Raw genomic sequence first — 57,671 nt, 5'->3', positions numbered from 1 at the left:
TATCCGGGACGGGCTGCAACCGCCCGACGTGACCGCCGCGGTGCTGCCGCTCCTGACGGATCTGAAAGCGGGCCTGCCGCCCGGATATCACATCGATACCGGCGGCTCGGTGGAAGAAAGCGGCAAGGCCAACAAGGCTTTGGCGGCGGTGTTTCCCATCATGCTGCTGGCCATGCTCACCGTCATCATGATCCAGGTGCGCTCATTCGCGGCGATGTTCATGGTGCTGGCCACGGCGCCGCTGGGCCTGGTGGGTGCCGTGCCCACGCTGCTGCTTTTCAACCAGCCCTTCGGATTCAACGCCATCCTGGGACTGATCGGGCTGGCCGGCATTCTGATGCGCAATACGCTGATCCTGGTCGACCAGATTCACCACGATCAAGCCGCCGGATTGAGTGACTACAACGCGATCATCGAGTCCACCGTCAGGCGTGCGCGACCGGTGATCCTTACCGCCGTCGCCGCCATGCTTGCCTTCATCCCGTTGACCTTCTCGACCTTCTGGGGGCCATTGGCCTTCGTGCTGATCGGTGGCGTCGGCGTGGGCACGATTTTGACGTTGCTGTTCCTGCCGGCGCTGTACGCACTGTGGTTCCGCGTGAAGCGTCCGGAGGGCGAGGATGACGGCGCACCGGACGCCGCGCCTGCGCCAAGCGGGATCTGATTGCTGAAGACGCCCGTGCTGACGCCGCGTTGAATGGGCACCCGGGTTGCTGTGGCGAAAGCATGAACGCCACCGCCGCCCCTTCGCTTTCTCAGGTGCCCGCCACGGGTGCCACGACCGACATTCCGGCGCGGCTCGACCGGCTGCCCTGGTCGCGGTGGCACTGGCGCGTGGTGATCGCGCTCGGCGTGGCGTGGATCCTCGACGGTCTGGAAGTCACGCTGGTCGGGTCGCTTGGCAGCATTCTGGAGCGTCCGGAAACCCTCGGCTTGAGCGCCTCCCAGGTCGGCTGGTCGGGGTCGATGTACATTCTGGGCGCCGTGATCGGCGCCCTTTTCTTTGGCCGCCTCGCCGATGTGCTGGGTCGCAAAAAACTGTTCTTGATCACGTTGGCCGTCTACATGGCCGCCACGCTCGCCACCGCGTTTTCCGATGCCTTCTGGTTCTTCGCGGTGTGCCGCTTCGTCACCGGGTTGGGTATCGGCGGCGAATACGCGGCCATCAATTCGGCGATCGACGAACTGGTGCCCGCCCGCGTGCGCGGACGCGTCAGCCTGGCCATCAACGGCAGCTTCTGGGTCGGCGCGGCACTGGGCGCGGGCCTGAGCCTGGTGGTGCTCGATCCGGCGGTCATGCCCGTGCACTGGGGGTGGCGTTTTGGATTCATTCTGGGCGCGGTGCTGGCGGTGGCCATCCTGCTGGTGCGGCGCGATGTGCCCGAAAGCCCCCGCTGGTTGCTGGCGCATGGGCGTGCCGACGAAGCCGAAGCCATCGTGGCGGACATCGAAAAACGCGTGGCCGCCGAGCACGGCACGCTGCCGCCCATCCCTGCGCATACAGGTGTGTCGATGGGCGCGCGCGCGGCGCCCAGGATGGCTGATATCGTGCATGTGCTGCTGCACACCTATCGCCGGCGCAGCGTAGTGGCGCTGGCGTTGATGGTGTCGCAGGCATTTTTCTACAACGCCATCTTTTTCACTTATGCGCTGGTGCTGACGCGATTTCACGGCGTGGCAGACGACCGCGTGGGGCTCTACATCTTTCCGTTCGCGGCTGGGAATGTGCTCGGCCCCTTGCTGCTGGGCCCGCTATTCGACCGTATCGGCCGGCGCAAGATGATTGCGTTCACCTACATCGTGTCGGGTATCGGATTGGCATTGACCGGGTGGGCGTTCATGGAAGGCTGGCTCACCGCCTTCACCCAGGCCTTATGCTGGTCTGCGGTTTTCTTTCTGGCCTCGGCGGCGGCCAGCTCGGCCTATCTCACCGTGAGCGAGGTGTTTCCGATCGAAATGCGGGCACTGGCGATCTCGCTGTTCTATGCCGTGGGCACAGGCGCTGGTGGCTTCGTGGGTCCGATTTTGTTCGGCGCCCTGATCGAAAGCGGCAGCCCGACTGCGGTGGCGGCCGGCTATGCCTTCGGCGCCCTGCTTGTCATCGTTGCAGGACTTCTGGCCCTGCGATTTGCGGTCAATGCCGAGCGCCGCTCGCTCGAGGACATCGCGGCGCCCATGACAAGCACACGGAACTGAAGTCGGTCGATCGATTGGCCGCGCGACTCAGCAGCGCCCCACCAACTGATCCAGCGCCTTCAACGATCCGGCTTGCAGCGGCATCAGCCGGGCGCAACCGATCAACTCGGCCGCCATCATCTCGCATGCGGCTGGGTCGAAATCGCTGGTATGCCCGGTGATGGCGATGCAACCCACAGGCTGCCGGTCCCACGACACGAAGTTTGCCGCCATCGCGCTCAAGCCGTCGTAGAACTCATCTTCGATGCGGACGACACCCCGATCGACCGCGGCAAGATCGGCACTCAAGGCGGCCCAGGACGTCTTGGTTTTCGTCGTGAACGCCGCATACGGCTCCGGCCCAAGCATCGTGCGGCGGCGTGCCTCGTCCATCGTCAACAGCAGTGCCTTGCCCGGTGCCGACGCATACAGCGGCCCGTGCAGCCAGGTGGTGTAGTACGGGCTCAAGGAGCCTGCCGTCTGCATGACGTCGACCACCAGGCGCTCGTCGCCCAGATAGATCACGAGCACCACCGTTTTGGCCACTTTGGCGGCCAGCTCGCGCAAAATGGGATCGGCCTCGCGGCGCAGTTGCTCGATAGGATGCAAGAGCGGCAGCGGCCGCAAGGTCTTGGGGGAAGCCAGATAGCGCTTGCCGTCGCCGATGCGCAATACCTGTTGCGCTTCCTCCAGGGTGCGAAGCAGCCGCAATGTGGTGCTCAGATCCAGTTCGGCCGCGCTTGCGATCTCGGCCAGCCCCAGCGGTTGGCCGGCAGCAGCAAGGATATCGAGGACGGCAAGTCCGCGGAGCAAGGTGCCGGTGCGCGCATTGGCTGGCGGAGGCGTTGAAGGTAGGGTGGGCATGGCGGTAAATAAAGCGTGACGCGCCCGAACCTGCAGTGGGCTGGAGTTCTACATATCTTCGAGGTACAGCGGTGCGGCTTCAGACCGCCATTATCCCCGGATGCCCGGGAAACCGTATGTCATTGATGCGTCCAAGAGATGCCCCATATCGCCCGTTTGGGACCTCAAATCAGCCCGTCAACACCGGTGGCCCATAGCCCAGACCGCCCAGACGCGCGCCCGAGACCATCTCAGTCGCCCAATTAAGGAGAATCCATGTGTAGGCTTCCTGCGACGCTTCGGTGGACAGCGCGTGATCGGCACCATCGATGATGCGGTGCGTCAACGAATGCGCCTGCTGAAACGCCGCGCGATAGCTCATGATCGCGGGATGCGGCACATAGGTGTCGTGTTCCGACTCCACGATCAGCACGTCCCCTCTGAATGCGGAACACGCGCGCAACGCCCGATTGTCCTGCGGCAGGACATGGGTTTGACGATAGGCCGTGAGGTCGGCGCGATTGAGTTGCCCCTTAGGCATCGTCCAATGCTCGTCCCGATACAACGCCGGCACCTGCAGCGCCAGCCACTTCACCGGGCGATGGGTGGTCAGCAAGGCGGCCAGGTAGCCGCCGTAGCTACTACCCACGATGGCGATTGCCTCGGGATCGACCGACGGATGTGCCGCCAGCATGTCGTAGGCCGCCACCACATCACGGTAATTGTCTTCGCGCGACACTCGGCCGTGCTGCGCCTGCGTCGCGGCATGGCCGCGCAGATCGAAGGTGAGGCATACGCAGCCCAATGCCGCCACACCGCGGGCGCGGGCCAGGTCGCCCTTCTGCCCGCTCCCCCATCCGTGCACGAAAAGCACGCCGGGCAACTGCGTGCCCGGCGCGAGAAAGGTACCGGCGATCTCTTCGTTCTGAACATTGATCTCGATCGATTGACTGGTTGTGCTCATACCTTCTCAACCACGACGTACTTGATCATCGGACCGCACTCGCTATCGTCACCTCGATAAACGATCGACGCCTCGGGCGGACAGTCAGCCGCCAACCCGTAACGTTCGCGGGTGGTCGCCCGAATCCGGTTCAGGCTGGGGTCTTCGCGAAACGCCACCAGCGCGGCCAATTCCGCCCCACTCGCCCCGCCAATCCGCCAGGATTGTTCGAGCACGCCGCTCAACGGCTGCCCTGAGGCATCGGTGCCGGTCACCATGTCGTAATTGCGGCGCGAGGCAAAGAAGCCCGGGAAGCATGCATCTGCCGCGTCGTCATAACACCGCGCCTGCTCGATCGCCGTGCGTTCATGCGGGTTCAACTCGGTGTTCAACAGGGCATCGAAGTCGCCGCGCACCACATTGAGCGACGAGCCGCCGTACACCATCTCGCCGTCATTGGCGGGTGTCAGGCACTGCGTGCCCACATAGCTGGCGATCAGGCCATCGACCACGACTTGTCCCACACTGAAGGTGGTGACGTCTTCAAGATGCAACTCCAGCACGACACCGCACTCCGCCAGTTCGCGCGCATCGATGGCGGCCAGGGCATTCGTCAATTCGCGGGCATCGGTCACGACCGACTGACCGCGTCCAGCCGTGGCATTTACCGGCTTGACGCGAACCGGACCGCGGGGCCAGAGTTGCGCGCACGCGGCATGGGCATCGGCCTCGCAAAAGGCCGTCCAACCCGGCAGCGTGGCATGTGCCACGCGCTCGGTAAATGCGTTCGACCAGCCTTCGGGCGCTTGCGCATCAGGTCGAATCAACGGGTGTGTAATCGCCTTGGTGGCCACGAAACGATGCGGCACATGGCCGCCGAACACGTGTGTAGGATCGATAACGGACAACGCGTCGAGTTCCGGCGCGGCGATCAATGTGCCGGTGGGTACGTAGTACACCCGCCCCGGCAACGCGGCGCCCGGATCGTAGAGCCCGGCGAAAGGCACGCCATGCAACGTGGCCAGTTGCCGCGCCACTGCGGCATGGCTGGCCAGCTCATGCGGCGGTAGCCGGCGCGTCGGGTAAAGCACGACGGCGTGGATCAGCATTTCGAGCGGTGCGGATTGCAAAGCCAGCAGCATGGTGTCGTTCCAAGGCGGGAGGGTGACGCCGATTCAGCAATGATTGTGCCCCCTTGCCGCCCGGCCTCTGCCGCCCGCAGCGCTTGAGCCCACGTCGCAGGGTCAAACGACCGCCGATGCGGCCTTTTCGGCGTCGTACCGCGCCTGGGCGCTGAGTACCGATTCAATATTGGATTCAGCCCAGGCAATCAGCGCCTTCAGAGAACCCGACAACTCGGCCCCCAGCGGCGTGATGCTGTACTCAACGGTGACTGGCACGGTCGCAAAGGCCTCCCGGCGCACCAAGCCGTCGCGTTCGAGCCGTTTGAGCGTCTGCGACAACACTTTCTGCGACAAACCGGATACCTGACGCAGCAGCGCGTTGAACCGCTGCGGCCCATCAGCCAAGAGCCCCAATAACAGCACCGTCCATTTATCGGTGATGCGATCGAGCGCAAAGCGGGTTGGACAATCCGCAGCGTATGCATCCCAAGCCTTCATGGTGATTTCCCGGCCGTTTCCTGGTGGTAACCAGGTGAGTTCAAAGTGCGTTCTTCCCAACGCGATAGGTCGCCAGTATAGTTTCTTTCGGATACTAGGTGATCTTAGGAAACCCACTAACCGCCTTGCCATTTTTTCCGTAGCGTCATCGTTTCGGCGGCGCCGCTGCGCAATGCATTCGTCACCGACCGCCGACAGGCGTCGGTTCGCAGGCCGCCTCGCTTACCCACAAGGAATCTCTCATGACCTCTTCCATCGCCCTTATCGGCGCCTCCGGCAACGCCGGCTCACGCATCCTCAATGAACTCAGCCGCCGCGGCTACCTCGTTACCGCCATCGCACGCAACGCCGACAAGATTGCAGCGTTGCCCGGCGTCACGGCGAAGGCCGGCGATGTGCACGATGCGGCAGGGCTCACTGCCCTGCTGCGCGGTCATGACGTGGTGATCAGTGCGGTGCACTTCACGGCCAGCGATGCCGCCACGTTGATCGCCGCGGTCAAAGCCGCCGAACCGAAGCGTTATCTTGTCGTCGGCGGCGCCGGCAGTCTTGAGGTTTCCCCTGGCCTTGCATTGATCGATACGCCCGACTTTCCAGCGATCTACAAAGACGAGTCGGGCAAGGGTGTCGCGTTCCTGCAGCGCCTGCGCGAGGAGCCCGAACTGGACTGGACGTTCCTCTCGCCATCGGCCGATTTTTCCGCAGGCGACCGCACCGGGATTTTCCGTCTGGGCAACGATGCGTTGTTGACCAACGAACACGGCAGCCGCATTTCGTTTGAAGATTACGCCGTGGCGCTGGTTGACGAGATCGAAACGCCCGCACATCGCCGCGCGCGCTTCACTGTGGGCTATTGAAAACGCAGGATGCCAGGCGATGCGGCAGCCTGCGTTCGACCGTTGGACGAACGACTTGGCCCGCACGACACTCACGTGTCGGACGGGCCTCATCAATGCGATACGACGACTGCGCCGGCATCGACAGGGCTGCCTTGCAGCCCCGTGTCAGGCGCGATTACGCGGCGGCGTTCTCCAGCACGGGCTGCGGCTGCTTGAACGTTTGGCCACCGATCGGAATGCGCTTCGGCTTGGCTTCTTCCGGCACGTGGCGCACCAGATCCACATGCAGCAAACCGTTCTTCAGGCTGGCGCCCTTGACCTCGATATGGTCGGCCAAACGGAACGACAATTTGAAGGCGCGCTGCGCAATGCCTTGGTGCAAATAGGTGACCTTTTCGTCGCCGCTTTCACGGCGTCCGCCGCTGACGGTCAACACGCCGCGCTCGACTTGCAGCTCCAGATCGTCGTCCTGGAAACCGGCTGCCGCGATCACGATGCGATAGTCATCGTCGCCCCGTTTTTCAACGTTGTAGGGCGGATAGGTGCTGCCCGATTCGTTGCGCAAGGCGGACTCGAACAAGTCGTTGAATCGATCGAAACCGACGGAACTGCGAAACAGCGGAGCAAGCGAAAATGTGGTGTTCATAATGAAGGAATCTCCCGAGATATCAGCAAGTTTCAATGTGGGACCCGATTGCGGCATCCCACTGCAACCTATGTAGGGCCGCCATTTTCGATTTCAAGAGGTGTCGATTCCATGTGGCAGATTGTGCCGCCCGTTACCGCATCCTCTAGAATCAGGCATCGCTCGCGGCGGCTCGCCATGCTCCGCGTTCCATGCACCACTTTTCCGCGCACTGCTCCGCATGCGCTGCGATTCATGCACCTCTTTCATCACGTGCTCGCCTCGCCGATCGGCAATATCGCCATCACCACGGATGCCGCCGATGTTGCCCACGCCGTCACGCTCCAGGAACGCGATGCGGATCTGCCCAAGTTGCTGACGCGGCTTTATGGCGTGCACACCCTGCAGCGTGCTGCCTCGTCCGGCTTGGCCGTGCAAGCGCTGGCGCGCTACTTCGAAGGTGAGCGCGCGGCGTTGGCTGAGATCGCCGTGGCACAGCCCGGCAACGCGTTGCAACGGCAGGTGTGGTCGGCATTACGCAACATTCCGGTCGGCACAGTCACCCACTACGGCGCCCTGGCAAAACGGCTGTCGATCACCGATCGCGGCGCGGCGTGGAAGATTGGCCAGGCCAATGCGGCCAACCCCATCGCCATCGTCGTGCCATGTCACCGGGTGATCGGCAAGAATGGCATGTTGACGGGATTTGCGTGGGGCATTGATCGCAAACGTTGGTTGCTGCTGCACGAGGGCGCAGACCTGTCGGACGGTGCGTCACTGTTGTTGCCCGGCTTCTAGATGAAGCGCGGCGCGCGGTGCCCACTGCGTGACCGTCAAGCGGTCGCGATCAGGTACCCGCCCAGCAGCAACAGGCTGCCCAGAAACACGCGGCGAAAGACCTGCGGCGACATCGTCTTGCGCAGTCCTTGTCCCAGAGCCATGCCCAACAAGGCCGGGGCCAGCATCCAGAACGACGCGCCCGCCGATGCGATGTCGTAGCTCCCGTTCATCATCAGGCCGGCCGCCAAGGCCAGCGTTGATACCGTGAACGAGACGCCCATGGCCTGGATCAGCGCCTCGCGCGGTAATCCCAACGCTTGAAGATACGGCACCGCCGGCACGGCAAACACCCCCGTAGCCGCTGTGACCAGGCCGGTAAGCATGCCCACCAGCGGCCCCCATACCCACTCGGCCCGCGCAGGTACGCGGATCGATGCGCCGGATAGCCCCCACAGCGCGTACGCGATCAAGGCCGCACCGAGCGAGACCGTTGCCCAGGCACCCGCCGGCGCGCCGAGCATCCATGCGCCGCCCAGTGTGCCCACGCACACGCCGACCTGCATGCCGCCAATCCGACGCAAAACCCCCGGCAGCGTGGCCACCGGGCACATTTGCCATAGATTCGTCGCTAGCGACGGCACGATCAACAATGCCGCCGCCTGCGCGGGCGGCATCAGCAACGCCAGCAAGGCCATCGCTACCGTAGGCAACCCCAAACCGACGACCCCTTTGACCACACCGGCCGCCAGAAACACGCCGGCAATCGCCAGCACCAAAGGCCAGGAGGAGAAGGAAAACAAGTCGCTGGAAGCCATGGTTTGAAGCCGTTCGAGGGGGTTCGGGCGGATGCCGGTCAGCCATTGTGTACGTCATATGCGATTCCCCGATAGCGGGATATCCTTGAAGCTGCCTAAGGCACAGCCTAAGGGAGCACATGCTAGGATTTTCATCATGCGTTTCGACCTGACCGATCTGCGGCTCTTCCTGCATATCCACGACACCGGCACCATCACGGCGGGCGCCCAGCGTGCCCACATGACCGCGGCGTCAGCAAGCGAACGCATCCGCGGCATGGAGGACACACTCGGCGTGCCGTTGCTCGCTCGCGGACGTCGCGCCACCACGGTGACCGACGCCGGCCGCACGCTCGTGCATCATGCCCGCGCCGTGCTGCATCAGATGGACCGCCTGCACAGCGAGCTGGGGCAATACGGCGGCGGACTGACCGGCCACGTACGCCTGCTGTGCAACACCGTTGCCTTGAGCGAATATCTGCCCGATGCGCTCGCGCCTTTCCTGCTGGCCCATCCGCGCGTCTCGCTCGACCTGGAAGAGCGTCTCAGCCTGGACATCGTGCACGCGGTGCGCACCGGCCGCTGCGATCTTGGTGTGGTGTCGGACGCCAGCGATCTCGAAGGTCTGCAAACCGCCCTTTTCCGCCCTGATCCGCTCGCGGTCATCGTGCCGCGCGGCCATGCGTTGGCACAGCGCGAGGCCGTGTCGTTGGCGGATCTCTTCGGTCAAGACCTCATCGGGCTGGTCGAAGACAGCGCCCTGCAAAGGCACATCGATCTGCACGCCAGACGTTTGGGCACACCATTGCATTACCGCATTCGCTTGAGCACGTTCGACGGCATCTGCCGCATGGTCGGCCATGGCATCGGCATCGCCGTCGTGCCGCACGTGGCCGCGCGGCGAGCCGTACGCGCACGCACCGTCGCACGGCTGCACCTCAGCGATCCCTGGGCGCGCCGCCGGCTGATGCTGTGCGTGCGGGATGTGGACACCCTGCCGCCTTATGCCCGCGCCGTGTGGGCGCACCTGCAGTACACGCCGCTGGTCTGATCCTTGCAAACCCTTGCACGATCCTCTCGCGCCAGGCAACGATGGCGGCGGCGTTATTTACAGAATATCGCCCTGCCCCTAGACTGCACCGAGGAGGCTGTCATGCAATCGCTACAAGCGCTTCAAACCCTGATCAAACAATTCTGCTTAGCGCCCATCCAGGTCACCGATATTCCACGGGTGTGGCTGGTGCGATCGGATTCGACGACCGAACCGATGCATGTGGTCTACGAGCCGGTGCTCTGCATCGTGGCACAAGGCCGCAAGCAGGCGTTTCTCAATCGGCAGGTGATTCATTACGACGCCTCGAACTACCTGGTCGTCTCAGTCGATCTGCCGGTCACCGGCGTCGTGTCCGAAGCCAGCCAGGATAAGCCCTATCTCGCCTTTGCCCTCACCCTGGATCGCACGCTGCTGGCCGACATGTTGCTTGATCTCCCGCCCATGGCAGACCTTGACGAGCCGCACCGGGGTTACGGCGTGAGTCCGATCAGCGAGGATCTGCTCGATCCCGTCGTGCGCCTGATGCGCCTGCTTGAACGACCGGCCGATATTCCCATGCTCGCACCGCTGATCGAACGCGAAATCCTGTACCGTCTGCTCACCGGCCCCCAGAGCGCGATGCTGCGGCAGATCGCCTTATCCGGCTCGCACCTGTCGCAGATCGGGCGTGCGATCGATTGGATCAAACGCCACTACGCCGAAGCGTTCAGCGTCGAGCACCTCGCGCGCTTGTCGAACATGAGCGAATCCGCCTTCCACCGGCATTTCAAGTCCGTGACGGAAATGAGCCCTCTGCAATACCAGAAGCGCATCCGCCTGCAGGAGGCGCGCAAACGGTTGCTGATCGACGAAGCGGACGCCGCCAGCGTGGGCTTCGCGGTGGGCTACGGCAGCCCGTCCCAGTTCAGCCGCGAGTACGCGCGGCTCTTCGGCGCCCCGCCCGCACGCGATGCGGTGCGGTTGCGCAACTCGGCGGCAGAACTGGTTCAGGCGGCCTGATTGCCCTGGGCCGCCTGTCCGGCAAAAGCAGCCACCAGAAAATCCACCATTACTCTTACGTTGGCACTGAGCTGCCGACGGCTCGGATAGACTGCGAGTACGTCGATATCCGGCATGCGGTAGCCCGGCAGGAGCGGCACCAGCCGACCGGCTCGCAAATCGTCGCCGATCAGAAATGTCGGCTGCCAGATGATGCCGCAGCCCGCTAGCGCCGCCGCGCGTGCAGTATCGCCGTTGTTGGTGTGCATGCGATAGCGCACTGTCACGGTATGAGGCACCTGCTCGGAATCGACGAATTGCCAAGCCTGCGCGGTGCGTGCATAGGTGTACCCCAGGCACCGATGCGCCTTGAGATCCTGCGGCGTATCGGGTGCGCCATGCACCGCCAGATACCCAGGCGAAGCGCACACCACATTGCGAGAGGTCATCAGCTTGCGCGCCGCATGCGTGCCCGACGGCAGCCGCGAAATACGAATGGCCAGATCGAAACCTTCCTCCACAATGTCGACGATCCCATCGATCAATGCGATATCCAATTCCACATCCGGATACCGGGCCATAAAGACCGGCCACAAAGGTGCCAGCCGTGCGATGCCGAAACTCACGGGCACATTTACGCGCAACCGGCCGCGGGGTTGGATCGTGGCCTGCTGCGCGATGGCATCCGCGTCGGCGAAGGCTTCCAATAGATATCGGCCGCGCGCGTAATACGCCGCGCCGCTCTCGGTCAATGACAACGTGCGGGCACTGCGATTGAGCAAACGCGTACCCAAGTGCGCTTCGAGTTCAGTGATGTATCGCGTTACGTTGGCGGGCGATGTGTCGAGCGCTTCCGAGGCGCGCACGAAACTGCCGCGGCTGACAACCATCACAAACACTTCCATTGCGCGTAACCGGTCCATGCTCGCTCCATGATTCACTAAATGGGAATGGTGCATTCACATTGGCAGCCTTCAATCCGCGGCCGTTAGCTCCTAAAGTCGGATGACGCCCACGGCCGCGCTGGCCGGACGAGTCATGGAGTCCATCATGTTTCCTTCCAATTCGTCTCACCGCAATCCCCCCGCAACCGGCCTGGTGCCCTCGCATGCGTTGCACGCCAACGATGTGGCTCAAAACGACACCTTGCTGATGACCGTCGATACCGCTGAGGTCAACGGCGTTACGCTGCATTACCGCATCGCGGGCCAAGGCAGCGCCGTCGTGCTGTTGCACGGCTATACGCAAACTGGCGACATGTGGCTGCCTTTACTGCCCCGCCTGATCGACCATCACACCGTGATCGTTCCTGATCTGCGCGGCGCCGGACTTTCCGGAAAGCCCGATGGCGGTTACGAAAAAAAGACGTTGGCGGCCGACATTCACGCCCTTGTGCAATCGCTGGGTTTCAAGCACGCGTGCGTCGTAGGTCACGACATCGGACTGATGGTTGCCTATGCCTACGCCGCGCAGTTTCCAGAATCGACCGATCGTGTGGTGCTGATGGACGCGTTCCTACCCGGCATCGGCAACTGGCAAGAGGTGTGGCTGCTGCGCGATCTGTGGCACTTTCACTTTGTGGGCAAAGTGCCCCTGGCGCTCGTGGCCGGCCGTGAGCGCATCTATTTCGAACACTTCTGGAACGATTTCGCGGCCGACCCCACCCGTTCGTTATCGGAAGCCGACCGCCACCGTTATACCCAAGCTTACGCGCAACCCGAGGGAATGCGCGCAGGTTTCGAATACTTCAAAGCGTTCGAACAGGACGCACGCGACTTCGCCCTGCTGGGCAAGCACCCCATCACGATGCCCGTGCTTGTGCTTACCGGGGAAAAAGCCTCTGGTGCGGGGTTGATCGATCAGACCCGTCTGGTGGCGAATCACGTTGAGGGCCGCATCGTTCCCGGCGCAGGCCATTGGCTGATGGAGGAGGCGCCGGAGGTGACAATGACGGCAATTGCTGCATTTCTGGCCTGAAAAGCGGGATGGACGCCGGCAGCGGTCTCATGGAAAATGCACCAAACCATTTTGCTGAGCCCTATGACTTCGACGCCGATTTCTCCGGATACGACTCCACTGCCTACCATCGATCTGACGGTCGAATCCGACTGGATCGATCTGTACGGCCACATGAACGCGGCCAAATATGTGTATGTGTTCGATCATTACGGCTATCGGCTTTTCGATCACTTCGGCATCGGCGAGGCCTACACACACGACACAGGCGCCGGCGTCTATACGCTCGAGATACACACCACCTACCGGCAGGAGTTGTTGGCGGGAGAGGCGCTCTCGTTGCGGTTGCGGCTGCTCGATGCTGATGACAAACGCCTGAGCGTGCTGATGGAGCTCTTCCGCCGCCGCGACGGGTTGCTTGCAGCCACGATGGAGCAGCTCAGCATCCATGTGGATCTCAACACCCGCAAGGTCAAGCCCTTCCCTGACGACGTGCGCGACGCCCTTGCCGGTGCCGTCGGCATGCATCGGCCCGTGCCGTTGCCCGAACGTTTCGCCCCCCGCCTGACGATGGCCCGCCCTGCGCGATAAGGCGCACCGCTCAACTCTGCGCGAGCGCCTTGATCGACACGCGCAGAAAGCCCATCAGCGTTTCGCTGCTGGGCGACAATCCATCCGCCTTGCGCCATACGCCGCCGATATCCATCGTGGGGACGGCGTCGCTCAGATCGCGGCGCATGATGCGCCGGCCCTCCAGCGACCACGGGCGATAAACCAGATCCGACAGGATTGTGACGCCTTGCTGCAGAGCCACGAGGCTGCGCACAGCCTCAAGCGAACCGCTTTGGTACCGCACGCGGGGCTGCAGGCCATACTCGCCCCAATACTTGCCCACGGTTTCGATATGCTCGTCCATGTCGAGCAACACATAATCCGCCTGTGCCACTGCCGCAAGGCTGACCGTGGACGCGTGCTGAAGCGGATGATCGGGGTGCGTCCACAGCCGGCGCGGCGATCGCAGCATGGTGTCGTATTGCAGCTTGTCGAAGCGCGTGAGATTGGAAACGATGGCCAACGCAAAATCGAACTCGCCTGCGAGCAGGCCTTGCTCGATCTGCGCCCGGTCCCGTTCCACCACATGAATTTTGAGATTGGGAAAGCGTTGCGCCACAGCGGCAATCACCGCGGGCATCAGATACGCCGAGATCGTTTCCGTTACGCCCAACCGCACCTCGCCATGCAGATCGTCGGCGACCGCACGCATATCGTCGACGGCCCGTTCGACCGCCCCCATCACGAGCTGGGCATGCCGCACAAAGCGCTCGCCGGCGTCAGTCAGATGTAGCCCACGCGCATGCCGCACGAAAAGAGGCACGCCCAGCGCCTGCTCCATGTTGCGCAAGGCGATCGTCATCGACGACTGCGACACATTGCATTGCAACGCCGCGCGCGACACCTGACCCGTTTGCGTGAGCGCGAGGAAATATTCGAACTGCCGCAACGTAACGGGTGGCGCCATGATATTGATTTACTCGATATCCATCATTCAATAATTTATATTAGCAATATTGCTGCGCCGCTTCTAGTATCGATCGATTGAACAACTGGCAAGACAACGACCAACGAGAACGTGATGTCTGCAACGGAAATACGGGGCTACTGCACGTTATGCCGATCGCGCTGCGGCACGACCAATGTCGTCGATGGTGACGCACTGATCCGCGTGACGCCCGATCCGGACCATCCAACCGGGCAGGCCATGTGCATGAAGGGCCGCGCTGCACCCGAACTCGTCCACAGCCCTCATAGGGTGTTGCATCCGATGCGCCGCACCCGCCCCAAAGGCGACGCGGATCCGGGCTGGGAACCCATTTCCTGGGACACGGCACTGACTGAGATCGCCGCCAGACTCGACGCGATACGGCGCGAGAATGGCCCTGAGGCGGTCGCCTTCGGCGTCACGACGCCCAGCGGTACGCCACTGTCGGACAGCATCGATTGGATCGAGCGGTTCGTGCGCGCCTTCGGCAGTCCGAACATCAGCTATGCCACCGAGATCTGCAACTGGCACAAGGATTTCGCGCACGCCTTCACCTACGGCTGCGGCATGCCTACCGCCGATTACGCACAGGCCGAACTCATCATGCTGTGGGGCCATAACCCCGCCAATACGTGGCTGGCGCAGGCGCATGCCATCGGTGTGGGACGCGCGGCAGGGGCGAAGATGCTGGTGATCGATCCCCAGCGCACGGCACTGGCCGCCCAGGCCGATGCCTGGTTGCCGGTTCGGCCAGGCACAGACGCCGCACTTGCCTTGGGCTTGGCACATCTGCTGATCGACGGTCGGCGATACGACGACGCCTTCGTACGCGAATGGACGAACGCGCCCTTGCTGGTGCGTGACGACACCGGATGGCTGCTTCGTGCGCAGGACTGCCTCGTCACAGCGGACGGGACCCATGATGCGTCCTCGACCACACCGGGTCGGACGCCGGCCGCACGCGCCGCATTGCACCCCGGCGCCAAAGCACAACATCCCGCCGATGACCACACGGCGTTTGTGGCCTGGAACACGGCCGTTGCAGCACCCTGTCGTTACGACACCCGCCGCGAGGGCGCTTCCCAGGGCAGCGCCGATTTTGCGCTGCACGGCGTCTTCACCGTGCAATTGGCTGACGGCCGCAGCGTGACCTGCCGGCCCGCGTTCGACCTGCTCGCCACGCAATGTGCGGCGTTTCCGCCGGATCGCGTAGCCGCCATCACGGGCGTCTCCGAGCCGCAGTTGACGGCCGCGGCCGACCTGCTCGCCAGCAGCCGCAAGATCGCTTATCACGCATGGACCGGAATCGGCCAACACGCCAACGCCACGCAAAACGAGCGTGCGATCGCCGTGCTGTACGCGCTCACCGGCAGTTTCGACCGCACCGGCGGCAATCGCGTTTATACCCGGCAACCCGCCCGGGCGATGAATGGATTGGATCTGATTTCGCCTACTCAGCGCGCCAAGGCCATCGGGTTGGCCGAGCGGCCGCTGGGCCCCCCTGCCATGGGGTGGATCACTGCACGCGACATGTACCATGCGATTCTTGAAGGCGTGCCATACCCGATACGCGCCATGTTTGCGTTCGGCACCAATCCGCTGGCCTCGCAGGCCGATACCGCACAAGCCCAGGCGGCCTTGCAGCACCTAGAATTCCATGTGCATTGCGACCTGTTCATGACCCCATCGGCGAGCTACGCCGACATCTTCCTGCCGGTCAATACACCGTGGGAACACGAGGGCTTGCGACTGGGCTTCGAAATCAGCGAACGCGCCGAGGCCCAGATCCAACTGCGCGCGCGAATGGTCAGCCCACGCGGCGAATCGCGGTCCGATAACGACATCGTGTTCGACCTTGCGCAGCGCCTGGGCCTCGGGCATCTGTTTTTCGACGGCGATCTGGCGCGTGCCTGGGATCACCAGCTTGCGCCGCTCGGCATCACGGTGCAGGCGTTGCGCGCCGCGCCGGAGGGCATCCAGCGGCCGTTGACGCATCGAGACCGCAAGTATGCCGAGGACGCGGCCGGCGGCGTGCGCGGTTTTGCCACCGACACGCGTCGCGTCGAGCTGTATTCGGAGAAGCTGCATCGACACGGCTATTTTGCATTGCCCACGTATACGCCAGCGCCGGATGCACCGAGCGACGACCGGTTTCCCTTGCTGCTCACCACCGCCAAGAACGGCTACTACTGCCACAGCCAACATCGTGCGCTCGCTTCGCTGCGCCGCCGCGCACCGTTGCCGCAAGCCGGCATCAGCCCCGCACTCGCCGCACGCCGGTCCATCGCTGCCGGCGACTGGTTGCGCGTCCGGTCGCGGCACGGTGAGGCCCGTTTCGTCGCCCGGGTCGACCCCGATCTGGGGGACGATATCGTTGTGGGCGAGTTCGGGTGGTGGCAGGCGTGCCCTGAACTCGGCCAGCCGGCCTTTCCCGTTCGCGGCGCGGGCAGCAGCAATTACAACAGTCTCATCAGCGCCGAACGTGCCGATCCCATTAGCGGCTCGGTACCCATGCGTGCCTTTGCCTGCGAGATCGAGCGCGATCCGGCGAGCGACCCCGCCAGGCGTCCCTGGACCGGCTTTCGTGCGGCAAAGATTACCGACGTGCAACGCGTGGCCGAGGGCGTGCTGCAGATCGCGCTGGCCGCCGCCGATGGCGGCCTGTTACCCGACTTCCACCCGGGTCAGCACATCAGGTTGCGGGTGCCCGATCGCGACACCAGCGCCGCGCCGCTCACACGCGCGTACTCGCTCACCGGCGCGGCTGTCCGCGTGGATCGCCGTCACTACACGATCGCGGTGCGGCGGCAAGGCGGTACGCATGCGGACGGCACGCCCTTTCACGGTGCTATGTCGACCCATGTTCATACGAGCCTGAAGGTTGGCGACGCGGTCGAGATCGGCGCACCGAGTGGGCAGTTTGTGCTGCCTCTCGCGTCGCCTCAACCTGTAGTGTTGATTGCCGGCGGCATCGGGATCACGCCGTTTCTGTGCTACCTCGAATCGCTGCTCGATATGCCATCGATGCCCGAGGTGCATCTGCACTATGCCAATCGCCACCGCGCCACACACGCGTTCCGCGAGCGCCTGAACGACTTGCGCCGCCAGTTGCCCCGCCTTTCGATCGTCGACTACTACAGTGAATCGCGTACCGATGACCAGGACGCGGCCGACGCGCCGAAGCGCCGCATGCTCGAGGCCGCCGTGGTCAGCGATGCGCTGATCGCGGCGCGTGCGCGCGTGTATATGTGCGGCCCCGACGCCATGATGAAAAGCGTGTCGCGCGATCTGATCGCGCGCGGCATGCCGGCATTCGACATCTTCAGCGAAGTGTTCCGCTCGCCACCGGTGTTCGATGCGACGTCGGATCAGCACTTTCCGGTGACGTTTGCCCGCGCACAGATGGGGGCCAAGCCCTGGTCACCCACCGACGGCACTTTGCTCACATTCAGCGAAAGCCTGGGCCTGAACCTGCCCAGCGGCTGCCGCGTGGGGCAATGCGAAAGCTGCGCGGTCACGATCGTTTCCGGTCAGGTGCGCCATCTGCATGGCGGCGAACCCGACGATCCCGATGTCTGCCTGACCTGTCAGGCCGTACCCGTCAGTGCGCTGGTGCTCGATGCCGGATGACCGCTCGACGTTGACGTTGCCTTTGCCTGCCATGCCTTCGCCCGCTTGGTCTTTGTCTGCTTTGCCTTTGTCTGCTTTGCCTTTGTCTGCTTTGCCTTTGTCTGCTTTGCCTTAATCGCCACACTGCCGAACTCGTAGAGACGAGAGGCTTCACACGACTTGCTCAGGGGAAAATCATGAAAACAGAATCGCTGGAATCGCCGGGCCGCCGAGACGCGCCCGCAGAAGGGGTGTTGGAAAAAATGGCGGCCGGCGTCACACGTTGGTCGGAACGTTGGTTTCCCGATGCCTATATTTTTGCCGTCATTGCGGTGATCGTGGTGGCCATAGCGGCCATGGCGATCGGCGCGCCAGTCAAAACCGTGGGCGTGGCCTTCGGAGACGGTTTCTGGAGCCTGATCCCGTTCACCATGCAGATGGCCTTGGTGGCCATCTCGGGCTATGTGGTGGCTGCATCGCCGCCCGCCGCACGGTTGATCGCCTGGATGGCCCAACGGCCCAAAACCGGCCCGGGCGCGATCTGCTACGTCGCCCTGATCAGCATCATCGCATCGCTCTTCAACTGGGCCATCAGCCTGATTTTCAGCGGTCTCCTGGTGCGCGCCCTCGCTCGCCGGCTCGATCTGAAGATGGACTATCGCGCCGCGGGCGCAGCCGCCTATCTCGGTATGGGCGCCACGTGGGCGCTCGGCCTGAGCTCATCGGCCGCACAACTGCAGGCGAACCCGGCCAGCCTGCCGCCCTCGCTGCTGCAGATCACCGGCGTGATTCCGTTCTCCGAGACGATCTTATTGTGGCAATCGATGGCCATCGCCGTCGTGCTCACGGTGGCATCCCTTATCGTGGCCTTCTACTCCGCGCCTCGTGGCGACAACGCCATCACCGCGCAACGGATGGGTGTGGAGTTGGGCGAGACGGTGCAGCGCGCCGAACCACCGAAACGCCCTGGTGATTGGCTTGAATACAGCCCAATCCTCACCATCCTGCTCGTCGCGCTGGGCGGCATCTGGATGTACAACGAGTTCACCACCAAGAACACGGTGCTGGCCATCTCCAACCTCAACACCTACAACTTCGTTTTCCTGATGATCGGCATGCTGTTGCACTGGCGGCCGCGCAGCTTTCTTGCTGCGATCGCCAAGGCCGTGCCGTCGGTAAGCGGCGTGCTGATCCAGTTTCCGCTCTATGGCGGTATCGCTTTCATTCTGACCAAGGCAGGCGGGACCGATGGCCACACGGTGGCGCACATGCTGTCCGAATTCTTCGTATCGGTATCGTCGCAGGCGTCCTTTCCGGCATTGATGGGCGTGTATTCCGCAGTGCTCGGCTTTTTCGTGCCCTCGGGCGGCGGCAAGTGGATCATCGAAGCGCCGTACGTGATGCAGGCCGCCAACGACCTTCAGGTGCATCTCGGTTGGGCCGTTACGGTGTACAACGCCGCCGAAGCCCTGCCCAACCTCATCAATCCGTTCTGGATGTTGCCGCTTCTGGGCGTGCTCGGGATCAAGGCGCGCGATGTGGTTGGATTTACCTTTACGCAATTGATCGTGCACACGCCGATCGTGCTCGTCATGCTGTGGCTATTGGCCGCCACGCTGGAGTACAAGCCGCCGGTCATTCCGTAACAGGCGCGCTCGAAGGCGCGCGGCAGGTACGATTGGCCGCGCGCGACACCGCGATCCCTGCGAGACGCGTCAGCCGCGATATGATCCAACGCTCGACGCTATATTGCGCGCGTGCTCGTCGAGCCGCGCGCTTCCTCAAGGACGCGATCAATGCACGCTCAAATGCGGGATGCCGACGCCCTGACGCCGCTGCCCTACCATCAGGCGATCGTCACGCATCTCAAGGCGGCCGAGCCCGACGTCTGGGCCTGGGCATCATCGCTGCGCGTGCAGGCCGCACACGCTGCCGACGCCCGCGCGCAACTGCTGCGTGACACCTACCGCCTGACGCCTGCCACGCATCCAGCCGTGTACGCCGCCGCGGCGCTGGCCTGCGAACGCCTGGGCATCGACGCGCCCGTCACGCTGTATCAGGCCGGTGCCAGCACCATGAACGCCGCCCTGTACTACCTGCCCGGCGAAGTGCATGTGGTGTTGCAAGGCGCGATTCTCGAACGGCTGAACGACGCCGAGCTATTGGCCGTGCTGGGCCACGAGTTTGCCCATTACCGACTGTGGTCGAGGGATGCCGGCGACTATCTCGCGGCGGATCGCATCCTCAATCACAGCGACGATGTGACGGCGACACCTGAGAGCTACATCGAATCGGCACGCCTGTATGCCCTGCATACCGAGCTTTATGCGGATCGGGGCGCGGCCCTGGCCGCGGGCGACAGTGCCGCCGCCATTTCAACCCTGGTCAAGGTGCATACCGGCATCGCCGTCGTCGATGCCACGGCCTATCTGCAACAAGCGCTCGAACTGGAGGACACGCACGCCCGCCGGTCGGCCGGTGTCTCTCATCCCGAAACCTACCTGCGCTCGCAAGCCGTCGATATGTGGTGGCAGGCCGATCCGGGGCTCGACGATTGGTTGCGCCGGCGCCTGCACGGCCCGCTGGCCCTTCATGGGCTGGACCTTACCGGTCAAGTTACCCTCACGGCCATCACACGCGGGCTCATTACATATTTTCTGCAAGCCGATAACGTACGCGTCGAGAAAACGCTTGCGCAGGCGCGCGCATACTTTCCTGATTGGACGCTCGGCGACCCGCCGCTCGATCCAACCACGTTGACCGCCGATCTCGTCGACCCGAGCGCCGCCGACTATCTGCACTACGTGATGCTCGATCTTGCCCTGTGCGATGGTGACGTGCGCGATGCCGCCCTCGCCCGCGCATTGCGCATCGCACGCGCCTGGGAGGGCGCAGACGGGCTCACCCACATTCTCAAACGCGATCTCAAGATGAACAAACGTCAATTGGACAAGCTGACGCGATCGTCGGCCGAGGCAAAGCACGCATGACCGATCCTCAGCCCCTGGAAACGTTCGGGCAACTCATGTCCCGTCTGGATGGCACGCTGCTGCCCATCGACGATGTGTTGTTGCTGATGCTGCCCCTTCTGCGCGAAACGGCAGCGCTGCATGCCCAGGGGCGCGTCGCCACGTTGGGCGCCAATGATGTGCTGCAAAGCGCGCAACGCAGCCTGTGCCTGCGCGATCCAGCCGGTGCCGCGGCGCAATACGCCAACGACCGCATCAAAGCCATCCAGCCGCAACCGGGATCAGCGCTCAATATCGTCGGCGAGCTGCGCGTCATACGGGATTCCGACGACCTGGCGGCGCTTGACGATCTGGCCGTGCACACCGACGCCGACCGGCCGGTGGACAAGCCGGTATACCTGCCCGGACTGGCCGCGTGGGAAGGCGCGGTGGGCCATCACGACGAGATCAGCGATATCTTTCAGCTCGGCGAAATGCTGGCGTGCCTCGCCTGTGGCCTGGACCTGCGACGCGACGACGATGTGCGGGCGTTTGCCCGATCCCGCGGCAATCTTTTCGACCTCAACCCTCGACTGAATCCGGTGCTCGCCCAGACGATCGTCGAGATGACGGCGCTCAATCGCCATGACCGCGCGACCGAACTCTCCGCCATCGTGCAGCGGCTTGAACGCTGGCGCGAGCAGCCCCTCGGGCTGGATCTCGATCGCGTCCTCGACGGCGCACAGGGCCCGGCGCCGCGTCGCACGGCCGTGCTCGAGCATCTGCGCGACCGGCTGTTCGATCTCTCACGGCGCAATCGCCTGCTGTACTTCCGGCCCACGCAAGCCAATGTCAATCTCACCATCGCCAGCGTGCCGCTGGTCATGCACATCGAAAGCATCAAGCCCGAGCAACTCTGCACCTGGCAAGGTGCGTTTGCCGAACAAGTGCTTTCCGGCGAGTCGATCGGGCTGCAGCAGTGGCTGCGCTTCGATGATCAGTCCTATCTGCCGGCATCGTTCGATCGCTTGATCCAGGATACGCGGCGCGACCGTGCCGAGTTCGGATTCAGCAATCTGCGGTTGGTCGTGGCGTTCATGCATTGGCACAACCTGAAGGAGGCACCGGAAGAGCGCATCGTGTCGCCCCTGCTGTGGCTGCCCGTCGAATTGATCAAGAAGAAAGGCGTCCGCGATCAGTATGTGATGAAGTGCGATGAGTCGCAGGCCGAGTTCAATCCGGTATTGCGCCATCAATTGCGCCAGCTCTACGACATCCGATTGCCCGAAACGGTCGATCTGAAGACCACCTCCCTCGCCGACATCCATCGCGATGTGGATGCACAGATTCGTCGCACGGAACCCGGCGTCAGCCTGACCCTGCAAAGCAAGCCGACGATCAGGCTCATTCATCAGAAAGCGCTGCAGCGCCTGCAGCAGTTCCAGAAGCGACGTGCTGCCGGTGCGAGCGCCGCACCCGCCCGCCCGGACTTCAGCTACGACGAGGATGACTATCGCCCCCTTGGACTGCAACTGTTTCGCCAGACGGTGCAGCCCAGCGCGTCGCCGCTGCGTGGTGCAATCGGCGCTCAGCCGCTGCCGCTCACGCAGCCGCCGCACATGATGGCTGCCACCGCACCGGAACACACCACTTACGCGCTGACCGACGAGGCCGGTCATCGGCACGCCTGGGATATCGATCTCACGCAGGTCACGCTGGCCAACTTCAACTACAAGAAGATGTCGCTGGTGCAGGATTACGCCCAGTTGATCGACCAACCGGGCAACGCCTCGAGCTTCGATCGGCTGTTTTCGATCGAGCCGCGCGATATTGACGTGGATACACCACCTGCCATTCCGGTCGCCGAGCAATGGAACGTCGTGCCTGCGGATGCCACGCAAAACAGCGCGATCGGCCTTGCACGCACCGGTCGTCATTTCATTATTCAAGGACCACCCGGCACGGGCAAATCGCAAACCATCACCAATCTGATCGCCGACTATGCCGGTCGCGGCTTGCGGGTGCTCTTCGTCTGCGAGAAACGCGCTGCACTCGACGTGGTATTTCATCGGCTGCAACAGAGCGGTCTGGACGAGTTGTGTTGCCTGATCCACGATTCTCAAACCGACAAGAAAGCATTCATCCTCAACCTGCGTGAGTGCTACGAACGCTGGGTGGCCGAGCCGCTTGACGGCAGTGCCCTCACGGTCGCCCGGCAAGCCACACTCAACGCGTTATCGCAGCATCTGGCGCACCTTACGCGCTTCGAGCAGGCGATGGCGGTGATGCCCGAAGCGCTCGCGACCTCGGTTCGGTCGCTCATTCGCATCTTGATCGCCGCCCCTGGCGACCGGCCCGAGATCGAGGCTGCCGCACGCGAGCGCCTGCCCGACTGGGCGGTGTGGCAATCGCATCTCGATCTCACGCGCCGTGTTTATGCCGCGTTGCGCGACCGCTTGAATGCGAGCACCTTCGCACACCACAGTTTCAGTCACCTCTCGGCAGAACTGGTGCGCGACGACCTGGCGTACAGCCGTGCGAAAGCCTTTATCGATAACGCCACGGTGGCCCTTGCGACCATCGAGCCCGGCCTGCCGCAGCCCGTCAGCCTGCTGTCGCGCGATACGCGGGTCGACGAAGCGCCGACGCTCACGCCCGCGGTGCATGCCATCGCGACATTCAATCTGGCCGCCCATCTCGATCTGCTCGACGCCCACTCGTCTGCGGCCACGGCCTTGCGCGATGAGCAAGCGCGTTTGCACAGCCTCGGCAGTGCGGAAAACGCGGCCGGCGCCGCGGCACGCCATTGGCGCGAACCGCTGAGCATCGAAGATACGCAAGCGGCCATCGAGCTGGAGCAACGTATCGGCGGCTCGGCGCTGCGCTGGCTCAATCCGGCGTGGTGGCGTTTGCGCCGCGAACTCAAACGTCGTTACGACTTCAGCCACCATGCGGTCCGCCCAAGCTACCGCACCATTCTGAGCCAATTGGCCGCCCACCATCACGCCACGGCCGCGCTCGCTGCTGCGCGCCAGGCCTTGAACTCGCGCTACGGCATCCAGGATGGCGGGCCATTTTTCGACGCGCTGGAAAGCGTGGCGCACGCGCTGCCCAACGCCCCTAGCCTGGAGCGTTGGATTGCGGCCTTGCGCACCAGCGCCAACCCCGGTGCGCAAGCGCGGGAGGCGCTTGCGCCGGCCGACGCGCTCGCCACGCTGCATGCGCTGATCCCCAACGCGCTCAATGTCACCAGCGACCACGGTGCCGTCGTTTTCGGTCCCGGCCCCGCAGAGGGCCTCAATGCCGGGCCGAGTACAGACCTCAATCCCCGCTCCACTGGCGGCTTCACGATCGCTGAACTGGCCGACGTGGTGCACCGCTTGCGCGACGATCTGAGCGATCTGCCCGATCTGCTGCCCCTCTTGCGTGAGCTGCACGACAGCGAGCCCCGCTACGTCGCTGCCTTGCAAACGCACGCGCTCGACATCGACGCCTTTCAAACCCTGATTGCCGACGAGGCCCTGGCACGGGTCTACCGCACCCTGCCGGAACTGGTGCGGTTCGACGAACGCGCGCTGAAGCAGGCGGTCGAGGGCGTCGATTCGGCCGAACGTACGCTACTCAAGCACAATGCCGAGGTTGTCGAGTCGCGCTGGCACCGCATCTTTCTCGATCATCTCAAGCAGTCGGGGGTATCCGCCACGCCGTTGGACGAGGCCGGCAAGCAGTTCAAGAAGGACTACGCCCGCGGCCGCCGTGAACTCGAACACGAGTTCGGCAAGACCATGCGCTATCGCTCGATTCGCGAACTTGCCGGTGGCGACAGCGGCTTGGTCATCAACGACCTGAAACCGATCTGGTTGATGAGTCCGCTTTCGGTGTCCGATACCCTGCCCCTGCAGTCTCAGTTGTTCGACGTCGTCATTTTCGATGAAGCCAGCCAGATACCGAGCGAAGAGGCCGTGCCCGCGCTCAATCGTGCGCCGCAGGTGGTGGTCGTGGGGGACGAGATGCAGTTGCCGCCAACGACGTTCTTCAGTGCGTCCGGCGACGAGGGCGACGAACAGGTCACGGCCACCGAAGACGGCGAACAGATTGCCATCAACCTTGACGCCGACAGCCTTCTCAGCCAGGCCGCGCGCAATCTACCGGCGTCGCTATTGGCGTGGCATTACCGCAGCCGCCACGAAGCACTGATCAGCTTTTCCAATGCCGCCTTCTACGAAGGCCGGTTGATCACCGTTCCGGACCGCCTGCTCGATGGCGGACACGGCGCATTGGATGCATTGACGTCCACCGCGTCCGATGCAGCCGCCCAAGGCGTGGATGCCCTGCTCGGCAATCCGATCAGCTATCTGAAGTTGACCGACGGCGTGTATGAGGCGCGCGGCAACATCGCCGAAGCCCGCTTCATCGCGGCGACCATTCGGGAATTGCTCAACCGCGAAACGGGTCACAGCATCGGCATCGTCGCGTTTTCGCAAGCCCAGCAATCGCAGATCGAAGATGCGCTGGACGCGCTGGCAGCCAAAGACACCACATTCGCCGCCCGCCTGGAAACCGAATACGTACGTGAAGACAAGGGACAGTTCAACGGTCTTTTTGTAAAGAACCTCGAAAATGTCCAGGGAGACGAGCGCGACATCATCATCCTCAGCATCTGCTACGCACCGGGTCCCAACGGCAAAATGCTGATGAACTTCGGTCCCATCAATCAGCGTGGCGGCGAGAAACGCCTGAACGTGATTTTCAGCCGCGCCCGCCATCGCATGGCAGTGGTTGCGAGCATCCAGGCGGATGCGATCACCAACACGCACAACGATGGCGCCGCCGCGCTCAAGGGCTTTCTGCAATTTGCCCATGCCAGTGCCAGCGGTGAAACCGAGCGCTCGCAACACATCCTGGGTACGCTCACGCCCGGCGCACGTGCCGCGTTCGTCGCCGCGCCGCCGGCAGACGCCTACCGGACGGATCTGGCGCAGGCACTGCGCGCACGCGGTCACACCGTCCATGAGCACGTGGGGCGTTCACAGTTTCGCTGCGATCTGGCAATTGTGGATCCGGCAGGCAACGGCTATTGGCTGGGGATCCTGCTCGACCATGACAGCGCATCCCCTGCCGACGTGCGCGAACGGTATGTGTTTCGTCCTGGTGTCCTGCGCGCATTCGGCTGGACGGTGATCGATGTGCCCAGCAATGCGTGGCTGAAGGATCCCGACGCTGTGCTGGCGCGCATCGAAGCGGCGCTGCCGCGTCCGGCAACCGCCGAGACCTGAGGTTACGGAATCACCCGCTGCGCCCGCAGCGCGGTGAACAGCTCGAGAAACGACGCGCGGCTGTCGTGGTAGCCCAGAAAGCCGGCGTCGCGGCTTTTGGTCATATCGTTCAGGCACTCGATCTCGCGGCCGAGATCGGCATCGGTATGCCACCACGATGCAAGCTTGTTCACGTCGGCCTCAACCAGATCGTATTTGGCTGCCAGTGCGGTCCACAGCGCAGGTGCGGTGTCTTTGAATCGAGCCTCCAACGGCATCGGCGCATCGGGAAATGGCGCAGCCTCCAGGCCGAAAAATGCGGCGATTTCAGCCCACATCCAGCGCCAGCGAAACACATCGCCGTTGGCGGTGTTGAAGGCCTGATTGCGCGCCGCCGGCGACTGCGCGGCCCATGCCAATTGGCGTCCCAGCAAGCCTGCGTCGGTAAGGTCAGTGAGGCTATCCCATTGCGTGCGTGAGCCCGGAAACACGAAGGGTTGACCGGTTTCCTTGCACAGGCTGGCGTACACGGCCAGCGTCACACCCATATTCATCGCGTTGGACCCCAGCGCGCGCCCGATCATCGTGTGCGAGCGATGCACGCTCCACGAGAAATCGTATCGTTTCGCGGCGTCGAACAGGATGTCTTCAAGCGTGTAGTAGAAGTTCTCACCCGGTTGACGCGGTTCGTTTTCCCGAAAAGGCGTTTCGGCCTTGCCGCTGCCGTAGTTCTCGAACGAGCCCAGATAGTGCTTGGTGCCGGTGACGAGCGCCATGTGCGCCAGCGGTGCATCGCTCAACGCCTCGCAAAGGTGGCGCATCATCGCCCCGTTGGCGGCGACGTTTTCGGCCTCATTGTCGCGGCGCGTCCAGGTGCAGAAAAATACATGCGAGATGGCCAATCCCTTCAACGCCTGCGCCGTTGCGGCCGCATCCAGCAGATCGGCCTTGACTGGAATGACGCCCGTCTGCGCCGAGGGATTGCGGGCCAATCCGTATACCGTCCAACCCTCCGCCACCAGAACATTGGCCAGATTGTGGCCGGATATGCCGGTCGCGCCGACGATAAGTGCTGTGCCTTTTTGCATAATCGATGCCTTTAAATGGCAAAACGCCCACTAAATGGGCGTTTACCGTAATGAGTGTGCGCGTCGTGCCGCAACTCGCATGCCATGCAGCCCGCGCGGGCGTCAGGCCTGCCGCGCACGCAGCTCGCTGGCGACATGAAGCCGGTCTTACCGGTACACCGCCGCAGGCATCTCGCCCGCCAATACTTGCAGCAGATTGCTGGTGGCCAATGTGGCCATTGCGTGCCGGGTTTCATGGGTGGCCGAACCCACGTGCGGCAGCGGCGTCACGCGCGGATGCGTACGCAGCGGCGACGATTGTGGCAAGGGCTCGGTGGCGAACACATCCAGGCCCGCCGCCTGCAGCGTGCCGTGGTCGAGCGCTGCCAGCAGATCCGGCTCGGATACGATCGCGCCGCGGGCACCGTTGATAAAGACGGCATTGGGCTTCATCAAGCCGAAGGCCCGCGCATCCATCAACCCTCGGGTTTGCTCGGAGAGCGGCAACACCAGTACAACGATATCGGCACGCTTGAGGACGTCGTCAAGCGGCAGTTGCTGCGCCCGGCCGGCGAGGTCCGGCGCGGCCTGCACCACATCGACCTGACTGCGATTGTGAAAGATCACCGGCATGCCGAAGCCGAGCGCGCCGCGCCGGGCGACGGCCTGGCCGATCCGTCCAAAACCCAGGATGCCCAGCGTTTTGCCGTGCACGTCGGTGCCGAAAAGTTCTTCACCGATATTGCGGGTCCAATGGCCCTCACGCACATGATTGGCGAGTTCCACGACGCGTCGGCATGTGGCCATCAGCAATGCAAAAATCGTATCGGCCGTGGTTTCGGTGAGCACACCAGGGGTATGACAGAGCGTGATCCCCCGCGCCCGCAACGCAGCCAGCGGATAGTTGTCGACACCGACCGACACGCTGGAAATCACTTTCAGTCGCGGCGCGCGATCTAGCACCGATTGATCGATCGAAAAGCTTGACCCGATCATGCCGTCGGCCCACGGCAATGCCCGTTCGAATGCCTCACGCTGATCGGCCACCCGCGGGTTTGCCACCGTTACGTCATGCGCCGCCGCGATGCGATCCAACTGCTCGGGCGGCAGTTCACGAAACACAAGCACATTTTTACGGGCCATGAGCGCACGCTATTAGGAGAGTGGGTTACTGCGTTGCAAGTCGCGCGCCTCAAGCTGCGCATTCAGCTCCGCCCGCGTGGGCAAGCCGTCCGAATCGCCCAGCACCTGTACTTGCCGCGCGCCGATCCAGGTACCGCGCTGCAAGGCATCGGTCAGTGGGCGCCCTTCCAGCAACGCACTGATCACGCCCACCGCGAAGCCGTCCCCCGCGCCCACCGTGTCGATCACGCGCTCGACCGGAAAGCCGGGCGCGTAGCCGCTTTGGACGCCATCATCGAAATAGGCCCCATCCGGCCCCAGCTTGATCACCACGAGCGATGCGCCGGCCGCACGATAAAACCGCGCCACGCCCTCCGGCGTGGTCTCGCCCGTGAGCAAGCGCCCTTCTTCCATACCTGGAAACACCCAATCCGCTTTGGCAGCGAGCGCATTGATTGCGGTGCGCATCGCCTCGGTCGAGGCCCACAAGGTGGGTCGCAGGTTGGGGTCGAACGAAATCGTGCGTCCGGCCGCTCGCATCACGTCCATCGTTTTGTGTGCCGCGAGCAAACTGGTCTCGGAGATGGCGGCAAAAACGCCGGTCGCGTGCAGATGGCGCGCTGCGCGCAACCACGCCTCATCCACATCCGCCGGCGTCATCAGGCTCGCGGCCGATCCCTTGCGGTGATACTCAACCGGCGGATCGCTGCCATCGTCTACCCGCCCCTTGATTTGAAATCCGGTGCGCTGCGTGGGATCGCACACCACCTTGCTGCAATCCACGCCTTCGGCGCGCATGGCGTTGATCAGATAGCGCGCCATCGAGTCCGCACCCAAACGGCTGGCCCAGCCCACCTTCAACCCCAGGCGCGACAGGCCGATCGCCACATTGATCTCAGCGCCCGCCATGCGGCGCGTAAAGCCTTCGGCCGCTTCGAGCGGACCGGGACGGTCGGCGATCAGCATCGCCATGGCTTCGCCAAAGAGCGCCACGTCGAACGTGGCTTCGGGGGGGTTGTCGGCGATATTGTCGGCGGTCATGCCGGTTGTCCTTGTTGGTGCCGCGCAGTCGCGCGGAGGTGATCGATCTGGGTGCGTGTCACGGCAGTGAGATCGTCGCCCACCAGCGGATACTCGATGGCCCACGGCACATCGGTGGGCATCGCATGCACGATCGTGCGCCAAGGCGCGGCCGAGTCGGCCAATGGCACGGCCACCCAGCGCTGCGGTTGGCGCTGCACGCCCTTGCAATGCACGTAACGCACGCGCGCGGCGAAAAGTGCAGCCATCTGCTGTGGGCACTCGCCGGTCCAATGCCAATTGCCCACATCGAACGTCATCGGCAAGTCGAGCCCGATGGCATCGGTGGCGTCAAAGAAGCGCTGCAGGGCCACGCGGGTACCCGCTTGCTCGGTTTGATCGTTCTCGATCGTAAGCGTCGGCCCGCCCTCCGCCAAGCGGCGCGCGAGCAACGGCAATGTGGCCACCGATGCGGCGTTGAAATCGCCGATCGACATCTTCAACTGCGTCGCGCCAAGGTCGCTCGTGCGCGCCATCGCCCGGTCGAGCGTCTGCTCGTCCAAGGTGCCATCGGCTTGCCACAACCCGGTCGGGCACGAATACACGCTCACAAGCGCCAGCCTGCGCAGCGTGTCGGCCAACGCGGGCAACTCGCGCCCGGCATCGACCAGCAACTCTTCTCTCACTTCCACGCCATCGGCGCCGGCCGCGTGCGACAAATGGGTAAACCATTCCTGGCCGTGGCGCCGCACTTCAGCCGCACCGAACGAGGTCAGGGAAATATAAACGGATAGATCGTGAGGCATAAAAACGCCGGCCGCCTCAGGCGGCCTGATGAGAACTCAATATCTGGCCCAGAAACTGCCGGGTCTTTTCGTGCTGCGGTTGACCGAAGAACTGCTCCGGCGGCGCCTGCTCGACGATCTTGCCATCGGCCATGAAAATCACGCGGTCGGCGACCTGACGCGCAAACGCCATTTCATGCGTCACGCACAACATCGTCATGCCGTCTTCCGCCAACCCGATCATGGTGTCGAGCACTTCCTTCACCATTTCCGGATCGAGTGCCGAGGTCGGCTCGTCGAACAGCATGATCTTCGGCGTCATGCACAGCGCCCGCGCGATCGCTACGCGCTGCTGTTGGCCGCCCGACAACTGGCTCGGGTATTTGCCGGCCTGCTCCGGGATACGCACACGCGTGAGGTACTTCATCGCGACGGCCTCGGCCTCGTCTTTTTTCATCTTGCGCGAGCGCATGGGCGCCAGCATGCAATTCTGCAGGATGGTCATGTGCGGAAACAGATTGAACTGCTGAAACACCATGCCCACTTCCTGCCGCACCTGCTCCACATTGGCACCGCCCGCCGTGAGTTCGATCCCATCGACCTCGATGCGACCCTTCTGCACCTGTTCGAGCCGGTTGATGCAGCGGATCAGGGTCGACTTGCCCGACCCCGACGGCCCGCACACCACGATGCGCTCGCCTGCCGCCACGCTCAGGTCGATGTCGGTCAACACCTGAAAGGCGCCGAACCATTTTTGAACGCCTGTCATGCGAATGATGGGCGCATCCTGCGCGCCGTGTGTGCTTGCCGTCATAAGTCCCCGCGACCTCATTTACCGCAGCCGATTGCTGCATTCGATCATTGCGCCCAATTACTGCAGGGTGGGCAGATCGGTTTCCAGCCACTTGCGATAGAGCTTATTGAGCTCGCCATTGGCTTTGTTGCGCGTGACGAACTCGTTGACCTGGGCCAGCAGTTCGTCCTGCCCCGGGCGAATGGCAATGCCCATGGCTTGCTGCACGAGGGTGAACTTGTTCTCGAACGTGTCGGCCGGTGCGCGTTTGGCAATCTGGGCCGCCACGGTTACCGAGCAGCCAATTGCATCCACCTGCCCCGTAAGCAGCGCCTGCATGGCCGACGCATCGTCATCGAAGCGCCGGATCTCCGTGCCCTCGGGGGCCGATTTCGTCACCGCCACATCCTGGGTGCTCGCCCGGGCCACGCCCACGCGCATGCCTTTCAGATCGGCCGCCGACTTGATGTTTGCCTTCTTGGGCGCATACAGCACGATCGTGGCCGCCGCGTACGGTTGCGAGAACTGCACCTGCTTGGCGCGCTCGGGCGTGATCGCCAGCGACGCCACCAAGGCGTCGACCTTGCCGGTGAGCAGGAAGGGAATGCGATTGGGGCCAGTTACCGGCAGGATGTTGACCTTCACGCCAAGATCCTTGGCCAGCAATTTGGCCACATCGGCGTCATAGCCATCGGGCTGGTTCGCGACGTTGGTGGTGCCGTAGGGCGGAAAATCCACCAGCATCCCGATCGTGATCTCGCCTTTTTTCTTCAGATCGGCCATCGTTTGGGCAGTTGCTGAAGCGAACGGGCTGAGCATGGCGGTTACGGCCAAGGCGGCGAAAGCGCCGGTGACGGCACGGCGGCGGGTCGAAATGGTCATGAGTGTCTCCACAATGATGAATGCTGTGAGCCCTATGGGGCCGGCTCTATGGCCTTGAATTCGAGATAACGGCGGATGCGCCGGCGCTTTATCGCGTCAGGGCAGCCGCCTGGCGGCGCTCCATCCAGGCCGCCAAAAGCGACAGCGGCCAGCACAGCGCAAAATAGATCGCCGCCACCACGCTGAACACCAGCAGCGGCTGGAACGTTGCATTATTGATGATCTGACCGGCCCGCGTAATCTCGGTAAACCCGATGATGGCGGCGAGCGACGTCCCCTTGATGATCTGCACGAGATAACCCACGGTGGGCGGCACGGCGATCTTGAACGCCTGCGGCAGGATCACATCGCGCATCCGGGCGCGATAGGAGAGCGACAGCGCCTCGGCGGCCTCCCATTGCCCGCGCGGAATGGCCTGGATGCAGCCGCGCCAGATCTCACCCAGAAACGCCCCGCTGTTGAGGATCAGCGCCACACTGGCGGCGATCCAGGGATTGATGTCCAGGCCCACGATGGGCGCGCCGAAAAAGATCAGGAACAACTGCAGCAGCAGCGGCGTGCCCTGAAAGATCTGAATGAAGAGCGTGGCCCCCGCGCGCAGCAGTTTCGAGGTCGACGTGCGCGACAGCGCCACGGCCAGGCCCACGATGGCGCCGCCCACAAACGCGATGGCCGACAGCGCCAGCGTCCACTTGGCCGCTTCGAGGATGAACCAGAATTCGGCAGGACCGAACGTACGCATCTCGGACTCCTACCGCCGGTCGGGGTAGTTCAACCCCAACTGATAGATCAATTTGAACAGCGCCGAAAACGCCAGCGACAACCCCAGATAGATCAGGGCCACAACGATGTAGATTTCGAAGCTGCGAAACGTTTGCGACTGAAGATTGGCCGCAACCGAGGTGAGATCGTCGGCCGAGATCACCGATACCACCGCCGAGCTGAGCATCAACAGGATGAACTGGCTGGTGAGCGCAGGATAGATCGCCTTGAGCGCCGGCTTCAGGATGACGAACCGAAAGATCTCCCACCGCTTCAGATTCAGCGCGAGGCCGGCCTCGATCTGCCCTTTCGAAATCGATTCGATACCCGCGCGGATGATCTCGGTGGCGTACGCGCCGAGGTTCACCACCATCGCCGTCAGCGCTGCGGTATAGGGTGACCAACGCACGCCCAACGACGGCAACGCGAAGAAAAAGAAGAAAAGCTGTACGAGAAACGGGGTATTGCGGATCAACTCGATATACACGTTGATCGACCAACGCACCGGTGCGGGACCGGCGGTCTTGCCCCAGGCGCACATCACGGCCACGATCAGCCCAAGCACCATTGCAGTCAGGGAGAGCTGGATCGTGATCCACGTGCCTTTGAGCAGCATGGGCCAGGCGGCAAAAACATCGGCGAATTGAAACGTGTAATTCACGGCGAGGCCACGGAGTTGTCTAGTTAGATTCGAATAATTTTTTAGGGCGCGCCGGCCGAAGTGTATAGGATGAGATTGCCTTACACCGCCGCATCGTGTCCATACTCGGGGTATCCCTAATACGTTGCTGCATCGCAGCAGTGACGTCGTCCGAACGCACGGTTGAATGTTCACGACCGCGGCCGATAATAGGGGCTCCCCAATGTCCGTGCGTCGCGCCCCCCCGGCTCGACCTGCATGGCGCTTACCCTCACCGTGAGAGATCCATGGCTTACATGCTGCTCATCGTTGAACCGACCGAACAACGCGCCGAACGTAACCAGGCCGAAGGCGAAGCCGCCTATGCCAGCATGGTGGCTTTCGGTACCGACCTCAAAGCGCGTGGCTTGCTGGCCGCCAGCGAATCGCTGGCGTCGCAGAAGGAGGCGGTGCGGGTGCAAAGGCGCGATGGCCGCACACGCCTGATCGATGGGCCCTTTGCCGAGGCCAAGGAAATGATCGGCGGGTTCTTTCTGCTCAATTGCGCCACCCGCGAGGAGGCTGTCGCGATCGCCGAAGCCTGCCCGGCCGCCCAATGGTGCACAGTCGAAGTGCGCAAACTGGCCCCCTGCTACGCGTAAAAATTTCTTGTTCAGGATGTCGATCGAGGTTGGTGCCAAGCGTCGTATGGGAAAGGCTAGCGCCGATTTCCCGTTCATCACCCAATAGGTTCATCATGCACAAGCAAATTTTCGTCAATCTTCCGGTCGCGGATCTGCCGCGCTCGCAGGCATTCTTCGGCCAGCTCGGCTTCACCTTCAACCCGCAATTCACCAATGCGCAAGCGGCTTGCATGGTGATCGGCGAAAACATCTATGCCATGTTGCTGGTCAAGGACTTCTTCGCGGGATTCACCGACAAACCGATTGCCGATGCGACCAAAACCAGCGAAGTGCTGGTTTGCCTGTCGTGCGAGAGTCGCGCCGAGGTCGACGATCTCGTCGCCCGCGCCATCGCGGCAGGTGGCACCAGCCCCCGCGCGCCGCAAGACCATGGCTTCATGTACGGACACGGCTTTCAGGATCCGGATGGCCACATCTGGGAGCTGATGTTCATGGACATGACCGCCGCCCCGGCCACGCCCCCCTCCCCGTGAGCGCAACAGCCGCCACCCATCGCGCCATCGAGGCCGTGTGGCGCATCGAATGCGCCAAGGTGATTGCCCATGTGACGCGCATCGTGCGCGACGTGGGCGTGGCGGAAGACCTCGCCCAGGACGCGCTGGTGACGGCGTTCGAACGCTGGCCCCGCGACGGGGTGCCGGACAATCCGGGAGCCTGGCTGATGACGACCGCCAAGAACCGCGCCCTCGACCGCTTGCGCCGGGAGGCGCTGCACGCGCGCAAGCTCGACGCGTTCGGCCAGGATATCGACGCCTTAAAGCCCAACGCGCCTCCCGACCCTGCTGACGCTTTGGATGCTGCACGCGCCGACGACGTGGGCGACGACATGCTGCGGCTGATCTTCACCGCATGCCATCCCGTGCTGTCCACCGATGCGCGCGTGGCGTTGACGTTACGTATGCTTGGTGGATTGACCACGGATGAGATCGCCCGCGCGTTCCTGCAACCCGAATCCACCGTGGCCCAGCGCATCGTTCGCGCCAAGCGCACCCTGACGCAGGCAAAGGTGCCGTTCGAAGTGCCCCAGGCCGATGCACGAGCCGAACGCCTCGCCTCGGTGCTCGAAGTGATTTACCTCATCTTCAACGAAGGCTATGCCGCCACTGCAGGCGATCATTGGCTGCGGCCAGCGCTGTGCGATGAAGCGCTGCGGCTTGCGGGCGTGCTGTCGACGCTGGCGCCGGAGGAAAGCGAAGTGCACGGCTTGACGGCGCTGATGGCGCTGCAAGCCTCCCGCGCGGCGGCACGCATCGATACCCTCGGCCGTCCCGTGCTGTTGATGGATCAGGATCGCAGCCGGTGGGATCGGCTATTGATCCGCCGCGGTCTGGTGGCCCTCGATCGCGCTCGCGCACTCGGGGGCATGCAACAGCCTTATGCGCTGCAGGCGGCCTTGGCAGCCTGCCACGCTCAAGCCGCAACGGCGGCCGCCACCGATTGGACGCACATCGCCGATCTCTATGGCCAGCTTGCGGCGATCGCGCCGTCGCCCATCGTGGAGTTGAATCGCGCGGTCGCAGTGGGCATGGCGGATGGGCCTGAAGCGGGACTGGCAATCGTTGACGTGCTCCGTGACGATCCCGCGCTGGCCCAATACCCCTGGCTTTTCAGCGTGCATGGCGACCTGCTCGAGAAGCTGGGGCAACGCGAGCAGGCCCGTGCCGCGTTCGAAGCCGCAGCCGCGTTGACGCGCAACGCACCCGAGCGCGCCCTGCTGCTGGCGCGCGCCCACACCCTCAGCATTGCTTCTTCATGACCTCGATATCTCCCGCCCGCGCCGGACGCCGCGAATGGATCGGCCTCGCCGTGATCGCGCTGCCGTGTCTGGTCTATGCGATGGATCTGACGGTGCTGAATCTGGCCCTGCCTGCGATCAGCGCCCAGCTCACGCCCACCAGCGCACAGCAACTGTGGATCATCGACGTCTATGGCTTCCTGGTAGCAGGCTTTCTCATCACGATGGGCACCGTGGGCGATCGCATCGGCCGCCGCAAGCTGCTGTTGATCGGCGCCGCCGCCTTTGCCGTGGCCTCCACGATCGCCGCGTTCTCCACCAGCGCAGGCATGTTGATCGCCATGCGCGCGTTGCTCGGCATCGCGGGCGCGACGCTGGCGCCCTCCACGATGTCGCTCATCCGCAATATGTTTCATGACCCGCGGCAACGCCAATTCGCCATCGGTGTATGGATTGCGAGCTTCTCGGTCGGCAGCGCAATCGGGCCGCTCGTCGGCGGCGTGCTCCTGCAGTTCTACTGGTGGGGATCCGTGTTTCTGGTCGCCGTGCCCGTGATGGTGCTCCTGCTGATCGTGGGACCGTCGTTGCTGCCCGAGTATCGCGACCCCAATGCCGGCCGCATCGACCCGCTCAGCGTGGCGCAATCGTTGTTTGCGGTGCTGGCGATGGTGTATGCGTTGAAGCAGATCGCCGAACACGGCATGCAGTGGTATGCCATGGCACTTTTGGCCGCCGGCATTCTGGCAGGCGTGGCATTCATCCGTCGCCAACGTCACCTTGCCTACCCCTTGCTCGATCTCAATCTGTTTCGCGTGCCGGCATTTTCGGCCGCAATCGCCGCGTACGCCCTGTCTTGCCTGGCGATGTTCGGCGTGTACATCTTCATCACCCAGTATCTGCAATTGGTGCTTGGCTTGTCGCCCTTGATGGCCGGCGTCGCCACAGTGCCCTGGGCGCTGGGCTTTGTCGTGGGATCGCTGGGTGCCCCGCGCCTGGCTCGGCACGTCAAGCCCATTACCATTCTCGTGGCCGGCCTGCTTGCGGCGAGCGTGGGCTTTTTGCTGCTGGCGGTGTCGGCCACGACGATAGGCCTGTCGGGTCTTGTCGCCAGCACCATCATCATGAGCCTGGGTATGGCGCCGGTATTCACCATCGGCAACGAAATGATCATCACCGCGGCGCCGCCCGAGCGAGCCGGCTCGGCTTCCGCCATTTCCGAAACCAGTTCCGAATTCAGCGGCGCCCTTGGGATTGCCGTCTTCGGCAGCATCGGCACGATGATCTATCGCAGCCGGCTGGGTCCGGCGCTCCCGGCCGATCTCGACCCCTCTGCGCGCGAAGCCGCGCTCGGCACCCTCGGTGGCGCCGTATCGGCCGCCCACGCCGCGCATACCGCCGGCTCGGACGCGGTCCTGGCGGCCGCCCGCGCGGCATTTCTGGATGCCTATCAGTTCACGGCCTTTGTGGGCGCAGCGTTGGTGATGCTGGCCGCCGTCGTGACGTGGCGCATCCTGCGGCCGGGCACGCGGCCGATCGCCCAACCTTGAGCGCACCTGGGGAATATGGCCGCCCGGGCCAAAGTGCGCTGGCAACAGCCTGCATCTGCCACGCGTTCCCGCAAGGCTCGTAAGCGAGGCGAGCTATCCAGGCGCACCTGAGAAACGCCTGGAACGCCGCCTGCTACGATCGAAGCATCCCAAGATTTCAGGACGCGCTTCATCATGCGACATCATCGCTTCGGCCCTACCGGCCACGACATTCCCGTGATCGGCCAAGGCACGTGGTACATCGACGAAGGGCATCGCGGAGAAGCCGTCGATGCGTTGCGCATCGGCCTGGATGCCGGCATGACGCATATCGACACCGCCGAGATGTACGGCAACGGCGCATCCGAAAACGTCGTGGGCGAAGCCATCCGCGGTCGCCGCGATGACGTATTTCTCGTCTCGAAGGTCTTGCCCAGCAATGCGTCGCGCATCGGCGTGCGGGCAGCCTGCGAACGATCCCTCAAGCAACTCGGCACCGATCGCCTGGACAGCTACCTGCTGCATTGGCGCGGTTCTTATCCGCTCGAAGAGACGTTCGAGGCCCTGCAGGATTTGCGCGCAGCCGGCAAGATCCTGTCGTATGGCGTGAGCAATTTCGATGTGGACGATCTGGACGAGGCACTCGCCATCGTCGGCGACGGTGAATTGGCCTGCAATCAAGTGCTCTACCACTTGCAAGAGCGCGCCATCGAACACGCCGTGATCCCGTGGTGCAAGCAACACGGCGTGGCGGTGGTGGCCTATAGCCCTTTCGGCCATGATGATTTTCCCGACGTGTACAGCGACGGTGGCGACGTGCTCGAAGCCATTGCCGCAGCCCATGATGCCACCACCCGGCAGATCGCCTTGGCGTTTTTGACCCGCGACAACGCAGTCTTCGCCATCCCCAAGGCCGCTCGGGGCGAACACGCACGCGCAAACGGCGAAGCAGGCGCCATCGTGCTCGATGCCGATGAGATCGCTCGCCTGGACCTTGCCTTTCCGCGCGGCCCACAGCCGCAATATCTTCCGATGATCTGAAGCATGACGCATGCTCGCAAGATGTTGGCCGCCATGTTGTGCGTGGTGGCGAGCGGCGTGACTGCCGCAAGCACCGTCGTGGTCTCCGAATCAGCCACAGGTACGGCCACCGCAGCAGCATCCTCGCCCAGCCCGCCAAGCGCGACGCTGGCGTCAAGCCAGGCGCCTACGTCGAGCGCATCGGCCACCTCCACGGCTGCCGCGGAAACGAGCCGCAATGCCGCCCTTTCCGCGCGGCTTGACGTCATTGCCGATCGCGCAGGCGCGCTTGCGCGCCTGAACACGCTTATTGTCGCGCGCAACGGCAGCATTGTGCTGGAGCGCGGCTATCGCGGCGCGCAGCTCGATGCGCCCGTCAATATCAAAAGTGCCTCCAAAGTAATCGTCAGCGCCTTGGTGGGACGCGCGATCGACGAAGGGCTGATCGCGAACGTCGGCGCCTCCATACGACCGTTACTGGCCAAGCGCCTGCCGGGCGACGCCAATCCGCGCCTGGGGGAAATCAGCGTCGAGGATCTGCTCACCATGCGTGCGGGGCTGGAACGCACCTCCGGCCCCAACTATGGCCGCTGGATCGCCAGCCGCGACTGGGTGGGCTATATCGTGTCGCGTCCCTTTGTGGACGAACCCGGCGGGCGCATGCTGTACTCCACCGGCAGCAGCCACCTGCTCTCGGCCATCCTTACCGATGCCAGCCGGCGCAGCACGCTGCAATTGGCGCAACGTTGGCTGGGCGAGCCTTTGGGAATTCGGTTTGCCGGCTGGGATCGTGACCCGCAAGGCGTTTACCTGGGCGGCAACAACATGGCCATGTCGCCGCGCGGCCTTTTCGCCTTCGGCGACATGATGCGTGCGGGCGGTGTGAATGCCCGCGGCGAGCGCGTGCTATCGGAGGCCTGGATCAAAGCGTCCTGGACGCCACGCACGCAATCGCAATTTACCGGCGACGCGTACGGCTACGGCTGGTTCATCGCCGACGCTGCGGGCCACCCGGTGTACTACGCCTGGGGCTACGGCGGGCAATTGCTCTATGTTGTGCCCACGTTGGGTTTGACCGTGGTGATGACGTCCGACCCCAACCAGCCGTCCGGCAGCGACGGGTATCTGCAGCAGTTGCACACCCTCTTCGAACAGGACATCGTGGGTGCCGTGATCGCCGAACCCGTTACGCCTTGACGTGCCCGCGGCGGCCTGCACACCGTGTCACCCCTAATTGCGCCCAGCGAACGCGCAAGATATCGTGGCCGCATCCCACGACTGCGTGGCCCGCTGCATTCGCCACGTCTCCTCTGCCATGTTCGCCGACCTCAACCATCTTTCTCATCATGCCGCATGGCGGCGTCAGCTCGAAATGCTGCTCGAATCGGCGGGCGAAGGCATCTACGGCATCGACCTGCGCGGCCGTTGCATCTTCATCAATGGCGCCGGTGCCGAGTTGCTGGGCTACACGCCCGATGAAATCGTCGGCCGCAACATGCATTACCTGATTCACCATTCGTACGCCGACGATCGACTGATGCACGTGCACGACTGCCGCATTTTCAGGGCCTTCAGCGAAGGCCTCGGCGTACGCGTCGACGATGAAGTGCTCTGGCGGCGAGACGGCAGTTGCTTCGACGCCGAATACGGGTCCTACCCGATCCGGGATGGCGACCAGGTCGTAGGCGCGGTCGTGACCTTTGCCGACATTTCCGCCCGCAAGCGCATCGAATGCGAATTGCAACTCACCCAGACGCTGCTCGAGCGCCGGGTGGATGAACGCACGGCCAGGCTGCGTACCGCGCATGAATCGCTGCGGCGACTTTCCGCACACCTGAGCACCCTGCGCGAAGAAGAGCGCGCCCACATCGCGCGCAATATCCACGACGAACTGGGCGCATCGTTTACCGCGCTGCAGCTCGACCTGAACTGGCTGCGCAAACAGATCGCCCCCGATCCCGCGCTCGCCGCCCATGTGGATCGCATGCTCGACGTGACGCAAAACGCCATGGGCGCCACGCGCCGCATTCTGAACGATTTGCGTCCCTCGGTGCTCGATCATCTCGGGCTGTGGGCGGCACTCGAAACCTTGCTGCAGGATCTGCAGACCCGCACCGATATGGAATGCAGGTATGTGTGCGCACCGGACATCGAACGCTGCCGGCTCGGGCGCAGCGCCGAGATCGCCGTCTACCGCATCGTGCAGGAATTGCTGACCAACGTGCAGCGCCACGCGAATGCAACCACGGTGGCGATCGAGGTGGTGCTGCGTGACGCCACGCTGGTGCTGACGGTTGAAGACGATGGCGTGGGCATGCAATTGCCCGAGCAGCCGCATACGTTCGGCATCCTGGGCATGCGCGAGCGCGCACGCGCCATCGGCGGCGTGCTGGCGCTGGACAGCACGCCCGGCGCCGGCGCCCGAGCCCGTTTGCAGCTTCCGATCGAAAGCGGCGTCTGATGGCGCTGACGGTGCTGGTCGTCGACGACCATATGATCATCCGCCGCGGTCTGGCACAGATCCTGGCCGAGGATGCACGCATTGCACAGGTCGACGATGCCTCGGACGGGCCCACCGCGATGCGCGCGCTGCGCACCGGACACTACGACGCCGTCGTGCTCGACATCGCCCTGGGCGAGCGCGACGGCATGGACGTGCTGAAATCGGTGCGCGCCGAATTTCCCTCGGTAGGCGTCGTGATGTTGTCGGTCTATCCCGAATCGCAGTTTGCCGTGCGTGCCCTGCGCAGCGGTGCCCATGCGTATCTCAACAAGGGTTGCGATCCGGACACCCTCATCGCTGCGCTGTGCAAAGCGGCCGCCGGCAGCGTGTACGTCACACCTGCCGTCGCTGAGCTGCTGGCTCACAACGTGCGCCGCGACGGTCCTCAGGCGCCGCACGAATCCTTGTCCAATCGCGAATTCCAGGTGCTGCAGTTGTTGGTGGCCGGCAAGTCGGTATCGGCCATCGCCGAGCAACTCGCGCTCTCCGCCAATACCGTGTCGACCTATCGCAGCCGAGTGCTCGATAAACTCGGGGTGCGCACGATCGTGGATCTCGTCGCGTATGCAAACACGCACCAATTGCGTGCGCTTTGAGCGCTGATGCACCAGGTCGGCTCGCGGTGTGCACCGCGTAGTGGTCGCCCTACAGCGCATTCATCGGATTCGCGATAGGCGCGTTTGAAGGATCCCGCCATGATGGGCGCACTCCTCAACGCCCAGGGCTGCCCGCGTGAAGAAATCCGGATTTCGACTTGGCATTTACGTCTTCAAAGACGCGGAGGTGATCGACTACGCGGCGCCGTACGGCGTGTTCTCAGTGGCGCGGCGATTCGACCCCGAGCTCGACGTCTTCCTGATCGCCGACGCCCTGCGCCCGATCCAGACGCAAGCCGGGCTGACAGTGTTGCCCACTTACGGCTTCAACGATCTGCCTGACATGGACGCCTTCATGATTCCCGGGGGATTCGGCACGCGGCAGGAGATGCACAACAGCCGGCTGCACGCCTATATCGATGCGCTGCCTGAAACGTGTTTGCTGACCAGCGTGTGCACGGGTTCGTGGATCTATGCCCGCATGGGTTTGCTCGACGACATCGCGGCAACGAGCCGCAAAGAGCCGGACAAGCTCGAAGCCTCGCACATGGGACTCACGCCCATCGACCGGCTCGCCATGTTGGCGCCCGCCTGCCGCGTCAGCCGTGCGCGCGTGGTGGACGCCGGCCGCATCGTCACGGCAGGCGGCATTGCCAGCGGTACCGAGCTCGCGCTGCACCTGCTGCGCCGCGCAGGCTATCCCGAGTCCTTCATCGACGACGTTGCGCGGGTGATGGAGTACCACCGCGCCTACGCGTTGTACCGCGAAGACATCGAATACGCCGCCGGCGATTCGACTGCCCCTCCCCACGCCCCCACCTGACTGGAGCCGCCTCATGTCCCTGTTCCGCAATCCCTTCAATGCCGACACCCGCCTGGCGTGCGCCTGCGGGCGTCATGCCAGCCCTGCCGAACACGACCGGGCCCAGGGCCTCGATGCGGCACAGGACCGGGCGGTGGAAAGTGCCGTCATGCGCGCGCTGTTTCCGCAGGACGATCTGCGCCGACGCTTCCTGCGCGCAGTGGGGAGCGGTACGGCCATGGCGGCCGTGTCGTCGATCTTTCCGCTGGCCCTGGCCAAGGAAGCGTTTGCGCAATCCACCGGCTCCCTGGAAAAGCAGAAGCTCAAGGTCGGCTTTATTCCAATTACTTGCGCCACACCGATCATCATGGCGCATCCCATGGGCTTTTACGCCAAGCAAGGCCTGGATGTGGAGGTGGTCAAAACGGCCGGCTGGGCACTGATACGCGACAAGGCGATGTCCGGCGAGTACGACGCGGCCCACATGCTTTCGCCCATGCCACTGGCCATCACGCTGGGGGCCGGTACGAGCGGCGCGGTGCCGTGGACGATGCCGGCGGTGGAGAACATCAACGGCCAAGCCATTACCTTGGCCATGAAGCACAAAGACCGCCGCGATCCGAAGGATTGGAAAGGCTTCAAACTGGCGGTGCCCTTCGATTATTCGATGCACAACTATCTGCTGCGCTACTACCTCGCCGAGCATGGAATCGATCCCGATACCGATGTGCAGATCCGGTCGATTCCGCCCCCCGAAATGGTGGCCAATCTGCGCGCCGACAACATCGACGGCTTTCTGGCACCCGATCCCGTCAACCAGCGCGCGGTATACGACGGCGTCGGATTCATCCATATCCTGTCCAAGGAAATCTGGGACGGCCACCCGTGCTGCGCCTTTGCCGCCAGCAAGGAATTCGTCACCAAGATGCCGAATACCTATCAGGCCTTGCTGAAGTCGATTATCGAAGCCACGGCGTATGCGCATGACGCCAGCCATCGCAAGGAAATCGCCGCCGCCATTGCCACGCCCAACTATCTGAACCAGCCCGTCACAGTGCTCGAGCAGGTACTCACCGGCACGTATGCGGATGGCTTGGGCAAGGTCATCAAGGTGCCCGAGCGCATCGATTTCGATCCGATGCCGTGGCCGTCTTTCGCCGTGTGGATCTTGACGCAGATGAAGCGCTGGGGTCAGGTAAAAACCGATATCGATTATCAAAAAATCGCCAGCGAAGTCTTTCTCGCTACCGACGCCATTCGTTTGATGCGCGAAGCCGGCATGACGCCGCCCACCACGAAAGACAAAACGTTCAGCGTGATGGGCAAACCCTTCGACGCGACCAAGCCGGACGAGTACTTGGCCAGCTTCAAGATCCGGAGAACATAAGGATGCGCGGTGAAAAACCCTGGGGCGCGCCGCTGCTGTCGGTCGTCATTCTGGTCGCACTGCTGTTGGTGTGGCATGCGGCCACGCGATCCACGGCAGGCGAAGCGGTGGTCGACGCCGAGTATGCCGCGCTCGTGGGCGGCGCAGCGGCAAGCGGCGGCAAAACGCCCTTCCCCGGGCCGATGGATGTGGGGGTGCAGCTTTGGCAGCATTTGAAGGATCCGTTCTACGACCGGGGCCCGAACGATAAAGGGATCGGCCTGCAATTGGCCTATTCCATCGTGCGGGTGCTGGGCGGGTTTCTGCTTGCCGCCGTGGTCGCCATCCCGTTGGGCTTTTTGATCGGGATGTCCCGCACGGTCTATCGCGCTTTCGATCCATTCATTCAAGTCCTCAAGCCCATTTCGCCCCTCGCCTGGATGCCGCTGGCGCTCTACACCATCAAGGACGCCGATACGTCTGCCGTCTTTGTGATCTTCATCTGCTCGCTCTGGCCCATGTTGGTCAACACGGCGTTCGGCGTAGGCGCGGTCCGTCAGGATTGGCTCAACGTTGCCCGTACGCTGGAAGTCTCGCGGTTGCGCACTGCCTTTCTGGTCATCCTGCCTGCGGCGGCGCCCACCATCATGACGGGGATGCGCATTTCGGTCGGGATCGCCTGGCTCGTGATCGTGGCAGCCGAAATGCTCATCGGCGGCACGGGCATTGGCTACTTCGTCTGGAACGAATGGAACAACCTGTCGATCGCCAACATCATCTGCGCCATTCTCTTCATAGGTGTGATCGGCATGTTGCTGGACACCCTGCTCGCCCGCGCCGCCAGGCTCGTGAGCTATCGGGAGTAGATGCATGAGCAAACCTTTTCTCGACATTCATTCGCTCGCCAAACGCTACCCCCAACGCGACGGCAATCCCGGCCCGCCGGTTTTCGACGAAGTGAGCTTCGGCATCGACCGTGGGCAATTCGTGTGTGTGATCGGTCATTCGGGCTGCGGCAAAACCACCATCCTGAATATCCTGGCCGGCATCGACCACGCCAGCGAAGGCGTGGTGATCATGGACGGACGTGAGATCGACGGCCCATCGCTGGAACGCGGCGTCGTCTTTCAAGCGCATGCGCTGCTGCCCTGGTTGACCGCGCTGCAGAATGTGGCCTTCGGCGTGCGCTCGCGCTGGCCCGAATACAGCCGCGACAAGGTGCGCGAGCACAGCGTGCGTTACCTCGAGATGGTCGGCTTGGGACACGCGCTGGATAAAAAGCCCAGCGAACTGTCGGGCGGCATGAAGCAACGTGTGGGCATCGCACGCGCCTTCGCCATACAGCCGAAGATGCTTTTGCTCGACGAACCCTTCGGTGCCCTGGATGCGCTCACGCGTGGCACGATCCAGGACGAACTGCGGCGCATCGTACGCGCCACGCAGCAAACCGTCTTCATGATCACCCACGATGTGGATGAGGCCATTCTGCTGTCCGATCGCATCCTGCTGATGAGCACGGGGCCCCATGCACGCATCGCCGAGTCGGTCGATATCGACCTCGATCCGGATCGCACGCGCAGCTCATTGCACCATGAACCGCGTTATTACGACATTCGCAACCACCTTGTCGATTTCCTGGTCGACAAGGCCGCCCATCCCAAGGAGACGATTTCATCATGATGTCCCGCCCCGAAGTCACCGAACTCATCGTGACCCGCAAGATCGAGAAAAAACTGAGCTGGGCGACGATCGCCGAAGCGGTCGGCCAGAGCAAGGAATGGACGACCGCCGCGCTGCTAGGCCAGATGACGCTGACCGAAACGCAGGCACGTGCTGCCGCCGGTGTGCTCGATCTGCCCGAAGACGCCATTACCCAATTGCAGATCGTGCCCTACAAGGGGTCGCTCCCCACCGCGGTGCCCACCGACCCGCTGATTTATCGCTTTTACGAGTTGATCAGCGTGTACGGCACCACGTTCAAGGCACTGATTCATGAAGAGTTTGGTGACGGCATCATGAGCGCCATCGATTTCCGCATGGATATGCAACGCGAGTCCGATCCCAACGGCGACCGCGTGCAAATCCTGATGAGCGGCAAATTCCTGCCGTACAAAACCTACTGACGTTCACCCGTGCAGGCCGTGCTGACGTTTGCACGGGTGCAAGCCATGCTGACCTTACACGTGCGGCACGGTCGCCTGCATCGAGGGCCGTGCGCTGAAGGCCTCGAACCAGGCGGCTGACTTGGGGTATTTGTTGCGCCAGCCATAATCGGCGAAGCGAAAATCCAGGTAGCCCAAGGCGCAGCCGAACGAGATCGTGCCCACGTCCACCCGGTCGTAAAACGTATCGGCGTGGGCTTCCACCCAGTCCAGCCCGCTCTTGATCTTTTCCATCTGGCCGGCGACCCAGGCGTCCCACTGCGTGCCTTCCGGGCGCGTGGTTTCGTAGCGCGCCAGCAGCGCGGCATCCAGGATGCCGTCGGCCAAAGCCTGCTGCGCCAGAATCGCAAACCGCTGCGGATGATCGGCGGCCGGAAACAGCGTCCCGCCGCCCTCGGCGTTCAGGTATTCACAGATGACACGACTATCGAACAATGCCACACCATCCTCGATGATCAACGTGGGCACCTTGCCCAATGGGTTCGCTTGCACCACCGACGCATCGCGCAACACCGGGCTCACTTTGCTCGGCAACGTTTCAATGCGATCCGCCAAACCGAGTTCGAGCGCGAACACGGTGCATTTACGAACGTAAGGCGAGGCGCTGGAGAAGAAAAGCTTCATTCGACTGTCCTATCTGGATTCGGTTGTCGCAGGATGCACGCGGCAAGCGTGATGCGTCTCGCGGCCGCACATGCTTCCGCGAGACGCCATCATACGGCGAGATGCATGCCATCCATCGTCTGAGGCATAATTTTTGCGCAGCAGTATTGCAATCCAATGCCCGCCATGACCGCACCACCGCCCCCTAATCTCCTGTTCCTCAACACCATCCTGCTGGGTGGCACGCCGCAGGCGAAGATCGCAGCCGCCTGTGCCGCCGGATTCGATCAGATCGAGCTATGGCGTCAGGATCTCGACGACTTCGCGCAAGCGCCTGCCACCATGGCGAGCGTATTGCGCGCGGGCGGCATCGGCCTGACCGATTATCAGGTACTGCTGGATTTCGACGGTGCGCCCGACGCACGACGCACGGAAAAGCGAAATGAAGCATTGACGATGCTCGACACGGCCGCGGCACTCGGCGCCGATACCGTGCTCGCGCCCGCGTCTACCGACCGCGCTTGCATCGGCGCGCGCGTCGTCGATGATCTCGGCTGGCTCGCAACACAAGCACGGCAGCGGGGCTTGCGCGTGGCCTACGAGGCAATGGCGTGGAGCACCGTCAATCCAACGCTGCCCATGGCATGGCAGTGTGTGCAGCAGGTGGGTGCCGACAATCTCGGCATGGTGATCGATGCGTTTCACATCTTCGCGCGCGGGCGCGATGCTTCGGATCTTGAGGGGATTCCGATGGATCGGATCTTCCTGGTGCAGCTTTCGGATCTGGACCACGGTGTGGATCTGGCGCATGTGATCGACACGGCGCGACATCGCCGCTTACTGCCGGGGCACGGCCAGTTTCCCTTGCCCGGCCTGCTCGCCCGTTTGCTGGGCAGCGGCTACCGCGGCCCGATCGGCCTCGAAGTGTTCAACGATGCACTCAAGGCCCAAGCGCCGGAGAGTACGGCGCGCCAAGCGATGACGGCGCTCAACCAAACGTTGAGCGCCGCCAGAAACCTTCTTTCCCAACCCGGGTGAGTTCTTGAAGAGTGCCCGAACCGGGCACCCTGTTCTCCATCAGCTCACGCGGCCTGCGCGCAGTTCGGCCAGTTGCTGGTGAGCGTGGGCCACATTGATATAGGCGCTCAACAAGCCACCCAGTTCTTCTTCGTCCATCTTCTTGCCGCCCACTTCCTGGAAACCACCCGACGCAATCAGGATTTGATCGGGCTTGTTGCGGCGCTTGCGGATACCGGCTTGCGGCGCGAAGAACCCGCGGCGGCGCTTGAATGTTGGCAGCGGCGTGCCCTCGGCCAGATCCAGCAGAATCATGTCCATATGCCCGATCAACTGCACCTCGATGTCCGTAATGTTGACGAGTTTTACCGGCGCCGAAAAGTTGGCGAAGCTGATCTCTTCATGTGTCAATACCGTGTGCGGTACCTTCCCGGCATTGAGGTGATTGAGCAGCATGATGACGGACATCGCCAACATCACGCCCATGAAGATGAACATGTTCTGCGAGGCGCCCGAACTCACGGCCGCGATCGTCAGGATGACGAAAACGGCGACCATGATGATGCCGCCGTAAAACCAGCGACGCGTATTCGTGATTTCCGTACGCGCCGGCACGCTGGCAATGAACGCCTCCAATTCACGCACGGTCTCGTCCTGTTGCGACTGCGCGTTTTGATTGAGATCGGCGGTCAACGACTCGGCCAATGACGAGGGCGACAAAGTGTCGAATGCTTGTTGTGACATCGTGGGAAACTTCCTGGTAAAAGACGGCTCAGGCAGGCTGAGCCGCGGGGGAAAGCAGGCGCGAGAACCACGTCGTGTCGGTCTCGGTCGGTTGACGCAAGGCGTCGCGTAAAAGCGTGTCGTCCAACGGCACCGCCAGCGCGTCAATACGCGCGCGCGTGGTCGGATGCGTATCGATAGGATGAGCGATCTTGTGCTCGAGCAAATCTTGCCTGATACGCAACGGCGTGGCCGCCACATGGGCAAGCACGGCCGCGATCATATTGCCGCCGCGGGCATGCGCCGATTGCTGAAATTGGTCCACCACTTCGGCCAACGCCGTCACGCGCACCAAGGCGCAGGCCGACACGTGGGGACCGGCCACACGCGCACCGGCCTGATCCGCTGCGAACTCCTGCACGCGACTCCAGTGCAGGTAAGCATGCTCGAAGGCGTTGGCGAAATAGATCGACGCCCAGATCGGCGGCTCGTTGAACCAGCTCGAATCCTCTTCATTGGCCATGATCAACTGCGCGATGCGTTGATCCATCTCGCGATGCATCAGTGCAATGCGAACGCCGTGCTCGGTATCCGCGTTGGCGAAGTGACCGAGTTCATGACCCACGATCGCAGCGCTCTCGCCCTGACTGAGCATCGACACATAGGTCATCGGCAGATAAAGTGTGCGGCCCGTCAAGCGACTGCTCTCGGGTTGCAGGGCCACGGGCGCGCTCGTCACATAAAACGATTCGGTCAATCCGACCACAATGTGGTCCGGCGTGGGCGCACCCAAACGCGCGGCGATATCGTCGATCCACGACCACAGTTGCGGCGCCTGAGCGCGCGTCAATGCACGTCCCAACACCGGCATATCGACCGCCTCGATCGAAGCGAGTTGCCTGAACGCGCTGATGAGCAGCTTGGCGGCGCAAAAAATAGCGCCCCACAACGGCACGGTGAAAACGATGGCGACGAAGCCATGCGTATACCAGTTCGCGCGCGACCACGCGAACTCATAAGCCACGTTGCACAGCAGGGTGACCAGCATCAACGCGATGTGCAGCAGGAGCAGACGCGACACCTGTGCCCAGCTTTTCTCGAAATGATTGAGCAGAAAATCGAAGTCGCGTTGCGCACGCCGACTGTCGGCGCCGATCTTTCGGATGATCGTCACGCCCAGCGCAAAAGCGCCGATGGCCGCCAACATCGACACCGCGGCAAGTGCCCAACGCAACTGCACATTGCCGCGGCCTGCTTCCATCTGTTCGAGCTCTTGCGCCATCATCGCCGGCACCGACGCACGCGCTTCTCGGGCATAACGATAAGGCACACGCACCGAGGCATAGCCTTTCTCACGCACCTCACTCAGGTATTGGCGGGCAGCCACTTCATCCTGAGTGACCGAATACGCGCGAAAGAGCTGAAGTGCTGGATACAACGTCAAGATGACGGGGATCATCAACAGGAAAAAATAAACTTTGCGCTTGACTGCCGAGGTGCTCATTTGTGCTGCTTGATTCTGATGCTTGAACGTCTGCCGTAATCGGCAAATTCGGATGAGAGCGTCGACGACATCGCTGCGTCGTGCGGTCTCAAGGGCGGCGATTCTCCGGTTTTTTTTTACCCTCGCAACGAAAAATACAAATGCAAACCAATTGGCTCCGCGCGTAAAAATACCGTTCCATTTGTATTGACTTCGTCACACTCTCGGCAAATACTTCGAGCCTGCGATCCCCTTCTCATTATTTGAAAAAGGCGGTGCGAGTATGGTGTGGCTACATTCGCTGCTTAATCAAGCGCCCGAAATAGCACTGTTCCTGTCACTGGCGGGCGGTTATTGGATCGGTAAATTCCAATTCGGCAAATTCCAACTCGGCGGGGTTGCCGGCGCGCTCCTTGTGGCGGTGGTGATCAGCCAGGTCGGCGTCACGATCGACAACGGCATCAAGTCCGTACTCTTCGCACTTTTCATCTATGCAGTGGGCTTTGAAAGCGGACCGCAATTCTTTCGCTCGCTCGGGCGGCAGTCGATTCGCGAAATCGTGATGGCAGTCGTGCTCGCCGTGAGCGGCCTGGCCACCGTCATCATCATGGCCCGCCTGTTCGGGCTCGACAAGGGGCTTGCCGGTGGCATCGCAGCCGGCGCCCTCACCCAGTCGGCCATCATCGGCACAGCCAGCGCGGCGATCGGCAAATTGGGATTGGCTGCCGAAGAGGTCCAGCGTCTTCAAGGTAACGTCGCTGTGGGCTATGCGGTGACCTATATCTTTGGCTCCTTCGGCGCAATCATCGTCTGCGTGAACATCCTGCCGTGGTTCATGGGCCGCGGCATTCGCGACGATGCGCTGAAGGCCGAGTCGGAAATGCTTGCGGGCGCTCGCGTGTACGGACCGGGCGAGCAACCCGCGGCCCCCGATCTGGTGGGCCGCATCTATCGCGTCGATCAAGCGGCCGGCAAAACGATCGCCGAGCTCGAAGCCGGCAGTGCTGGCGCCGCGATCAGTGTCGAACGCCTCAAACGCAACGGTTCGATCATCGGTATCGAGCCGGGCATGGCCCTGGAGAAAGGCGATGTGGTCTTGCTGGTGGGACGCCGCGCCGGGGTCGTCGGCATTGCCGCACAAGTAGGCACCGAATTGCAGTCGTCCGAAGGCATGGACGTCATCATGCTGACCCGGGATGTGGCTGTGGTGCATCCAGACTTCACGCGCCACACCGTGGCACAGATTCGGGAGGCGACGGCAGGCGGTCTGCGCCATGGCATTTATGTGATCGAGGCCAAACGCGGCGGCAAGCCGCTGCCGTTGACGCCCGACACGATGATCGAAGCGGCCGACGTCGTCACGCTCTACGGCACCTCAGAAGATGTGCAGCGGGTGGTCAAGGCTGTGGGCACCGCCATCCTGCCGAGTGAAAAAACCGACTTCGTTTTTCACGGACTGGGCATTGCCATCGGACTGCTCATTGGTTTGATCGTGGTGCGGGTGGGTTCGATTCCACTGACGCTGGGCAGCGGCGGCGGTGCCTTGCTCGCGGGTCTGGCTTTCGGCTGGTATCGCAGCCGCAACCAAGCGATCGGCAATCTGCCCACGCCGGCGTCGGCGCTGCTGCGCGATCTCGGCCTGGCGGGATTTGTGGCGGTGGTAGGCCTGCAGTCAGGTCTGCAGGCCGTCAGCACGATTGCCTCAAGCGGCCTGTCCATTTTCCTGATCGGCGTTGTGGTGACCGTCCTGCCGCTGATCATCACCATGCTCGTTGGCCGCTATGTGCTGCGGTATGACAACACGGCCATCTTCGCCGGCGCGCTTTCCGGGTCACGCAGCGCCAATCCGGCGTTTGGCGAAATCCTCGACAAGGCCGGCAACAGTATCCCTACCGCGCCCTTCGCCATTACCTATGCGCTGGCCAATGTGTTTCTCACATTGCTCGGACCGCTGGTCGTCGCGTTTGCCTGATGCCTGCCCACTGCCCTGTCAAGGAGTCGACACGATGAATCCCGATTACAGCAAATACGCCAAACTCAGCCCGTTCGAACTTAAGGATGAACTGATCAAGCTGGCGTCGGGACGCGAAAACCGCCTGATGCTCAACGCGGGCCGCGGCAATCCCAATTTCCTCGCCACCTTGCCCCGCCGAGCGTTCTTCCGCCTGGGCTTGTTTGCGGTGGCGGAAGCCGAACTGTCGTATTCCTATATGAAAAACGGGGTGGGCGGCCTGCCGCGCATCGAAGGGATCGAAGCCCGCTTCGAACGCTTTGTGGCCGACAATCGCGATCAGCCGGGTGTCGTTTTTCTGGGCCGCGCCCTGAGCTATGTTCGCGACCAATTGGGATTGCCCGCCTCGGACTTTCTGCACGAGATCGTCGAAGGCATCCTGGGCAGCAATTATCCCGTGCCGCCCCGCATGCTCAAGCTCAGCGAGCAGGTGGTTTGCCAATACATCGTCAAGGAGATGATCGGCGGATTCATCTCCACCGGCGGCGTCGATTTATTTGCCGTCGAGGGCGGCACCGCCGCCATGACCTATATCTTCAATTCGCTCAAGCAAAATGGATTGCTCAAGCGCGGCGATAAAGTCGCCATCGGTATGCCGGTATTCACGCCCTATATTGAAATACCGGAGTTGGACGAATATGGCCTGCATGAAGTGGCGATCAACGCCGACCCTGCGCAAGGATGGCAATACCCTGATTCCGAATTGGAAAAACTGAAAGATCCCGCGATCAAGATTTTCTTTTGCGTGAATCCCAGCAATCCGCCGTCTGTGAAAATGGACGATCGCAGCCTGGAGAAAGTAGCTCAGATCGTGCGCGATCATCGCCCCGATCTGTTCATTCTTACCGATGACGTCTATGGCACCTTCGCGGACGATTTTCGATCGCTCTTCGCGCTGTGCCCGCAAAACACCATGCTGGTGTACTCCTTCTCGAAGTACTTCGGTGCCACGGGATGGCGCCTGGGTGTGATCGCAACCCACAAGAACAACGTCTTCGACGATCAGATGGGACAACTGCCCGCCGATACCAAAGCCAATCTCGATCGGCGCTATGGATCGCTGTTGCCCAACGTGGCCGACCTGCGTTTCATCGACCGGTTGGTGGCCGACAGCCGTACCGTGGCGCTGAACCACACCGCGGGCCTGTCCACCCCCCAACAAGTGCAGATGGTGCTCTTCTCGCTCTTCGCACTGATGGATGAGAACGACCGCTACAAGGCCGAACTCAAGAAGCTCATTCATCGCCGCGAGGCGGCGCTGTACCGTGAACTGGGCATCGAGGCCGAGCACAATCCCAACGCGGTCGATTACTACACGCTCCTCGATCTGGAGGATATCTCGCTCAAGCTGTATGGTCCCGAGTTCGCCGCATGGATCAAGGAAAAAGCGAGCGGTGGCGATTTGCTGTTCCGCATCGCCGACGAGACCGGTATTGTGCTGCTCCCGGGCCGGGGCTTCGGCACGCAACAACCCGCCGGTCGCGCCTCATTGGCCAACCTCAACGAGTATGAGTACGCGGCCATCGGCCGCGCCTTGCGCGGGATGGCCGAGCAGTACCACGAAGAATTCAAGAAAACGAAACGCTAGCCGCTAGCCCGCCAGCGCCGCCTGGACGGCATCCTCCAGGCGCTGCAGGCCGAACGACACATCCACCATCTGGCCGTTGACGTAGAAGGTGGGCGTGGCGCGAACCCGCAGATGCGTGCCCAGCGCCACGTGTTCATTCACGCGCTGGCGATACACCTCATCCGACAGTTCATTTTCGAATCGCGGCATCTCGAGGCCCAATTGCTGGGCGTATACGATCAGATCGCGGTCGCCCAGATGCGACTGGTGGCTGAATAGCAGATCCACGTACTGCCAGAACCGCCCTTGCCCACCCGCAGCTTCGGCCGCTTGCGCGGCGCGCTCGGCATGCGGATGCACCTCGGTCAGCGGAAAGTGACGAAACACAAAGCGCACATCGCGCGCGTAGCGCGAGCGCAACTGCTGCACGGCGCCGTGCGCCTGACCGCACGACGGGCACTCCAGATCGCCGTACTCGATCAAGGTGACGCGTGCATTGCCGGGCCCCAGGATATGGTCGATTGCTGCATCGGGCGTGAGCGCCGGATCGGACTTCGCGTTTGCTGCCATGATGACACCTCGCCGAGTAAGGAGCATGACTTGGGGATAGGCACCCCAAGCGCCTGGCTCAGTATAGGCCCGGGCCGTCAGCTTTCCTCACCCAGATATGCTTCTCGCACTTTGGGATCGTGCAGCAGTTGCTGGGCCGGGCCTTCGAGAATCAGTTCGCCCGACTCCATCACATATCCGCGATGGCTGTTCTCGAGCGCCAGCTTGGCGTTCTGCTCGATCAGCAAAATGGTCACGCCCTCCGAAGCGATCGTGCGCACCACCTCGAACACCTTGTCTACCATCAAGGGCGCCAATCCCATCGATGGCTCATCGAGCAACAGCAGGCGGGGCCGCGAAATCATCGCGCGGCCCATGGCCACCATCTGCTGCTCGCCGCCCGACAAGGTGCCGGCCGACTGCTTGCGGCGCTCGGCCAAACGGGGAAAGAGTTCGAATACCCGCTCCGTGTCGCGGCGGATCTCGGTCGCGTCGCGCCGCGTGTAGCCGCCCATCGCCAGATTTTCCTCGATGGTGAGCTGCCCGAAGATGCCCCGGCCTTCCGGCACCATCACCAGGCGTTGCCGCACCAGTTCGTAGGAAGGCGTGCCGGTCATGTCGCGGCCGGCGTAGCTGATGCTGCCGCCCGCTACCGGCACCAGTCCGCAGATTGCCCGCAGCGTCGTGCTCTTGCCCGCCCCGTTGGCGCCGATCAACGCGACCAATTCGCCTTCGTTGACAGTGAGATTGATGCCGCGCACGGCGCGGATGCCACCATAGGCGACCTCGAGATCGCGCAAGGCCAGCAAAGGTTGAGCGGCGGTCATGCGGTGGCTCCCGGAACGGTTTCGGCAACCTGAGCGGCGCCCGCGCCCAGATACGCTTCGATCACTTTGGGGTTGCGCTGCACGTCGGCCGGCCGGCCTTCGGCCAGCACCTTGCCGTACTCCAGCACCAGCACGCGATTGCACAAGCCCATCACAAGTTTCATATCGTGTTCGATCAGTAGTACGGTGATGCCATCGTCCCGAATCTTCTGGATCAGTTGCCGCAGCACCACGGTCTCGGAAGCATTCATCCCGGCGGCCGGCTCGTCGAGTGCCAGCAGCTTCGGCTCGGTGGCCAATGCGCGGGCGATCTCCAGGCGCCGCTGATCGCCGTAGGGCAACGACTTCGCAACGTCATTGGCGCGGCTGCCGATACCCACATAATCGAGCAACGCATGCGCGCGCGCTTCGATCTCGGCCTCCTCACGGCGGGTGCGCTTGTCGCGCAGCACCGCACCGATCACGCCGGCCTGCGTGCGGATATGGCGACCGATCATGACATTCTCGATCGCACTCAGATTGCCGAACAACCGGATATTTTGAAAGGTGCGTGCGAGCCCCAGTCCCGCCACTTCGTGGGGCTTGCGCCCGGTGAGCGTTTCCCCGGCAAACGTGCAGGTACCGCTTTCCGGGATATAGAGACTGGTGAGCACGTTGAACAAGGTGGTCTTGCCGGCGCCGTTGGGACCGATCAAGCCGTAGATGTCACCCGTCTCGATGCTGAAACCCACGTCCGACAGCGCTTGCAGCCCGCCAAAACGTTTCGACAACCCTTGCGCTTGCAGCAGTACGCTCATGCCGATGCTCCTTTGCCGCGCGCCAACTCGCGCTTGCGTACCGCCGACGGCCACAAGCCGGCCGGCCGGAACAGCATGACCAACACCATCGCCAGGCCGAACATCAGCATGCGAATGCCTTCGGGATCGAGGATGACCGCACCGAAAATCATATGCTGCGCCGGCTCCACCACCGCACGCAGAAATTCCGGCATGGCCGCCAGCAAAATGGCTCCCAGGATGACGCCGGGAATATGGCCCATGCCGCCCAGCACCACCATGCACAAAATCGATATCGATTCGGTCAGGCTGAAACTCTCCGGGCTCACGAAACCCTGCATGGCGGCGAACATTGCGCCCGCCGCGCCGCCGAACGATGCCCCCATGGCGAACGCCAGCAACTTCACGTTGCGGGTATTGATGCCCATGGCTTTCGCGGCGATCTCGTCTTCGCGGATGGCTTCCCAGGCGCGACCGATCCGCGAGTTCTGCAAACGCGCGCAGACCAGCAAGATCAGCAGCACGATCGCCAGCAGCAGGTAATAGTATTTCTCGGGTCCGGTAAACCGGATGCCGAAAAACGTTTCAGCGCGGGCAAACGTAAAGTCGCCAATCTTGAACGGATCGATACGGTTGATCCCCTGCGGGCCGTTGGTGATGTTGATCGGCGCGTTGAGATTGGTGAGAAAGATGCGGATGATCTCGCCAAAACCCAACGTGACGATCGCAAGATAATCCCCTCGCAGTTTCAGTGTTGGCGCCCCCAGGAGCACACCGAACAGCCCGGCAATGGCAATCGAAATCGGCAGGATGGCCCAGAACGGCAGGTGCAACCCGAAATGCGGGGACGCCAGCAATGCCCAGGTATATGCGCCGACGGCATAGAAGGCGATGTAGCCCAGATCCAGCAGTCCGGCAAAGCCCACCACGATGTTCAGGCCTAACGCCAACATCACATACAAGAGTGCGAAGTTGAGCGTGCGCACCCAGCTTTGACCGGCGATGCCGATCACGAACGGCAGCACCGCCAGCACCACGCCGACCAGGGCAATGCCCAGCAGCGTTTTGATGGGCAAGCCGCGCTTGAGAGAAGTGGTTTGGGTCATGCACGGTCTCCCACGCGTTCGCCCATCAATCCGGACGGACGGAAGATCAACACGGCAACCAGCACGATGAACGCAAACACATCCTGGTAATGGCTACCCAGCACGCCACCGGTCAGGTCGCCGATATAGCCCGATCCCAACGCCTCGATCACCCCCAGCAGCAAGCCGCCGAGCATCGCACCGCCCAGGTTGCCGATGCCGCCCAGCACCGCCGCGGTAAAGGCCTTCAAGCCGAGCATGAAGCCCATGGTGTACTGCGCCACGCCGTAGTAAGTGGTGACCATCGTGCCCGCGACGGCGGCCAGTGCCGAGCCAATCAGAAACGCGGCCGAAATGACGGTGTTGATGTTGATGCCCATGAGTCCGGCCACTTCGCGATTTTGCGCGGTGGCGCGCATCGCGGTGCCTAGGCGCGTGTGGTGCACCACGAACGTCAACGCAGCCATCAAGGCGCCGGCGATCACCACGATCGCAATCTGCAGACCGCTGATGCGGGCGCCGGCCACCGTATACACGGCCGGCTGAATAACCTGTGGAAAGCTCAGGTAGTTGCGGCCCCAGATCATCATCGCCAGATTCTGCAGGATGATGGAAACGCCGATGGCGGTGATGAGGGCCGCCAGACGCGGGGCGCGGCGCAGCGGCCGATAGGCCACGCGCTCTGCGGTCCAGCCCACGATCATGCATACGGGAATGGCCACCAGCAGCCCCGCGCCGATCACCAGCCACGCCGAGGCGTTGGGATCGGCATGCATGAGCGATCCGGCCACAACGGTGACGACCATCGCCCCGATCATGACCACGTCGCCGTGCGCAAAATTGATGAGGCCGATAATGCCATAGACCATGGTGTAACCCAGGGCCACCAGCGCATAGACGCTACCGAGCGTCAGCCCGTTGATGATTTGTTGAAGAAAGATTTCCATGCTGCGGCCTTTGATAATGACGGCATGCGGCATCGGATCGACGATCCGAGGACTAAGGCAGATCACGCGATAAGGGAGGGATCAGGCTGCCGCAGGCAGCCTGGCGTGTGCGCGGACTCGCTAGAGCCTCGCGCACGACGGGTTACTTGGCCGCTTGGCTGACCATGGTTTCGACCATTTCCCACTTGCCGTTCTTGACTTCGTAAACGGTGACCGAAATTTCTTTCAGATCGCCCTTCTCGTCATAGGCAATGTTTTCGCTCGTCGCACCCTTGCGGCTCAACTTGGCCAACACCGGCAGGTACTTCTCGGGCTTGGACGAACCGGCTTTCTCGATGGCCGTGATCATGTTCCACGCGCCGTCATACGCGTACGGGGCATACACGCCAGGATCCTTCTTGAAACGGGCTTTGTAGGCCGCTTCGAAATCCTTGCCTGCCGCCATCTGCGTCAGCGGTACACCGGCCAGGGACGCGAAGGTGCCATTGGCCGCGTCGCCCGCCAGCTTGATGAACGTATCGCTACGCGTCATCTCGCCCGACACCAGCGGTGCCTGGATGCCCAGCGTGGCCAATTGGCGCTTCATCGGACCCGATTGCGCGTCCAGGCCGCCGTAGAAAATAGCGTCCGGGGCGGCACCCTTGATATTGGTCAGAAT

53 protein-coding genes (2 of these 53 cut by a window edge) are annotated in these 57,671 nt (G+C 62.9%); 28 read left to right on the top strand and 25 right to left on the bottom strand.

Annotated elements, in window-relative coordinates:
• Both EYW45_RS15635 and EYW45_RS15630 read left to right on the top strand, forming a co-directional pair.
• Positions 1-664: the 3' end of an efflux RND transporter permease subunit gene (locus EYW45_RS15635; protein ID WP_161136370.1), read on the top strand. It extends 2,438 nt beyond the left edge of the window; 664 of the gene's 3,102 nt are visible here — the last part of the coding sequence; its start codon lies beyond the left edge, outside the window; its stop codon occupies positions 662-664.
• A 62-nt stretch (positions 665-726) separates the two neighbouring features.
• On the top strand, positions 727-2,196 hold the full coding sequence (locus EYW45_RS15630; protein ID WP_161136369.1) for an MFS transporter: 1,470 nt from the start codon (positions 727-729) through the stop codon (positions 2,194-2,196).
• A gap of 27 nt (positions 2,197-2,223) precedes the next feature.
• Here the strand turns inward: EYW45_RS15630 and EYW45_RS15625 are convergent, their stop codons facing one another.
• The 4 genes from EYW45_RS15625 to EYW45_RS15610 form a co-directional block, all read right to left on the bottom strand.
• Positions 2,224-3,039, bottom strand: coding sequence for an IclR family transcriptional regulator (locus EYW45_RS15625; protein WP_161136368.1), 816 nt, complete (start codon positions 3,037-3,039; stop codon positions 2,224-2,226).
• A 169-nt stretch (positions 3,040-3,208) separates the two neighbouring features.
• Positions 3,209-3,982 carry an alpha/beta hydrolase family protein gene (locus EYW45_RS15620; protein WP_161136367.1) on the bottom strand — a complete coding sequence of 258 codons (774 nt, stop codon included), beginning with the start codon at positions 3,980-3,982 and terminating at the stop codon, positions 3,209-3,211.
• Positions 3,979-5,103, bottom strand: coding sequence for a DUF3182 family protein (locus tag EYW45_RS15615; protein WP_202444755.1), 1,125 nt, complete (start codon positions 5,101-5,103; stop codon positions 3,979-3,981). Before EYW45_RS15615 ends, EYW45_RS15620 begins: the two co-directional genes overlap by 4 nt.
• A 102-nt stretch (positions 5,104-5,205) precedes the next feature.
• Positions 5,206-5,583, bottom strand: a complete 378-nt coding sequence (locus EYW45_RS15610) for a winged helix-turn-helix transcriptional regulator (RefSeq protein WP_161137053.1) — start codon at positions 5,581-5,583, stop codon at positions 5,206-5,208.
• Between the two features lie 242 nt (positions 5,584-5,825).
• Between EYW45_RS15610 and EYW45_RS15605 the strand changes: the two genes are divergently transcribed.
• Positions 5,826-6,440 carry an NAD(P)-dependent oxidoreductase gene (locus EYW45_RS15605; RefSeq protein WP_161136366.1) on the top strand — a complete coding sequence of 205 codons (615 nt, stop codon included), beginning with the start codon at positions 5,826-5,828 and terminating at the stop codon, positions 6,438-6,440.
• Positions 6,441-6,597: 157 nt separating this feature from the next.
• On the opposite strand, the gene EYW45_RS15600 is transcribed toward EYW45_RS15605, so the two are convergent.
• Positions 6,598-7,068 (bottom strand): Hsp20 family protein, encoded by a 471-nt coding sequence (locus tag EYW45_RS15600; RefSeq protein ID WP_161136365.1) that lies wholly within the window; start codon positions 7,066-7,068, stop codon positions 6,598-6,600.
• A gap of 234 nt (positions 7,069-7,302) precedes the next feature.
• Here EYW45_RS15600 and EYW45_RS15595 point away from each other — a divergent pair, with 234 nt between their 5' ends.
• Positions 7,303-7,845 (top strand): methylated-DNA--[protein]-cysteine S-methyltransferase, encoded by a 543-nt coding sequence (locus tag EYW45_RS15595; protein ID WP_161136364.1) that lies wholly within the window; start codon positions 7,303-7,305, stop codon positions 7,843-7,845.
• A gap of 35 nt (positions 7,846-7,880) precedes the next feature.
• On the opposite strand, the gene EYW45_RS15590 is transcribed toward EYW45_RS15595, so the two are convergent.
• Positions 7,881-8,642 (bottom strand): sulfite exporter TauE/SafE family protein, encoded by a 762-nt coding sequence (locus tag EYW45_RS15590; protein WP_161136363.1) that lies wholly within the window; start codon positions 8,640-8,642, stop codon positions 7,881-7,883.
• 136 nt (positions 8,643-8,778) lie between these two features.
• Between EYW45_RS15590 and EYW45_RS15585 the strand changes: the two genes are divergently transcribed.
• Together EYW45_RS15585 and EYW45_RS15580 are read left to right on the top strand one after the other, a co-directional pair.
• Positions 8,779-9,672, top strand: coding sequence for a LysR substrate-binding domain-containing protein (locus EYW45_RS15585; protein ID WP_161136362.1), 894 nt, complete (start codon positions 8,779-8,781; stop codon positions 9,670-9,672).
• 102 nt (positions 9,673-9,774) lie between these two features.
• On the top strand, positions 9,775-10,674 hold the full coding sequence (locus tag EYW45_RS15580) for an AraC family transcriptional regulator (protein ID WP_161136361.1): 900 nt from the start codon (positions 9,775-9,777) through the stop codon (positions 10,672-10,674).
• On the opposite strand, the gene EYW45_RS15575 is transcribed toward EYW45_RS15580, so the two are convergent.
• Entirely contained in the window at positions 10,662-11,576 is a 915-nt protein-coding gene (locus EYW45_RS15575; protein ID WP_161136360.1) for a LysR family transcriptional regulator, read from the bottom strand. The genes EYW45_RS15580 and EYW45_RS15575 overlap by 13 nt on opposite strands.
• 127 nt (positions 11,577-11,703) lie before the next feature.
• On the opposite strand from EYW45_RS15575, the gene EYW45_RS15570 reads away from it, so the two are divergent.
• Together EYW45_RS15570 and EYW45_RS15565 are read left to right on the top strand one after the other, a co-directional pair.
• Positions 11,704-12,630: an alpha/beta fold hydrolase gene (locus tag EYW45_RS15570; RefSeq protein ID WP_161136359.1), complete on the top strand. Its 927-nt coding sequence runs from the start codon at positions 11,704-11,706 to the stop codon at positions 12,628-12,630.
• A 63-nt stretch (positions 12,631-12,693) separates the two neighbouring features.
• Positions 12,694-13,200 carry a thioesterase family protein gene (locus EYW45_RS15565; RefSeq protein ID WP_161136358.1) on the top strand — a complete coding sequence of 169 codons (507 nt, stop codon included), beginning with the start codon at positions 12,694-12,696 and terminating at the stop codon, positions 13,198-13,200.
• A gap of 10 nt (positions 13,201-13,210) precedes the next feature.
• Here EYW45_RS15565 and EYW45_RS15560 read toward each other — a convergent pair whose 3' ends face one another.
• Positions 13,211-14,128 (bottom strand): LysR family transcriptional regulator, encoded by a 918-nt coding sequence (locus tag EYW45_RS15560; RefSeq protein WP_161136357.1) that lies wholly within the window; start codon positions 14,126-14,128, stop codon positions 13,211-13,213.
• A 114-nt stretch (positions 14,129-14,242) separates the two neighbouring features.
• Here EYW45_RS15560 and EYW45_RS15555 point away from each other — a divergent pair, with 114 nt between their 5' ends.
• From EYW45_RS15555 to EYW45_RS15540, 4 genes are all read left to right on the top strand, one after another.
• A complete protein-coding gene (locus EYW45_RS15555) occupies positions 14,243-17,779 on the top strand; it encodes a molybdopterin-dependent oxidoreductase (protein WP_161136356.1) in 3,537 nt (1,178 codons plus the stop codon).
• A 176-nt stretch (positions 17,780-17,955) separates the two neighbouring features.
• The gene (locus EYW45_RS15550) at positions 17,956-19,404 is read left to right on the top strand and encodes a short-chain fatty acid transporter (protein WP_161136355.1); all 1,449 of its coding nucleotides are present in this window, start codon (positions 17,956-17,958) and stop codon (positions 19,402-19,404) included.
• A 150-nt stretch (positions 19,405-19,554) separates the two neighbouring features.
• Entirely contained in the window at positions 19,555-20,748 is a 1,194-nt protein-coding gene (locus tag EYW45_RS15545; protein WP_161136354.1) for a M48 family metalloprotease, read from the top strand.
• Complete coding sequence (locus EYW45_RS15540; protein WP_202444754.1) at positions 20,745-25,982, top strand: AAA domain-containing protein; 5,238 nt, start codon at positions 20,745-20,747, stop codon at positions 25,980-25,982. The genes EYW45_RS15545 and EYW45_RS15540 overlap by 4 nt, the downstream gene beginning before the upstream one ends.
• A 2-nt stretch (positions 25,983-25,984) precedes the next feature.
• Here the strand turns inward: EYW45_RS15540 and EYW45_RS15535 are convergent, their stop codons facing one another.
• The 8 genes from EYW45_RS15535 to EYW45_RS15500 all read right to left on the bottom strand — a co-directional run bounded on the left by EYW45_RS15535 (position 25,985) and on the right by EYW45_RS15500 (position 33,053).
• Positions 25,985-27,049 (bottom strand): SDR family oxidoreductase, encoded by a 1,065-nt coding sequence (locus EYW45_RS15535; protein ID WP_161136353.1) that lies wholly within the window; start codon positions 27,047-27,049, stop codon positions 25,985-25,987.
• 147 nt (positions 27,050-27,196) lie between these two features.
• Positions 27,197-28,171 carry a 2-hydroxyacid dehydrogenase gene (locus tag EYW45_RS15530; RefSeq protein ID WP_161136352.1) on the bottom strand — a complete coding sequence of 325 codons (975 nt, stop codon included), beginning with the start codon at positions 28,169-28,171 and terminating at the stop codon, positions 27,197-27,199.
• Positions 28,172-28,183: 12 nt separating this feature from the next.
• On the bottom strand, positions 28,184-29,191 hold the full coding sequence (locus tag EYW45_RS15525) for a sugar kinase (protein WP_161136351.1): 1,008 nt from the start codon (positions 29,189-29,191) through the stop codon (positions 28,184-28,186).
• Complete coding sequence (locus EYW45_RS15520; RefSeq protein ID WP_161136350.1) at positions 29,188-29,976, bottom strand: sugar phosphate isomerase/epimerase family protein; 789 nt, start codon at positions 29,974-29,976, stop codon at positions 29,188-29,190. Before EYW45_RS15520 ends, EYW45_RS15525 begins: the two co-directional genes overlap by 4 nt.
• 16 nt (positions 29,977-29,992) lie before the next feature.
• Positions 29,993-30,769: an amino acid ABC transporter ATP-binding protein gene (locus tag EYW45_RS15515; protein WP_161136349.1), complete on the bottom strand. Its 777-nt coding sequence runs from the start codon at positions 30,767-30,769 to the stop codon at positions 29,993-29,995.
• Positions 30,770-30,826: 57 nt separating this feature from the next.
• Positions 30,827-31,630: a transporter substrate-binding domain-containing protein gene (locus EYW45_RS15510; RefSeq protein ID WP_161136348.1), complete on the bottom strand. Its 804-nt coding sequence runs from the start codon at positions 31,628-31,630 to the stop codon at positions 30,827-30,829.
• A gap of 88 nt (positions 31,631-31,718) precedes the next feature.
• Positions 31,719-32,372: an amino acid ABC transporter permease gene (locus EYW45_RS15505; RefSeq protein ID WP_161136347.1), complete on the bottom strand. Its 654-nt coding sequence runs from the start codon at positions 32,370-32,372 to the stop codon at positions 31,719-31,721.
• A gap of 9 nt (positions 32,373-32,381) precedes the next feature.
• Positions 32,382-33,053: an amino acid ABC transporter permease gene (locus EYW45_RS15500; RefSeq protein ID WP_161136346.1), complete on the bottom strand. Its 672-nt coding sequence runs from the start codon at positions 33,051-33,053 to the stop codon at positions 32,382-32,384.
• A 266-nt stretch (positions 33,054-33,319) separates the two neighbouring features.
• On the opposite strand from EYW45_RS15500, the gene EYW45_RS15495 reads away from it, so the two are divergent.
• The 13 genes from EYW45_RS15495 (at position 33,320) to cynS (ending at position 45,386) form a co-directional block, all read left to right on the top strand.
• Entirely contained in the window at positions 33,320-33,673 is a 354-nt protein-coding gene (locus EYW45_RS15495; RefSeq protein ID WP_161136345.1) for a YciI family protein, read from the top strand.
• Between the two features lie 95 nt (positions 33,674-33,768).
• Entirely contained in the window at positions 33,769-34,188 is a 420-nt protein-coding gene (locus EYW45_RS24550; protein ID WP_235939090.1) for a VOC family protein, read from the top strand.
• A complete protein-coding gene (locus tag EYW45_RS15490; protein WP_328703643.1) occupies positions 34,185-35,471 on the top strand; it encodes an RNA polymerase sigma factor in 1,287 nt (428 codons plus the stop codon). The genes EYW45_RS24550 and EYW45_RS15490 overlap by 4 nt, the downstream gene beginning before the upstream one ends.
• Entirely contained in the window at positions 35,468-36,997 is a 1,530-nt protein-coding gene (locus tag EYW45_RS15485) for an MFS transporter (protein ID WP_161136343.1), read from the top strand. Before EYW45_RS15490 ends, EYW45_RS15485 begins: the two co-directional genes overlap by 4 nt.
• A gap of 174 nt (positions 36,998-37,171) precedes the next feature.
• Positions 37,172-38,017 carry an aldo/keto reductase gene (locus EYW45_RS15480; RefSeq protein ID WP_161136342.1) on the top strand — a complete coding sequence of 282 codons (846 nt, stop codon included), beginning with the start codon at positions 37,172-37,174 and terminating at the stop codon, positions 38,015-38,017.
• Positions 38,018-38,020: 3 nt separating this feature from the next.
• Positions 38,021-39,193 carry a serine hydrolase domain-containing protein gene (locus tag EYW45_RS15475; RefSeq protein WP_202444752.1) on the top strand — a complete coding sequence of 391 codons (1,173 nt, stop codon included), beginning with the start codon at positions 38,021-38,023 and terminating at the stop codon, positions 39,191-39,193.
• A gap of 64 nt (positions 39,194-39,257) precedes the next feature.
• Entirely contained in the window at positions 39,258-40,457 is a 1,200-nt protein-coding gene (locus EYW45_RS15470; protein ID WP_407924929.1) for a sensor histidine kinase, read from the top strand.
• Positions 40,457-41,095: a response regulator gene (locus tag EYW45_RS15465; RefSeq protein ID WP_161136341.1), complete on the top strand. Its 639-nt coding sequence runs from the start codon at positions 40,457-40,459 to the stop codon at positions 41,093-41,095. The genes EYW45_RS15470 and EYW45_RS15465 overlap by 1 nt, the downstream gene beginning before the upstream one ends.
• Before the next feature lie 136 nt (positions 41,096-41,231).
• Positions 41,232-41,918, top strand: a complete 687-nt coding sequence (locus tag EYW45_RS15460; RefSeq protein ID WP_161136340.1) for a DJ-1/PfpI family protein — start codon at positions 41,232-41,234, stop codon at positions 41,916-41,918.
• A gap of 13 nt (positions 41,919-41,931) precedes the next feature.
• A complete protein-coding gene (locus EYW45_RS15455) occupies positions 41,932-43,284 on the top strand; it encodes an ABC transporter substrate-binding protein (RefSeq protein WP_161136339.1) in 1,353 nt (450 codons plus the stop codon).
• Between the two features lie 2 nt (positions 43,285-43,286).
• Positions 43,287-44,129 carry a nitrate ABC transporter permease gene (gene ntrB / locus EYW45_RS15450; protein ID WP_161136338.1) on the top strand — a complete coding sequence of 281 codons (843 nt, stop codon included), beginning with the start codon at positions 43,287-43,289 and terminating at the stop codon, positions 44,127-44,129.
• A 4-nt stretch (positions 44,130-44,133) separates the two neighbouring features.
• The gene (locus tag EYW45_RS15445; RefSeq protein ID WP_161136337.1) at positions 44,134-44,943 is read left to right on the top strand and encodes an ABC transporter ATP-binding protein; all 810 of its coding nucleotides are present in this window, start codon (positions 44,134-44,136) and stop codon (positions 44,941-44,943) included.
• Positions 44,943-45,386 (top strand): cyanase, encoded by a 444-nt coding sequence (gene cynS, locus EYW45_RS15440; protein ID WP_161137050.1) that lies wholly within the window; start codon positions 44,943-44,945, stop codon positions 45,384-45,386. The genes EYW45_RS15445 and cynS overlap by 1 nt, the downstream gene beginning before the upstream one ends.
• A gap of 54 nt (positions 45,387-45,440) precedes the next feature.
• Here cynS and EYW45_RS15435 read toward each other — a convergent pair whose 3' ends face one another.
• Positions 45,441-46,049 (bottom strand): glutathione S-transferase, encoded by a 609-nt coding sequence (locus EYW45_RS15435; protein WP_161136336.1) that lies wholly within the window; start codon positions 46,047-46,049, stop codon positions 45,441-45,443.
• 156 nt (positions 46,050-46,205) lie between these two features.
• Here EYW45_RS15435 and EYW45_RS15430 point away from each other — a divergent pair, with 156 nt between their 5' ends.
• Positions 46,206-47,066 carry a sugar phosphate isomerase/epimerase family protein gene (locus tag EYW45_RS15430; RefSeq protein WP_202444751.1) on the top strand — a complete coding sequence of 287 codons (861 nt, stop codon included), beginning with the start codon at positions 46,206-46,208 and terminating at the stop codon, positions 47,064-47,066.
• 39 nt (positions 47,067-47,105) lie between these two features.
• Here EYW45_RS15430 and EYW45_RS15425 read toward each other — a convergent pair whose 3' ends face one another.
• Together EYW45_RS15425 and EYW45_RS15420 are read right to left on the bottom strand one after the other, a co-directional pair.
• The gene (locus EYW45_RS15425) at positions 47,106-47,789 is read right to left on the bottom strand and encodes a hypothetical protein (RefSeq protein ID WP_161136335.1); all 684 of its coding nucleotides are present in this window, start codon (positions 47,787-47,789) and stop codon (positions 47,106-47,108) included.
• Positions 47,790-47,817: 28 nt separating this feature from the next.
• Complete coding sequence (locus EYW45_RS15420) at positions 47,818-49,272, bottom strand: M48 family metallopeptidase (RefSeq protein WP_161136334.1); 1,455 nt, start codon at positions 49,270-49,272, stop codon at positions 47,818-47,820.
• 262 nt (positions 49,273-49,534) lie between these two features.
• On the opposite strand from EYW45_RS15420, the gene aspT reads away from it, so the two are divergent.
• Both aspT and EYW45_RS15410 read left to right on the top strand, forming a co-directional pair.
• A complete protein-coding gene (gene aspT / locus EYW45_RS15415; RefSeq protein ID WP_161136333.1) occupies positions 49,535-51,223 on the top strand; it encodes an aspartate-alanine antiporter in 1,689 nt (562 codons plus the stop codon).
• 34 nt (positions 51,224-51,257) lie between these two features.
• Complete coding sequence (locus tag EYW45_RS15410; RefSeq protein WP_161136332.1) at positions 51,258-52,850, top strand: bifunctional aspartate transaminase/aspartate 4-decarboxylase; 1,593 nt, start codon at positions 51,258-51,260, stop codon at positions 52,848-52,850.
• A 3-nt stretch (positions 52,851-52,853) separates the two neighbouring features.
• Here the strand turns inward: EYW45_RS15410 and EYW45_RS15405 are convergent, their stop codons facing one another.
• From EYW45_RS15405 to EYW45_RS15380, 6 genes are all read right to left on the bottom strand, one after another.
• Positions 52,854-53,399: a DsbA family protein gene (locus EYW45_RS15405; RefSeq protein ID WP_161136331.1), complete on the bottom strand. Its 546-nt coding sequence runs from the start codon at positions 53,397-53,399 to the stop codon at positions 52,854-52,856.
• Between the two features lie 77 nt (positions 53,400-53,476).
• Positions 53,477-54,205, bottom strand: a complete 729-nt coding sequence (locus EYW45_RS15400) for an ABC transporter ATP-binding protein (RefSeq protein WP_161136330.1) — start codon at positions 54,203-54,205, stop codon at positions 53,477-53,479.
• On the bottom strand, positions 54,202-55,002 hold the full coding sequence (locus EYW45_RS15395; RefSeq protein WP_161136329.1) for an ABC transporter ATP-binding protein: 801 nt from the start codon (positions 55,000-55,002) through the stop codon (positions 54,202-54,204). The genes EYW45_RS15400 and EYW45_RS15395 overlap by 4 nt, the downstream gene beginning before the upstream one ends.
• Positions 54,999-56,087 carry an ABC transporter permease subunit gene (locus EYW45_RS15390; RefSeq protein ID WP_161136328.1) on the bottom strand — a complete coding sequence of 363 codons (1,089 nt, stop codon included), beginning with the start codon at positions 56,085-56,087 and terminating at the stop codon, positions 54,999-55,001. Before EYW45_RS15390 ends, EYW45_RS15395 begins: the two co-directional genes overlap by 4 nt.
• Positions 56,084-57,013, bottom strand: a complete 930-nt coding sequence (locus EYW45_RS15385) for a branched-chain amino acid ABC transporter permease (RefSeq protein ID WP_161136327.1) — start codon at positions 57,011-57,013, stop codon at positions 56,084-56,086. Before EYW45_RS15385 ends, EYW45_RS15390 begins: the two co-directional genes overlap by 4 nt.
• A gap of 142 nt (positions 57,014-57,155) precedes the next feature.
• Positions 57,156-57,671, bottom strand: the 3' end of a protein-coding gene (locus EYW45_RS15380; RefSeq protein WP_161136326.1) for a branched-chain amino acid ABC transporter substrate-binding protein. Its footprint extends 639 nt past the window's final position; only the last 516 of its 1,155 coding nucleotides appear in the window; the start codon falls outside the window, past its right edge; the stop codon is at positions 57,156-57,158.

Source organism: Schauerella aestuarii (assembly GCF_009866805.1).
Taxonomy (GTDB): domain Bacteria; phylum Pseudomonadota; class Gammaproteobacteria; order Burkholderiales; family Burkholderiaceae_B; genus Schauerella; species Schauerella aestuarii.
Note: the sequence above shows the minus strand (reverse complement) of the source record. Positions and strands in the feature narration are given on the sequence as shown.

Coding starts and splice junctions, on each gene's coding strand:
- EYW45_RS15630 (WP_161136369.1), top strand. CDS start 727: ATGAACGCCACCGCCGCCCCTTCGCTTTCTCAGGTGCCCGCCACGGGT.
- EYW45_RS15625 (WP_161136368.1), bottom strand. CDS start 3,039: ATGCCCACCCTACCTTCAACGCCTCCGCCAGCCAATGCGCGCACCGGC.
- EYW45_RS15620 (WP_161136367.1), bottom strand. CDS start 3,982: ATGAGCACAACCAGTCAATCGATCGAGATCAATGTTCAGAACGAAGAG.
- EYW45_RS15615 (WP_202444755.1), bottom strand. CDS start 5,103: ATGCTGCTGGCTTTGCAATCCGCACCGCTCGAAATGCTGATCCACGCC.
- EYW45_RS15610 (WP_161137053.1), bottom strand. CDS start 5,583: ATGAAGGCTTGGGATGCATACGCTGCGGATTGTCCAACCCGCTTTGCG.
- EYW45_RS15605 (WP_161136366.1), top strand. CDS start 5,826: ATGACCTCTTCCATCGCCCTTATCGGCGCCTCCGGCAACGCCGGCTCA.
- EYW45_RS15600 (WP_161136365.1), bottom strand. CDS start 7,068: ATGAACACCACATTTTCGCTTGCTCCGCTGTTTCGCAGTTCCGTCGGT.
- EYW45_RS15595 (WP_161136364.1), top strand. CDS start 7,303: ATGCACCTCTTTCATCACGTGCTCGCCTCGCCGATCGGCAATATCGCC.
- EYW45_RS15590 (WP_161136363.1), bottom strand. CDS start 8,642: ATGGCTTCCAGCGACTTGTTTTCCTTCTCCTCCTGGCCTTTGGTGCTG.
- EYW45_RS15585 (WP_161136362.1), top strand. CDS start 8,779: ATGCGTTTCGACCTGACCGATCTGCGGCTCTTCCTGCATATCCACGAC.
- EYW45_RS15580 (WP_161136361.1), top strand. CDS start 9,775: ATGCAATCGCTACAAGCGCTTCAAACCCTGATCAAACAATTCTGCTTA.
- EYW45_RS15575 (WP_161136360.1), bottom strand. CDS start 11,576: ATGGACCGGTTACGCGCAATGGAAGTGTTTGTGATGGTTGTCAGCCGC.
- EYW45_RS15570 (WP_161136359.1), top strand. CDS start 11,704: ATGTTTCCTTCCAATTCGTCTCACCGCAATCCCCCCGCAACCGGCCTG.
- EYW45_RS15565 (WP_161136358.1), top strand. CDS start 12,694: ATGACTTCGACGCCGATTTCTCCGGATACGACTCCACTGCCTACCATC.
- EYW45_RS15560 (WP_161136357.1), bottom strand. CDS start 14,128: ATGGCGCCACCCGTTACGTTGCGGCAGTTCGAATATTTCCTCGCGCTC.
- EYW45_RS15555 (WP_161136356.1), top strand. CDS start 14,243: ATGTCTGCAACGGAAATACGGGGCTACTGCACGTTATGCCGATCGCGC.
- EYW45_RS15550 (WP_161136355.1), top strand. CDS start 17,956: ATGAAAACAGAATCGCTGGAATCGCCGGGCCGCCGAGACGCGCCCGCA.
- EYW45_RS15545 (WP_161136354.1), top strand. CDS start 19,555: ATGCACGCTCAAATGCGGGATGCCGACGCCCTGACGCCGCTGCCCTAC.
- EYW45_RS15540 (WP_202444754.1), top strand. CDS start 20,745: ATGACCGATCCTCAGCCCCTGGAAACGTTCGGGCAACTCATGTCCCGT.
- EYW45_RS15535 (WP_161136353.1), bottom strand. CDS start 27,049: ATGCAAAAAGGCACAGCACTTATCGTCGGCGCGACCGGCATATCCGGC.
- EYW45_RS15530 (WP_161136352.1), bottom strand. CDS start 28,171: ATGGCCCGTAAAAATGTGCTTGTGTTTCGTGAACTGCCGCCCGAGCAG.
- EYW45_RS15525 (WP_161136351.1), bottom strand. CDS start 29,191: ATGACCGCCGACAATATCGCCGACAACCCCCCCGAAGCCACGTTCGAC.
- EYW45_RS15520 (WP_161136350.1), bottom strand. CDS start 29,976: ATGCCTCACGATCTATCCGTTTATATTTCCCTGACCTCGTTCGGTGCG.
- EYW45_RS15515 (WP_161136349.1), bottom strand. CDS start 30,769: ATGACGGCAAGCACACACGGCGCGCAGGATGCGCCCATCATTCGCATG.
- EYW45_RS15510 (WP_161136348.1), bottom strand. CDS start 31,630: ATGACCATTTCGACCCGCCGCCGTGCCGTCACCGGCGCTTTCGCCGCC.
- EYW45_RS15505 (WP_161136347.1), bottom strand. CDS start 32,372: ATGCGTACGTTCGGTCCTGCCGAATTCTGGTTCATCCTCGAAGCGGCC.
- EYW45_RS15495 (WP_161136345.1), top strand. CDS start 33,320: ATGGCTTACATGCTGCTCATCGTTGAACCGACCGAACAACGCGCCGAA.
- EYW45_RS24550 (WP_235939090.1), top strand. CDS start 33,769: ATGCACAAGCAAATTTTCGTCAATCTTCCGGTCGCGGATCTGCCGCGC.
- EYW45_RS15485 (WP_161136343.1), top strand. CDS start 35,468: ATGACCTCGATATCTCCCGCCCGCGCCGGACGCCGCGAATGGATCGGC.
- EYW45_RS15480 (WP_161136342.1), top strand. CDS start 37,172: ATGCGACATCATCGCTTCGGCCCTACCGGCCACGACATTCCCGTGATC.
- EYW45_RS15475 (WP_202444752.1), top strand. CDS start 38,021: ATGACGCATGCTCGCAAGATGTTGGCCGCCATGTTGTGCGTGGTGGCG.
- EYW45_RS15465 (WP_161136341.1), top strand. CDS start 40,457: ATGGCGCTGACGGTGCTGGTCGTCGACGACCATATGATCATCCGCCGC.
- EYW45_RS15455 (WP_161136339.1), top strand. CDS start 41,932: ATGTCCCTGTTCCGCAATCCCTTCAATGCCGACACCCGCCTGGCGTGC.
- ntrB (WP_161136338.1), top strand. CDS start 43,287: ATGCGCGGTGAAAAACCCTGGGGCGCGCCGCTGCTGTCGGTCGTCATT.
- EYW45_RS15445 (WP_161136337.1), top strand. CDS start 44,134: ATGAGCAAACCTTTTCTCGACATTCATTCGCTCGCCAAACGCTACCCC.
- cynS (WP_161137050.1), top strand. CDS start 44,943: ATGTCCCGCCCCGAAGTCACCGAACTCATCGTGACCCGCAAGATCGAG.
- EYW45_RS15435 (WP_161136336.1), bottom strand. CDS start 46,049: ATGAAGCTTTTCTTCTCCAGCGCCTCGCCTTACGTTCGTAAATGCACC.
- EYW45_RS15430 (WP_202444751.1), top strand. CDS start 46,206: ATGCCCGCCATGACCGCACCACCGCCCCCTAATCTCCTGTTCCTCAAC.
- EYW45_RS15425 (WP_161136335.1), bottom strand. CDS start 47,789: ATGTCACAACAAGCATTCGACACTTTGTCGCCCTCGTCATTGGCCGAG.
- EYW45_RS15420 (WP_161136334.1), bottom strand. CDS start 49,272: ATGAGCACCTCGGCAGTCAAGCGCAAAGTTTATTTTTTCCTGTTGATG.
- aspT (WP_161136333.1), top strand. CDS start 49,535: ATGGTGTGGCTACATTCGCTGCTTAATCAAGCGCCCGAAATAGCACTG.
- EYW45_RS15410 (WP_161136332.1), top strand. CDS start 51,258: ATGAATCCCGATTACAGCAAATACGCCAAACTCAGCCCGTTCGAACTT.
- EYW45_RS15405 (WP_161136331.1), bottom strand. CDS start 53,399: ATGGCAGCAAACGCGAAGTCCGATCCGGCGCTCACGCCCGATGCAGCA.
- EYW45_RS15400 (WP_161136330.1), bottom strand. CDS start 54,205: ATGACCGCCGCTCAACCTTTGCTGGCCTTGCGCGATCTCGAGGTCGCC.
- EYW45_RS15395 (WP_161136329.1), bottom strand. CDS start 55,002: ATGAGCGTACTGCTGCAAGCGCAAGGGTTGTCGAAACGTTTTGGCGGG.
- EYW45_RS15390 (WP_161136328.1), bottom strand. CDS start 56,087: ATGACCCAAACCACTTCTCTCAAGCGCGGCTTGCCCATCAAAACGCTG.
- EYW45_RS15385 (WP_161136327.1), bottom strand. CDS start 57,013: ATGGAAATCTTTCTTCAACAAATCATCAACGGGCTGACGCTCGGTAGC.